Genomic DNA, 52411 nt, shown 5'->3' on the forward strand with positions numbered 1-52411 from the left:
TCGACCAACCCCGTCGACGCCGTGAAGGTCGACGCGCGCATCGTGAAGGACGTGGCCGATGAGTTCTGACCAGCTGATTCCGCGCACCGCCGTCGCCCTCGGCATCACCGATCCGGTGGAGAGCGCGCGTGCGGAGCTGAAGGCCGCTCTGGCGGCGATCGAGGTCAAGGCGAACGTGCCCAAGCGGGTCGCGCAGGCCACCCATCGCGGGGTCGCCGACGCGCGTCGCTTCGCGCGGCGCAATCCCACGCAGGCCTCGCTCGCCGTGCTCGGTGCGGCTGCCGTCGTGGGACTGACCGTCTGGGGAATCGTCCGCGCCTACACGCGCTGAGTACCCGTGGGGCGCGCCCGCGCGCGTTCTGACCCGCGCCGCGGGCGCTGTCAACCCCGTGTTCGAGCTATGCGTCGCCCGGGGTATGCTCGTGTCTCAGGCAGCGGCAATGGTGCGCAAGCTGCCGGCAACGACGACCCGAGCCGCGCAGCCATCGCGTTCTTGCGTGCACGAGCGCCGTTGCCGGATGCGCGAAACCGTGCGTCCCGACTGAGCATCACGAAAGTCGAGCATGATTCCTGATCCGCACGCCGCCAAGCCCCTCAAGGGGTGGCGTGTGCTCGTTCCGCGCGGGGGGCCCTGGGGCGACTCCGTGGCGGCGACGCTGCGGGCGCAGGGTGCTGTGCCGGTCATCGCTCCCCTCATCAACTTCGCGCCCTCGACCGATCAGGCAACGCTCGAGCAGGCGCTCGCCGATCTCGCCGCCGGGGCTTTCGACTGGGTGACCCTCACCAGCGCCACCACGGTCGACGTCCTCTACGCCTACCGCGCCGTCATCCCCGCCTCCACTCGCGTCGCCGCGGTGGGCGAGACGACGGCCGCGGCGCTCGCCGCGGTCGGCTATCGCGTCGACCTCGTCCCCGACGAGGACAACTCGGCGGCCGGGATGGCCTCGCAGCTGATCGAGCTCGAGCCCGCGCCGCGGCGCATCCTGACGCTGCGCAGCGAGATCGCCAAGCCGGTGCTCACGCGCCGCCTCACCGAGGCGGGGCACGGCGTGCGCAGCGTCGTCGCCTACCGCACGGTGGGTGTGCCGGTCACCGAGCGGATCGCCCACGACGTCGCGAGTGGCCGTATCAACGCGATCCTCGTCACCAGCGGCTCGGTCGCCGAACAGGTACGGCTGCAGTTCCCGGAGATCCCCGACGCCACCGTGATCGCCGCCATCGGACCGCGCACCGCGAAGGACGCCCGCAAGGTGGGTCTCGGCGTGAGCGCGGTGGCGCGGGAGCAGACCGTCGAGGGGCTCATCACCGCGGTGTCGAACTTCCCCCTGCCGCACGCCAAGGACGAGTTCCACCTCTGACGCGCGGTCCGCGCACGGACCTCAGCCGAGGATCTGCGCGAGGAAGCGCGCCTGCTCCTCCCATTGGAAGGCCTGACCGCCTTCGTGCTCGTTGAAGTCGTAGACGCGGATCTGCTTGTCGCCGCGGTCGACGTGGTTGTAGGCGGCGAAGACGGTCGAGGGTGGGCACACCGGGTCGAGCAGGCCGACGGAGAACAGCGCGGGCGCACCCAGGCGGCGAGCGAAGTTGACGCCGTCGAAATAGGAGAGCGTGTCGAGCACCCGCTGCGTGGCGCCCCGGTGCACCGACAGGTAGCGCACCACCTCGTGGTACGGCTCGCGGTCGGTCATCCCGATCGCGCGCTCGAAATGGCAGAGGAACGGCACGTCGGGCATGACCGCGACGAGGCCCTCGCTCAGCGCGGCCGCGGCCAGCGTGATGCCGCCGCCCTGGCTGCCACCGGTGACGGCGATGCGCGCCGCATCCACCCGGGGAAGGGTGCGGGCGGCGTCGATGAGGCGCACCGCGTCGGTGAACACGCGGCGGTAGTAGTAGTCCTCGGGCGATTCGATGCCGCGGGTCATGTAACCGTTGGTCGAGGGTCCCGTGCCGTGCGGATCCGGTGTCGCGCCCGGAGCGCCCCAGGTGGATCCCTGTCCACGCGTGTCCATGAACAGATGCGCGTAGCCGGCCGAGGCCCAGCCGAGCCGCTCGGTCGCAAGCCCGCGACCTCCGCCGTACCCGTTGAACTCGATGACCGTCGGCAGTGCCGCGGCGTCGTCGGAGCGTCGGGGCGTGTGCAGCCATGCCTTCACGGGTTCGCCGGCGAACCCCGGGAACGTCACGTCGAACACGTCGATGGTGCTCAGCACGGTCTCCACCGGCTCGACGATGATCTCGCCGCCGACGGCGCGCGACTGCGCGATCGTCCGCGCCCAGAACTCGTCGAAGTCGGCCGGCTCGCGCACCGCGGGACGGAACGCTTCGAGGGCGGGGAGATCGAGATCGAATCGAGGCATCGGGGATTCCGTGTCGGGTGACGCCGGCGCATCGTCGCCGACGCTCCACGATATCGCCCGCGCCGAGACCGGATCGTTGCGGGGCTGTGAGCATCCGCACATGGTCGCGCTGGCAGACTGAAGTCATGGTGACCCTGCTGCTCGATTCGACGCAGCTCGAGGTCGTGCTGTCGGGCGTCGAACGCGCCCTGTCGCGGCGATCGGAGAGCGTGCGCGTCGACAGGTCTCACATCCTCCGGGTGCAGCTGACCGACGACGCCTGGACCTGGCTGCGCGGAGTGCCCAGCCCCGGCACGCAGGTGCGCGGCACCGTCGCGATGGGAACCTGGCGCTCCGCGAGCGGCAACGACTTCGTGCTGGTGCGCCGACGTCGCCCGGCGGTGGTCGTCGATCTGTCCGAGGATGCCGAGTTCGAACGCCTCGTGCTGACGACTCGTCACGGCGTCGCCCTCGTCCAGGCATTGCGTCTGGACGGCGACGACGCGTCGGACGTCGTCGAACTCGCCGACTCCTGACGGCGGGTCAGGCGACGTCGCGCCGCCAGCTCGTCAGATAGCCGAGGCCGACGGACACCACGGCATAGCCGAGCAGGACCATGCCTCCGCCCCACCACGCGAGAGGGACAGCCCCGCCGGCGCCCATCGTCGCGTAGATGCTGGAGCCGACCAGGGCGTCCGAGGCCGCACCCGGCAGGTAGGCGGTCACCCCCGACACGCCGTCGACCAGCGTCGCCACGGTGCGCGCGATGGGCTCGACGAACTGCGTGAACGCCAGCACGCCGACGACGGCGGCGACCTGATTGCGCACCAGCGTGCCCACGCCGACGCCGATCAGCGTCCACAGAACGAAACTCGCCACGATGCGCCCGATCATCGCCCAGGTGTCGGTCTCGCCCAGCCGTGTGTCGACGCCGAACGCGGCGAGCGCCGCCGCTCCGATCCCGACCGCCGCGACGAGCGCGACGGCGGCGTACAGCACGCCCATGACGACTGCGGCGGCCAGCTTGCCGACGAGGGCGATCCCGCGTCGCGGCGTGGCCAGGAACGTCGGCGTCAGCGTCTTGTGCCGGAACTCATTCGTCACGAGCAGCGTGCCGATGAGCAGGGGGAAGACGTAGCCGACCGAGGTGGCGAGGCTGTAGATGAGCGGAGGAAGGCTCGTCGGCGACACCCGGGCACCGCTCGTCGTGCCGCCGGGCAGCGTGCCGCTCGCGACCGCGCCGAACACGGCGGACAGGCCGCCGGCGGTCACGCCGACATAGGCGAGCAGCACGACGGCGAGAACCCACCACATCGCCGTGGTGAACTGCTTCGTGAGCTCCGACCGGGACGCGTTGACGAGACTCATCGCGGGTCTCCTTCCTCGGCGGCGACCGTGTCGCTGGGGTCGTCCTCGACCGCGTGGATGTACTCGGCGTCCTCGACGCCCGGCTCTGCGTCCTCCGGTGCGGCCGCGGCCGGAACGGCAGCGGCCGTGAGCGGCGGCGTGAGCGGGTCCGGAGCCGATGCCGCCGGAGCCGCCGGCGTCGGCGCCTGCACCCGCGTGCCGTTCACCAATTCGAGGAACACCTCCTCCAGCACCGGGCCGCGCCGCTGCAGGTGCGACAGGGCGACTCCGGCCGCCGCAGCGATGGCACCGAGATGGGCCGGCTCGGCGCCGCGCACGGAGAAGCCCGAGCGCAGGGGCGTGTACGCGATGCCCGCGGCATCCAGAGCATTCGCCAGCGCCGTGCGGTCGGGGGCATCGATGACCGTCGCCACGTCGTCCGCGCCGACCAGGTCGCCGATATCGCCCTCGAACACGAGCCGGCCGCGGGAGATGACCAGCAGCGCCGACACCGTCTGCTGCACCTCGGCGAGCATGTGCGAGGACACCAGCACCGTTCGTCCCTCGCCGGCCAGCTGGCCGAGGAAGCCGCGCAGCCACTTGATCCCCTCGGGGTCCAGACCGTTCGCGGGCTCGTCGAGCACCAGCACGCCGGGGTCTCCGAGCAGCGTGTAGGCCAGGCTGAGGCGCTGTCGCATGCCGAGCGAGAAACCGCCCACCTTGCGACCGGCGGCGTCGGCGAGCCCCACGAGGCCCAGGACCTCGTCCACTCGTCCGCGCGGGAGCCCGGCGGCCTGCACGGCGACGGTGAGGTGGCCGGCGGCGGTGCGCCCGGGATGGAAGCTGGAGGCCTCGAGCGCGGCGCCCACCGTCTGCAGGGGGTGCGGCAGCTCCGAGTACCGCCGGCCGCCGATGGTGGCGCTGCCCGAGGTGGCGCGCACGAGCGCGAGCAGGATGCGCAACGACGTGGTCTTGCCCGCGCCGTTGGGGCCGAGGAAGCCGGTGACCCGTCCGGGCTCGACGCGGGCGGTGAAGTCGTCGACGGCGCGGACCGCACCGAATGTCTTCGTGACCCCACGGAACTCGAGGAGGTGTCCTTCGGGCATCGTCATCCTCTCGTCATCGCCGACCATCGTCGGCCGTTGCCTCCATCCTGCCCGATCGGCCCGCGCCGGCCGGGTGCCCGCGCGGGAGGCGCCGAGACCGACGGCGCGGGTAACGTTGCGAGCGTGAGCGATGCCGCCGAACCCACCGTGCTGGTCCGCACCGTCCGGGGAGTGGGTCACCTGACCCTCAACCGTCCGCGGGCCATCAACGCACTCGACCTGGGCATGATCGAGATCATCTCCGATGCCCTGGATCGCTGGGAGCACGACGCCGACATCGAGGTGGTGCTCCTCGACGGAGCGGGCGAGCGCGGCCTGTGCGCCGGGGGAGACGTGCGGGGCCTTCGCGAGTGGATCCTCGCGGGACGCGTCGAGGAGACGGCGCACTTCTTCCGCGCCGAGTACGCCCTGAATCTGCGTATCGCCACGTATCCGAAGCCGGTCGTCGTCGTCGCCGACGGCGTGACGATGGGTGGTGGCATCGGACTGGCAGGCCATGCGGCGGTCCGCGTCGTCACCGAGCGCTCGCGGCTGGCCATGCCCGAGACGCGCATCGGCTTCACCCCGGACGTCGGCGGCTCGTGGCTGCTGGCGCACGCGCCAGGGCGGCTCGGCGAGTATCTCGCGCTCACCGGTGAGTCGATGGATGCCGCGGACGCCCTCGCCGCCGGCTTCGCCGATGCGCTGGTGCCGAGCGAGCGGATCGGAGACCTCCGCGCCGCGCTCGCCGATCGTGCCGATCCGGCGACCCCGGCCGAGATCGTGCTGCTGTTCGACGAGACGCCGGGGCCGTCGCGGCTCGTCGCGGCCCGTTCGTGGATCGACGATGCCTTCGCCGCCGACACCGTCGCCGAGATCATCGCGCGGCTGCGTGCGCGGCCCGAGGCGGATGCCGCGGCCACCGCCGAGACGCTCGCGGCGCTCGCGCCCACCGCGTTGACCGTCACGCTGGCCGCCGTCCGTGCCGCCCGGCGGTTGCCGGATCTTCGAGCCGCGCTCGCGCAGGAGTACGGCCTCGTACTGTGGTTCGCCCAGACGCAGCCCGATCTGCCCGAGGGCATCCGGGCGCAGCTGGTCGACAAGGACCGCGACCCGCACTGGCATCCGGCCGCGCTCGCCGACCTCGAGGACGGGCTGGCCGAGCGGGCGCTGGCGTTCGAGCCGCCATTGGCGCTGTGGGCGCCGCGATGACGCGCACGCGCGCGCACCGCAGGTGGTCGATCGGCGTCGCGATCGACCAGTTCTTCTTCGTCTTCGCGGGGCTGGCGGCCATCTGGCTCGCCTATCTGGGGTTCACCGAGAGCTTGACGGTCGGGTGGTGGGGCATCCTCGGCTTCCTGCTGTTCTGGCTGCTGCTGGCCTACCTCGTGCTGCCCCGACTGCACCGGATCCTGACGACGATCTACGTGCCCGACTACTTCATCGGTCGCGCCCGTACGAGCGACGGGCTTCTCGGCGACCCTGTGAACCTCGCCTTCCTGGGAGACGGCGAGCAGATCGAGCGGGTGATGCGGGCCTCGGGGTGGACCAAGGCCGATCCCGTCACCTTCGCGTCGTCCTGGCGCATCGTCACCTCGACCCTGCGTCGCCGCAGCTACCACGAAGCCCCGGTGAGCCCCCTGTTCCTCTTCGGTCGTCAGCAGGACTTCGCCTATCAGCAAGAGGTCGACGGCAACCCGGCGCAGCGCCACCACGTGCGCTTCTGGAAATGTCCGGACGGGTGGCTGCTGCCGGGGGGCCGCCGCGTCGACTGGCTGGCGGCGGGCACGTTCGACACCTCGGTCGGGCTGTCGCTGTTCACCCTGCAGGTCACCCACCGCATCGACGCCGACACCGACGTCGAGCCCGATCACATCGTCGCCACTCTCCGAACCGGCGAGCCGGCCGTGCGGGTGGACGTGATCGCGGACTTCTCCACGGGCTACCACGCCCGCAACGGCGGCGGGGACAGCATCCGCACCGATGGCGACCTGCCCGTGGTCGACGTGCGCGCCGTGCGCATCTCCGCGGAGGCCGTCGCATGAGCGGGCAGCGGCACGTGCGGCCCGAGCGGCGGCCGTCCTACGAGCCGGTGACCCGGCTGCTGCAGCCGATCGCCCATGACCCGAAGATGCCGCGGCCGTCGACGACGGTGACCGGTGCCGCGCTGGTGCTGCTGAGCGCGCTCGTCGGGATCGCCTCGATGGTCGAGCTCGCGGTGAACTGGACGGGGTACGCGAACCAGATCGTCCTCGATCTCGACGGCGGCGATGTCACCCCTGATCTGGCCGACGCCTCTCTCGCGGTCCTGCTCGTCGTGCTCGGTGCGGCCGTGGTGATCCAGCTCGTGTGCGTGATCCTGCTGTTCTTCGGCAGCAACCTCGCACGCGTCGCGGTGATGAGCGTCGCCACCCTGTCCATCGCCAGCGCCTTCGCGAGTTGGTGGGCGCGCGATCAGGAGATCACGCTGTTCACGACCCTGCCCGCCCTGGCACTCGACATCCTCGTGCTGCTCGCCCTGTCCAGTCGCAGCGCCGCGGCGTACGCCCGTCGCACCGAGAAGCGCTGAGAGGTCCCGTGTTCGACAGTCCCCTATCCGCGTCCGCCTACGAGGTGCTCGGGGTCGCCGCGGATGCCGCCGACGACGAGCTCCGCAAGGCGTATCGCCTGCGGCTGCGTCAGACCCACCCCGACACCGGCGGCGATGCCGCGCTCTTCGTCCACGTGCAGCGCGCGTGGGAGCTCGTCGGCACGCCGGATGCCCGGAGCGCCTACGATCGCGGTCACGGTTTCGGCGCCTCGGCGCCGGCATACGGTCCGGACGGCGCCGACGGTGACGGCAGCGGCGCCGGCACGAGCTGGCGTCCGCCGTCGCGACCGGCCGACACGCGCCCGCGGGCGCGTTCGTTCGGTCAGCCCGGGGGCTGGCGCCGCGAGCGCTACCTCGATCTCATCCGCGAGTGGGCGGGGCGCGGCACCGAGCTGCCCGACCCCTACGACCCGGCGCTGGTGCGCGCGGCCCCGCGCGAGCTGAAGCGGATGCTCGCGGATGCCCTCGCCGAAGAGGCCAGCGCGCGTGTCATCGGCGACCTGGGAATGGGGTACACGGTGTGGCACGACGTCGCCGTCGACCCGCGTGATCCGTCGCTGAAGGTCGATCACATCGTGCTGGGACCCAGCGGCCTCTACGCTCTGCTCAGCGAGGATCTCGGTGGTCCGGTGCGGCTGCGCCGCGGTGAGCTGATCGGTGACGGTGTCGAGGGTTCTCCGATCGCCGACCTGGTCGCGGGGGCGCGCGTGCTGGCGCGCGCAGCGCGCGTCCGTTTCAGCGGCGCGATCGTGGTGCTGCCCGACGACGACGTCGTCAGCGCGATCGAGGAGATCGGCAAGGTGCGCTCGCTGCCGGTCGCGGTCGTCGCCCGTTCGGCGTTGGCGACAGTGCTCCGGCGGGGCCTGACCGGGGCCCGCGACATCGGCGGCAACGAGCTGTTCGATGTGCGCACACGCCTGCAGCAGACCGTGCGCTTCGTGTGATCCGCTGAGCGGCGCGCGGGCGCCGTCTAGGGTGAGGACATGGACCCCGCCGGCTGGACCTTCGTGATCCTCGGGCTCGCCGTCGTCGCCTTCGTCAGCGGACGGGTGCCGCTGGCCCTCGTCTCGGTCGGGGTCGCCCTCGCGCTCTGGGCGACCGGCGTGCTCACGCTGGGCGAGGCCTTCGCCGGATTCGGCGATCCGACGGTGCTGTTCATCGCCTCCCTGTTCGTGGTCAGTGAGGCGCTGGATGCCACCGGCGTCACGGCATGGCTGGGCCACCAGGTCGTCACCCGCGCGGGCACGGGCAGAGCGCGCCTCACCGTGATCATCGGTCTGCTGGCCGCCGTGCTCACGGCCTTCATCTCGATCAACGGCGCGGTGGCCGCGCTGCTGCCGGTCGTCGTCGTGGTGGCGGTCCGCGCCGGCATCCTCCCCTCGAAGCTCCTCCTCCCGCTCGCCTTCGCCGCGAGCGCCGGGTCGCTGCTGACCCTCACCGGGACCCCGGTCAACATCGTCGTCAGCGAGGCTGCGGTCGCCGCCGGAGGCCGGGAGTTCGGCTTCTTCGAGTTCGCTCTCGCCGGCATCCCCCTCGTGCTGCTGACCGTCGCGATCGTCGCGCTCGGCGGCGGACGCCTGCTCCCGGCCCGCACCGCGGAGCGGCTGGCCGACCTCGCCCCCGATCCGCGAGAGCACGCGCAGACTCTCCGCGACAGCTACGACGTCGACCTCGACACCGCGCGCCTGTTCAGCGTGCGGGAGGGTGTCGCCGAGGTGCTCGTCGCGCCGCGCTCGCGGCTCATCGGCCGCACCGTGTCGGTGGGAATGACGACACGCGACGAGAACCTGGTGATCCTGGCGGTGCGCCGCGGAGACGACGACGGACCGAACGCGTCGCGGGGGACCGGCGTCGCCGGCGCTCTCGTGCTGCAGGCGGGCGACGCGGTGCTCGTCCAGGGACCGTGGGCGGCACTGACGCGCTACGCGCAGTCGCCGGACGTCATCGCGGTCACGCCGCCGCAGACGCTGCAGCGCGCGGTGCCCTGGGGGCGCGGGGCCAAGCGCGCGATCGGCATCCTCGCGGTCATGGTCGTGCTCCTGGCGACCGGTCTGGTCCCGGCCCCGGTGGCGGGACTGCTGGCCGCCGGCGCTCTCGTGCTCACCGGTGTGCTGACCGTCCCGCAGACCTATCGGTCCATCTCGTGGACGACGGTCATCCTCATCGCCGGCATGATCCCCCTGTCCTCCGCCTTCGTGTCCACGGGCGCCGCCGACGTCGTCGCCGCCGCCGTGCTGCGCGTCATCGGTTCCGGCTCACCGCAGGTGGCGCTGCTCGTGCTGTGCCTGCTGACCATGGTGCTCGGACAGTTCATCTCGAACGTCGCCACGGTCCTGGTGGTGATCCCGATCGCCGTCGCGATCTCGCAGACGCTCGGCGTCAGCGTGCAGCCGTTCATGATGGCGCTGACGGTCGCCGGTGCGGCGGCCTTCCTCACCCCCGTCGCGACGCCCGTCAATCTCATGGTGATGCAGCCCGGCGGCTATCGGTTCGGCGACTACGGCAAGCTGGGGCTGCCCCTGATGGTCGTGTATCTCGCCGTCGCCGTGCTCTACGTCCCGCTGATCTGGCCGTTCTGAGGGGCTCAGCCGGCGAGACCCCACAGCTGCAGGGGATGGGTGAGCCGCCACCACGCGTCGGGGTCGGGGATGTTCGCGGTCAGATGGACGCCCACGGTGACCGCATCCAGAGGTCCGCGCACGAGGACCTGGCCGACGGGGGCGTTCGCCGTTCGGGCGCTCCCGAGGTCGAGGGTGGTCGTCGCCGTCGCGGCGGCACCGTTCCAGAGGATCACGGCCGCGTCGGCATCCGTCACGATGTTCGCCGTCGCGCCCCATGCCGTGCTGACGACGCCGGCGAGGGTGCCGGCCGGCATGGTCTTGGGCGTCGAGACCTCCGCCGCGACCTCCGTCAGCAGGCGCGCCGTCTCCTGGTCCCGCGCCTCGCCGGTGGGCTGACCGAGCGCCGTGGCGTAGACCCGCACCGTCGTGGTGCCGACCGTGATGTCCTTCGCGGCGAGGAGGTTGTAGGAGTCGGCGAGACTGCCCGTCTTGAGCCCGACCACGCCGGGGTCGCTGAGCAGGTCGTTCGTGTTGGCGACCTCGCCCGCCCCGGGCAGCTCGACGCTGCGAGTGCGTGCGATCTCGGCCACCACGGGGTTGGCGAGGGCGAGCTGCGCCAGCGCCACCAGAGCGGCCGGCTCGGCGGTGTTGGCGGGGTCGATTCCCGTCGGCTCCGACAGCGTGATGGCCCCGAGGCCGTGCCGGTCCAGCCATGCTCGCGCGGCCTGGGCGAAGACCTCGTCGGTCGGCCAGAGGGTGCTGGCCAGTCGATTCGTGTAGTTGCCCGCCGACCCCATCAGAATGCCCTGCAGCATCTGGTACTCGGTGAGCGTGCCTCCGACGGGGACATCCAGCGCCGACTCGTCGTCCGCCAGATAGTCCCAGTACGTCTGGCGGTCGCGCGAGGTGAAGGTGAACTCCGGCCCGGGCTGTCCGACGCTCAGCGGCATCTCGTCGAGGATCATCAGGACGGTGACGACCTTGGAGATGCTCGCCATCGAGACGGGTGCGCTCGAGGATGCCGCGACGGCCTCGAATCCCGCGACGCCGACGGCGCCGGCGCCCGCGGACGGCCACGCCACGGCCGACACGGTCGCCACCGGTCCGTCGGGCGTGATCTCCCGCACGGTCGGCGCCACGGCCCAGAGCGGCCAGAGCAGCGTCGCGGCCGCGTAGGCGCCGCAGACGCCGATGGCGGTGAGCAACGGCACGACGACGCCGGCGCGCAGCGGGGAGCGTCGCGGGCGTCGAGCAAGCAGGTCGGGAGCCGCACCGCCCGCGATCGGCGTATCGACCGCGTCGGTGACGGTCTCGTCGTCGACCCAGGCGAGCGCGCGGCGGCCCGCGCGATTGCGGACGACGATGGTCTCGGTCGGGGCGGTGCTCTCCCGCAGCGCGCGGCGCGACGGCGGGGGCGCGTCGTCCGAGGTCACCCGCTCAACGTACCCGTTCGCCGCTATACTCGAGCGCACAACCACGGGAGTCCGGTGAGCCGGGCTGAGAGGAAGCGATCCACGCTTCGACCGTCGAACCTGATCCGGATCATGCCGGCGCAGGGAGGAGAGAATATGCACGCGTCTGCGTCCCCGTCCACCGTCACCTCGTCGGATGCCGCGGCATCCCGTTCCGCCGTCGGCGTCGGCCGTCTGCGCTGGAGAGTCGTCGACATCGTCGTCGCCAGTGTCATCGGCGTCGCGTCGGGCCTGATCTTCCTGCTCTGGAACGTCGGCTACCTCGGCCCGAAGAGCCTGCTGGAACCCCTGCTGCCCGGCATGCAGGGCCTGCTGGACGGCCCGTGGCTGTTCGCCGGCGTGCTGGGTGCTCTCCTCATCCGCAAGCCGGGAGCGGCGATCTACACCGAGACGCTCGCGGCCGTCGTCTCGGCCCTCGTCGGCAACCAGTGGGGCGGCTTCCTGACCCTCGAGGCGGGACTCGTTCAGGGTCTCGGAGCCGAGCTCGTCTTCCTGTTGTTCTTCTACCGGGCGTGGAAGCTCCCCGTCGCCATCCTCGCCGGCGCCGGGGCTGCCCTTGCGGGGGGCATCAACAATCTGATCCTCTGGTACGCCGGGGCCGACGCCGCGTTCACGGTGATCTACCTGATCTGCACCACCATCTCGGGCGCCGTCATCGCCGGTGCCCTCTCGTGGGTGCTCGCGCGCGGTCTCGCCGCGACCGGTGCGCTGGATCGCTTCGCCGCGGGGCGCGAACGCCGCGACCTCGTCTGAGCGTGGCCGTCGACCTCGGCGGGCCGGTCGCGCCGGTCACGGTCAGCGCCCAGGGATGGGGCTGGCGGCACGCGTCACGCCGGGCCTGGGCGGTGCGCGACGTGTCGTTTCGCATCGAACCCGGCGAACGCGTGCTGCTGCTCGGTGCTTCCGGCGCGGGCAAGTCGACCCTGCTGCAGGGGCTTGCGGGCGTGCTCGGCGGCGACGAGGAGGGCGAGTCGGCGGGAGCACTGCTGATCGACGGCGTCCCGGCCGCGCAGAACCGCGGCCGGGCGGGCCTCGTGCTGCAGGATCCCGACGCGCAGGTGATCCTCGCGCGAGTGGGTGACGACGTCGCGTTCGGCTGCGAGAACCTCGGTGTGCCGCGTGAGGAGATCTGGCCGCGCGTGCACGCGGCACTGGATGCCGTGCGGCTCGACGTCGAGATCGACCGGCCGACGCAGGCGCTGTCGGGCGGGCAGAAGCAGCGGCTCGCGCTCGCCGGCGCGCTGGCCATGCGGCCGGGCCTGCTCCTGCTGGACGAGCCGACCGCCAATCTCGACCCGGCCGGTGTCGCCGACGTCCGCGACGCTGTGGGGCGCGTTCTCGACGGCACCGGGGCGACGCTCGTGGTCGTGGAGCATCGGGTCGACGTGTGGCTCCCGCTCGTGGACCGGGTGATCGTGCTCGGGGCGGACGGGCTCCTCGCCGACGGTCCGCCGCAGGATGTGCTCGGCGCGCGGGCGGCCGAGCTCGCCGACGCGGGTGTCTGGGTTCCCGGCATCCCGGCGGCGGTGCCGCCTCCGCCCGCCGCAGCCGCGGGCGACGACCTGCTGCGCGCGGGGGGCCTGGCCGTCGCGCGCGTGCGCGGCGTGCCGGTCGCCACGGGCATCGATCTCGAGGTCCGCGCCGGGGAGGCGCTCGCCATCACGGGGCCCAACGGGGCCGGCAAGTCGACTCTCGGCCTCACTCTCGCGGGACTGCTGCGGCCGGCATCCGGCGACCTGTCGGCCTCGGCGACGCTCGCCGCCGGCGCCGCGCCGACACCGATCGCGTGGCGCTCACGTGAGCTTCTCACCCGTATCGGCACCGTCTTCCAGGACCCGGAGCATCAGCTGCTCGCCCGGTCGGTACGCGGCGAGCTCGAGGTCGGGCCGCGCGCGCTCGGAATGGACGAGGTCGCGTCTGCCGCCCGCGTGGACGAGCTGCTGGAGCGGCTGCGGCTGACCGCGCTGGCCGCCGCCAACCCGTACACGCTCTCGGGAGGGGAGAAGCGCCGGCTCACCGTCGCCGCCGTCCTCGCCACCGCCCCCCGCGTCCTGGTGCTGGACGAGCCGACCTTCGGTCAGGACGCGCGCACGTGGGCGGAGCTGGTCGCGCTGCTGGCCCGCCTGCGCGACGAGGGGTCGGCCATCGTGGCGATCACCCATGACGAGGCCGTCGTCGATGCGCTCCACGCCCGGCGTTTCGCGCTGACTGCGGATGCCGCGGCATGAGCATGCTCGCCGCCGACACCCGCACCCGGCCCGGCGTCATCGCGCGGGTCAATCCCGTCGCCAAACTCGCCGCCAGCGCGGTGATCGCCCTGCCGCTGATCGTGACGCTGGATTGGGTGTCGGCCGCGGTCGCGCTGGCGCTGGAGAGCGTCCTGTTCGTGTTCGCGGGGCTGCGGTGGCGCGAGTTCCGGATGCGGACCTGGCCCGTGTGGGTGGCGGCGCCGCTGACGGCGCTGACGATCGCGCTCTACGGCGCGGCGTCCGGGCAGGTCTACGTCGAATGGTTCGTCCTGCGCATCAGCGAGGGGTCGCTCGCGCTGGCGGTCGCGACCTTCTTCCGCGTGCTGGCCGTGGCCCTGCCCTCGGTCGTGCTGTTCGTCACCGTCGATCCCACTGATCTCGCCGACGGCCTGGCCCAGGTGTGGCGCCTGCCCGCACGGTTCGTGCTCGGCGCGCTGGCGGGCCTGCGCATGGTCGGACTGTTCCTCGAGGACTGGAGGGCTCTGGAACTCGCCCGCCGGGCACGCGGCATCGCCGATCAGGGGCGTGTTCGCCGCTTCGCCGGCATGGCCTTCGCGCTGCTCGTGCTCTCCATCCGCCGCGGTTCCAAGCTCGCCACCGCGATGGAGGCGCGCGGCTTTGGCGCTCCCGGCCGCCGCACGTGGGCTCGCGCCTCCCGCTTCGGCAGGCGCGAGTGGATGCTCGTGGCGGTGGGCGTCGCGATCTCCGCCGTCTCGGTGTCGGCCGCGGTTGCGGCGGGCACGTGGAACTTCATCCTCGGGCCGCGCTGAGCGGCAGCTCCACGATGCGGCGGGCGAGAGCCTCCTCGACGACCAGCTCGGTGATGAGCCCGGCCGCCAGCGCGCCGCGCAGCGCGTCGATCTTCGACAGGCTCGACACCGCACACAGGCGACGGGGGATGCGGCGGATGACGTCGAACGACGGACCGCTCGAGCGATCGTTGAGCTCGATGCCGCTGGTCGAGCCATCCAGCCGGTAGAACACCGTGGCGCAGTCGCCGACGACGCCGTCGCGCAGCAGCACCCGCAGATCCTCGCCGGTCAGGTAGCCGCCGGCATAGACGTGCGAGGGAACGTCCGCCTGGGGCGAGCCGAGCCCGAACACGAACACCTGCACGCGCGCCTGCGCGTCCACCACGCGGCGGATGGAGCGCTCTCGCCACAGCAGCTGCTTCGTATGCGGGTCGTCGAACAAGGCGGGCACGGGAAACTGCTGGACGTCCGTGCCGAACGCCTGGCCGAAGCGCTCCAGAATGGCACCCGAGTAGCTGATGCCGGAGGTCGACTCGTTCGCGGCGCCGTTCATCTGCACGATCTGCGATTCGTGCAACCGTTTGGTGGGCAGGTGGCGGGCGATCGCCGACACCGTCGCGCCCCAGGCGATGCCGATGCTCGCCTGCGGGTCGAGCGTGGTCGACAGGACGTGCGCCGCGGTGCGCGCGGTGCGCTCCAGACGCTCGGCGTCGGTCGAGCGCGGCGGCGTGCTGACGACATGCACGGAGATGCCGTAGCGCTCGGACAGCCGCCGGGCGACGACGCTCGTGGCCTCCTGCGGCGAATGGACCGTGATCTCCACCAGGCCGATCTCACGGGCGTGCGCGATCAGGCGCGAGACCGACGATCGCGACAGCTTCATCTCGGCGGCGATCTGCTCCATCGTCTGGTCCTGCACGTAGTACAGCTGTGCGGCGTGCAGCGCGTCCCGGGCTCGCGCCTCGGCGTCGGTTTCGATGCTCACGGGTCCTCCTGATCATGCACATTCGTGCAGAGTGCGGGCTACGATGCACGTATGTTCAGATCGTTTGCGCGTTCGTTCACCGACGTTTCAGTGTAGATCCGTTCCACCGTGAAAAACGCGCGGCGAGACACTGCGAAGCCGCGGAAGGAAGTGCGATGACCGAGTCGAAGGCGACGATCCGTCCGAACATCCAGGCCCTGAAGGACCGTCCCCATGCGGATGTCCTGATCATCGGGGGTGGGATCAACGGGATCGCGACGTTCCGCGACCTCGCCCTGCAAGGCGTCGACGTCGCTCTCGTCGAACGCGATGACTATGTCAGCGGCGCCTCCTCGGCATCCAGCCACATGATCCACGGCGGTGTGCGCTACTTGGAGAACGGCGAGTTCCGCCTCGTGAAGGAATCGGTGACCGAGCGCAACCGACTCGTGCGCAACGCGCCCCACTTCGTGCGCCCGCTGCCCACGACGATTCCGATCCACCGCACCATCTCCGGCATCCTCACCGCCCCCTTCCGCCTGCTCGTCACGCACGGTCGCGGCAAGCCGAGCGAGCGCGGTGCGCTGCTGATCAAGCTCGGCCTCGTGATGTACGACACCTTCTCGCGCGACGGGGGTGCCGTGCCGCGCCACCGCTTCCACGGCCGCCGGCGCTCGCGCGAGCTGTTCCCCGACCTCGACGACCGGTTCCGCTACACCGCGACCTACTACGACGCCTCGATGCACGACCCCGAGCGGCTCGCGCTCGACGTGCTGCGCGACGGCGCCCGGGAAGAGTCCGCGCGCGCCGCGAACTACGCGCCCGTCGTCGCCGCCGACGGCACGGCGGTCATCATCCGCGACGCCGTCACCGGCGAGGAGTTCCCCTTCACTGCCGACGTCGTCGTCAACACGAGTGGGCCGTGGACCGACATCACCAATGGCGCTCTGGGTGCCCCCACCCGCTTCATGGGGGGGACGAAGGGCTCGCACATCGTGCTGGAGAACCCGGAGCTGCTGGAGGCGACCCGCGGCAACGAGATCTTCTTCGAGGCGGCCGACGGCCGGATCGTGCTGATCTACCCGCTGAAGGGCCGCGTGATGGTCGGCACGACCGACATCGACGCCGACCCCTCGACTCCGACCGTCTGCACCGACGACGAGATCTCGTACTTCTTCGATCTCATCGCCCAGGTCTTCCCGCACATCGCGGTGGACCGCTCGCAGATCGTCTACACGTTCTCGGGTATCCGTCCGCTGCCGCGTCACGACGACGTCGCGCCCGGCTTCGTGTCGCGCGACTACCGCATCGAGAAGGCGCGGCTGGGCGGGGCCGCCGGCGTTCCGGTGATGAGCCTGGTCGGGGGGAAGTGGACGACTTTCCGCGCCCTCGCCGAGCACCTGTCCACCGAGGTGCTCGCCGCTCTCGGACGCCCGCGTCGGATCTCGACGCTCGACCTCGCGATCGGCGGCGGCGCCGGATACCCGCGCACCGACGCCGACCGGTCCCGCTGGCTCGAAGCTCACCGCGGAGCCCACAGTGCCGCCTTCGCCGATCGCATGCTGGAGCGCTACGGCACCTACGCCACCGAGATGCTCGCAACGCTGCCGGTCAACCAGCGTCCGCTCGAGCACGCCCCGGGCTACTCGGCGGAGGAGATCGCCTTCCTGGCCGAGCGCGAGGAGGTGGTCACGCTCATCGATCTGCTCCTGCGCCGCACGCACATCGCCTTCGTCGGTGGTGTCACCGCCGAGACCCTCGCCGAGGTCGCCGAGGCGGCGGCCCCGGTTCTCGGATGGGATGCCGATACCACTCGTGCCCAGATCGACGACGCGGCCCGCGTGCTCCAGGAGCGGCACCGCATCGACGTCGAGACCTCCCACCTTGCGCCCTTGAGCGCATGAGAGGCAGGAGGAGCCGCTTCTAGAATCCGGCGCGGCCTGACGCCGGCATCCCCTTCAGGTCATTCTTCCCGCCCGGCGGCGTCGCCGGGGGAACCTCTGCAGAAAGGTCAATGCTGACATGCAAGACATCAATCTCGGGCTCTACTTCGTGTCAGAGCTCGTCGGGACGGCGATGCTGCTCCTGCTCGGCGGTGGCGTCGTCGCCAACGTCATTCTCGCCAAGTCGAAGGGCTTCGGCGGCGGCACGCTGATGATCAACTGGGGTTGGGGTCTGGCGGTGTTCGCGGGGGTGCTGGTCTCGTCGTACTCCGGTGCGCAGCTGAACCCCGCGGTGTCGATCGCGCTGCTGATCGCCGGGAAGATCGGCGTCGCACAGTTCTTCGTGGCCATCGCCGCGCAGCTGGTCGGTGCGTTCATCGGTGCCGTGCTCTGCTGGCTCGCCTACAAGCAGCACTTCGACGAAGAGCCGGACGCGGCCACCAAGCTGGGCGTCTTCTCCACCGGTCCCGCCATCCGCTCCTACGGCTGGAACCTGGTCACCGAGGTCATCGGCACCTTCGTGCTCGTGTTCGTCATCTTCGCGTTCGCCGACTACGGTGACGTCCAGATCGGCACGCCGGGCGCCCTCGGCCCGCTCACCGCCGTCCCCGTCGCCCTCCTCGTGGTCGGCATCGGCGCCTCGCTCGGTGGCCCGACCGGCTACGCCATCAACCCCGCCCGTGACCTCGGTCCCCGCATCGCGCACGCGATCCTGCCGATCAAGGGCAAGGGTTCCAGCGACTGGTCGTACGCGTGGGTCCCCGTCGTCGGCCCGCTGCTCGGTGGCACGATCGCCGCGCTCGCCGCTCCGGCGCTGCTGCACCTCGCGCACATCTGATCCGTTCCCGATCCTCAACACAGACACCTAGACAAGGACGTCCACTCATGAGTGACTACATCATCGCCCTCGACCAGGGCACCACCTCCAGCCGCGCGATCGTCTTCGACAAGAAGGGCTCGATCATCTCCGTCGGCCAGAAGGAGCACGAGCAGATCATGCCGCGCGCCGGCTGGGTCGAGCACGACCCGATCGAGATCCGCGACAACATGCGCGAGGTCATCGGCATCGCGCTCGGCCGTGCGAACCTGACACGGCACGACATCGCCGCGGTCGGCATCACGAACCAGCGTGAGACCGCCGTCGTGTGGGACAAGAACACCGGCATCCCGGTGTACAACGCGATCGTCTGGCAGGACACGCGCACCCAGCCCATCGTCGACCGGCTCGCGGGCGACGCGGGAGTCGAGCGCTACAAGGACATCGTGGGCCTGCCGCTGGCCACGTACTTCTCGGGCACGAAGATCGTCTGGATCCTCGAGAACGTCGAGGGGGCGCGCGAGAAGGCCGAAGCCGGTGACCTGATCTTCGGCACGACCGACACGTGGGTGCTCTGGAACCTCACCGGCGGACCCGACGGCGGCGTGCACGCGACCGACGTCACGAACGCCTCGCGCACGCTCTTCATGGATCTGAAGACGCTCGAGTGGCGCGACGACATCCTCGCCGACTTCGGTGTGCCGCGCTCGATGATGCCCGAGATCCGCTCCTCCAGCGAGGTCTACGGCGAGGCGCGCGACACCTCGCTGCTGCGCGAGACCCCGGTGGCCGGTATCCTCGGCGACCAGCAGGCGGCGACCTTCGGTCAGGCCGCGTTCGACGCGGGCGAGAGCAAGAACACGTACGGCACGGGCAACTTCCTCATCTTCCAGACGGGGACCGAGATCGTGAAGAGCGAGAACGGCCTGCTCACGACCGTCGGCTACAAGCTGGGCGACGGGCCCGCGCACTACGCGCTCGAGGGATCGATCGCCGTCACCGGATCGCTGATCCAGTGGTTGCGCGACCAGCTGGGCATCATCTCCTCCGCCCCCGAGGTGGAGGAGCTCGCCGCCAAGGTCGAGGACAACGGCGGCGTGTACTTCGTCCCGGCATTCTCGGGCCTGTTCGCGCCGTACTGGCGTCCCGACGCCCGCGGCGCGATCGTCGGTCTCACCCGCTTCGCGAACCGCAACCACATCGCCCGTGCCGCGCTGGAGGCCACGGCCTTCCAGACGCGCGAGGTGCTGGATGCCGTCAACGCGGACTCGGGTGTGGACCTCACCGAGCTGAAGGTCGACGGCGGCATGATCGCCAACGACACGCTCATGCAGTTCCAGGCCGACATCCTCGGTGTGCCGGTCGTCCGCCCCGTCGTCGCCGAGACGACGGCGCTCGGCGCGGCGTATGCGGCGGGACTCGCGGTCGGCTTCTGGAACGACCTCGACGAGCTGCGGGCGAACTGGCAGGAGGACAAGCGCTGGACGCCGAACGACGACGTCGCCGAGCGCGAGCGTCAGCTGCGCCTCTGGAAGCAGGCCGTCCAGAAGTCGATGGACTGGGTCAACGAGGACGTGCGCTGACCTGACGCACACCGCGGACGCGCGGCATCCATCCGGGGGGAAGGATGCCGCGCGTTCGCGCGGCGGGTCGTCACCCGACCCGAGAGTCACCGCCCGATCCGCGAGTCACCACGCGTTTCGCGAGTCACCACGCGTTTCGCGAGTCACCACGCGTTTCGCGAGTCACGACGCGTTTCGCGCAAAAGCTACGGCGATTCGAAGCACGAGTGGTTATTCGCGGGTGGATGCCACGCACTCGACCGAGCAGCGGATCGGCCTCGTCGAACATCAGCGGGTGGGTCATGGGGTCATCCTGCCGCGCCGTCACGTCGCGTTCCAGAGGTCTCGGTAGTACGCGAGACGCTCGCTGTCGGGGGCGATGCCGTACGCGTCGATGAGCGTGCGCTCCCACCCGGGTCCGCAGTTCCGCGTCGTGCTCATCGCGGCGACGGCGATGTCGACATCCACGATCCGCGTCGGGAGGGACCAGTCGAAGGGGCAGTCGTCGACGGGGAGGGCCTCGTGCAGCGCGCGCGGACCCGGGCGGGAACGGCCAGATCCGCGGAGGGGGTGCTCACGCGGCGTCCGTGAGGAGGTGCTGCAGGATGACGGCCTGATTGTGCTGCTCGTCATGGGCGGCGTACAGGAGGGTTGTCGTCGTGTGGTCCGCGACGGTGCGACTCAGCTCGTCGAGCGCCGGCGCGCCGGCGAGCTCGGCGCGGTAGTGGTCGGCGAAATCGGGCCACGGCAGGCCCCCGTGATGGAACGCCGTCCGCAGCGCGTCGGACGGTGCGACGTCCTTCTCCCACAGGTCGATCGCGGCGCGCTCCTTCGACAGCCCGCGCGGCCAGAGCCGGTCGACGAGCACACGGAAGCCGTCGTCGGGTGCTGGCGGTTCGTACACGCGCTTGATCCTCACGTCCATGCGCTCCAGTCAACGCGGTATCGGACGGCGGCGCCACCCCCTCCATGCTGTGGGACTGGGTGTCTGTGCTTTTGGTACTCGATCCCATCGCCTAGGCTGGACGAGGAGTTCGAAGGAGAGCACACATGGACATCAGCGGAGCATCGGCCCTCGTCGCCGGTGGCGCGAGCGGACTCGGGTTCGCGACCGCCCGCCGTCTCGCCGACGCCGGAGCGCACGTCGTCATCGTCGACCTGCCCACATCTCCCGGAGCCGACCGCGCGGCCGAGATCGGGGGCACGTTCGCCCCCGCCGACGTGACCGACCCGGGCCAGGTCGCCGCCGCCGTCGCCACCGCGGGCGAGCACGGCCCCCTCCGCGTCGTCGTCAACTGCGCCGGCATCGCCCCGCCCGCGAAGGTGCTCGACCGCGAGGGGGCGCCCACCGACCTCGCCCACTTCGAGAAGATCGTCCGTGTCAACCTCATCGGCACGTACAACGTCATCTCCCAGGCATCCGCCGCCATCGCGAATACCGAGCCGACCGACGGCGGCGACCGCGGCGTCATCGTCAACACCGCATCCGTCGCCGCGTTCGACGGCCAGATCGGGCAGCCGGCCTACTCGGCATCCAAGGGCGGGGTGCACGCCATGACGTTGCCGATCGCGCGCGAGCTCGCCCGCTACGGCATCCGCGTCTGCACGATCGCCCCCGGCATCATGGAGACCCCGATGCTCGCGGGCCTGCCCGAAGCGGCCCAGCAGAGCCTCGGCCAGCAGGTGCCCTACCCGCAGCGGCTCGGGCGGCCTGACGAGTACGCCTCGCTCGCGCTCGAGATCGTCCGCAACGGCTACCTCAACGGCGAGACCATCCGCCTCGACGGCGCGATCCGTATGGCGCCGAAGTGAGCCCGGCCGGTCGGCCCGCCGCCGCGTACCGTCCTCAGTCTGCGCGACGCGCTGCAGGCAGGGCGGCAGCGGAACCCCGCGGGCGTGGCAGCGTGGCCGCCCCGACCGGACTGAATACAGTACGCCCGACGAAGGAGACCCGCCCATGACCGACTCGATTCTGTACACCCGCGAGGGCGCGCTCGCGCGCGTCACCTTCAACCGTCCCGCCTCGCTCAACGCGATGGGGTTCGAGATGGGACGCCGCTGGCGCGATATCGCCCACGAGATCACGTCCGACGACACCGTCGGGGCGGTGCTGATGGATGCCGCGGGCCCGGCCTTCTGCGCGGGCGGCGACGTTATCGAGATGTCGACCTCGGGGGCCTCGGGCGCCGATGTGACGGAGATGGCGGGCATCATCCACGACGGCATCCGCACGTTCGTCGAAGCCGACAAGCCCGTCGTCGCCGCGGTGCAGGGCGCCGTTGCCGGGGGCGGCCTGGGCCTCATGCTCACGGCCGACTACATCGTCGCGGGGCCCCGCGCCAAGTTCGTCAGCCGGTACGCGAACATCGGTCTGAGCCCCGACCTCGGCGTCTCGACGCTGCTGCCCGCGGCGATCGGGCAGACCCGGGCGCTGCGACTCCTGCTGCAGGACGAGACGGTCGATGCCGAGACCGCGCTCGACTGGGGGCTCGTGACCGAGCTCTCCGCCGACCCCGCCGCCCGCGCGGGCGAGGTCGCGTCGTTCTGGCTCGAGAACGCGACGGCGGCGTTCGGGCAGGCCAAGCGCCTCATCCGGGCGGGTGCGCGCCGCGCCTTCGCCGACAACCTCTCCGACGAGGCGCAGACGATCGGCGCGCGATTCGACACCCCCGACGCGGCCGCGCGCGTGGCCGCGTTCGCCCAGACATCCCGCAAGAGCTCACAGACCTGACCGCCGCATGTCCCAGAAACGGTCGAGATCGGATGCCTGAAACGACCTCTTCTGGGACGACACCCGCCCCGAGTGGGACACGGACAACGCACGCCCCGAGTGGGACACGAAGGAGACAGACATGGCTGACGCAAGCCTCGCCGGAAAGACCATCCTCATGTCCGGCGGCAGCCGCGGCATCGGCCTCGCCATCGCACTGCGGGCCGCGCGCGACGGCGCCAACGTCGCCCTCATGGCCAAGACCGACACTCCGCACCCCAAGCTCGACGGCACCGTGCACAGCGCCGCGGCCGAGATCGAGGCGGCCGGTGGGCGGGCACTGCCGATCGTCGGCGACGTGCGCAACGACGATGACATCACCGCGGCGGTGCTGAAGACCCACGGCGAGTTCGGGGGCATCGACATCGTCGTGAACAACGCCTCGGTGATCGATCTGTCGGGCTCGCTCGAGCTCGCCGCGAAGAAGTACGACCTCATGCAGGACGTCAACGTCCGCGGCACGTTCATGCTCAGCCGTGCGGCCGTGCCGATCCTGAAGGATGCCGAGAACCCGCACATCCTGTCGCTGTCGCCGCCCCTGAACATCACGCCGCGCTGGCTGGGTGCGCACACCGGCTACACCCTCGCCAAGTACGGGATGACGATGGCGACGCTGGGGATGGCGGCGGAGTTCGCGAAGGACGGCATCGCCGCCAATACCCTGTGGCCCGAGACGACGATCGCCACGGCCGCCGTGCAGTTCGCCCTCGGCGGCGACCGGATGATGAAGGTCAGCCGCACTCCCGAGGTCTACGCCGACGCGGCGTACGAAGTGCTCACCCGTCCGGCGCGGGAGTACACGGGCCAGACGCTCATCGTGGAACAGGTGCTGCGCGACGCGGGCGTCACCGACTTCGCGAAGTACGCCGCGACGCCGGGGACACCCGACCACGAGCTGTTCCCCGACATCTTCCTCTGAGCCCTGCGTTTCGACTCGTCGTTGCGCTCCTCTGCGTTTCGACTCGTCGCTGCGCTCCTCTGCGTTTCGACTCGTCGCTGCGCTCCTCGCTCAACGACCGGAGGTGTGACACCGGTCGTTGAGCGAGCGGAGCGAGTCGAAACGCGGTGTCAGATCAGGCCGAGGCGCGTCAGGGCGTTGCTGACGCCGTCCTCCAGCACGCCGGTGGTGACGAGGTCGGTCATCGCCTGCAGTTCGGGATCGGCACCGCCCATCGCGACCGACGTGCCGACGACCTGGAACATCTCGACGTCGTTCCAGCTGTCGCCGATGCCGATGGCGTCGGCGGCATCCATCCCGAGCACCGCGAGCACCTCGGTGATCGCCGCGCCCTTGTTGACCCCCTGCTGGCAGATCTCGCCGTTCGAGCCGCCGGGCAGCGGGATGGAACCGGGGATCACATGGAACTGCGGTCCCAGCTCGTCGGCGGCGCGGGTGAGCGTGTCGCTGGCCGTGCTGAGGAAGGTGGCCTTGGCCACGGCATCGAGGTCGACCTCATCGAGCGGACGGTAGTGGTTGAGGAGGGCGACGTCCTCCGAGGCGGCGGCCGCTGCGCGTTCGTCGACCGGGGGGTGGGTTCGCACGAAGCGGCGGGCGTGATCGAGCACGCCGGGGCTGACGTAGACGGTGCCGTCGGTCTGCAGGAAGTAGTGCGCACCGTGCTCTTCGAAGTACGCGATCATCCGGTCGACGAGGGGGCGCGGCATGAGGTGCGCGACGATCTGCTCGTCGCCGCGGACGGCGAAGGCGCCGCCGTTGGTGATGGCGCCGTCGACGGGGATGGCGCGCACCTTCGGGTTGATGTCACCGGCCGAGCGACCCGTGCACAGGTACACCAGGTGACCGTTCGCGCGCGAGGCGGCGATCGCGACCGGCGTCGAGGCCGACATCTGGGCCCCGTGTTCGAGGATCGTCCCGTCGATGTCGATGAAGATGATGCGGCGGCGGGACGGGGTTATCGACGAGGAGCTCACGGCATCCATTCTCCCCGGTGCGCCTGAACGTCCGGTGTCGCGACCGTCGCCGGCCCGAACCTCAGTGCTTCGGCCCGGCGACGAGCAGGATGCCGCCGAGCCCGATCATCATTCCGCCGCCGGTCGCGGTCAGCCGCTCGATGCGCTTCGGTGAGCGCGCGAACCACGCGCGCGCCGCCGCGGCGGCGAGCACCCACATCGAATCGGATACGACGATCGGGTACGGCACGTCGGTCAGCAGGCGCCGTTCGCGCTCGCCGTCGGCGCCGTTGTCGAGGATGAACGTCTTCTCGACCTTGGCCGGATCGAGGACGTCATCGGGTTTGAGTCCGAACGCGAGGCCGCGTCCCATGAGAACCCGCTCGCGCCCCGACTCGTCGATGGCGATCACGACGTTGTTGTTGAGCACCTTGTGCACCGGGACGGCGTGCGACGCGGGGGTGCGCCGAGCGGATGCCGCGGCGTCGGGGGTGCTCATGCTGAGAAGTCTAGAAGTGCTTGACGAACGGCCTGCGGTCGTCAATAATCGCTCCTGACAATAAATCGATTTATCACGAGGAAGTGATGACATGGCTCGGGTGCGCATCTCCGATGTGGCGGCGGCGGCCGGAGTGTCGGTCACGACGGTCTCGCTCGTGCTCAACGATGTCGAGTCGCGTATCTCCCAAGAGACCCGCGACCGCGTGCGTGCGGCGGCCACCGCGGTCGGATACGCGCCCAGCGCACTTGCGCGCGGGCTTCGCCGGCAGCGCACGAAGACGGTGGGTTTGATCTCCGACCAGATTGCGACGACACCCTTCGCGGGGCGCATGCTCGCCGGCGCTCAGGACGTCGCCCGGGCCAACGAGCACCTCGTCTTCCTCGTCGACACCGGTTCGGACACGGAGGTCGAGGAGACCGCCATCCGTGCGCTCACCGCGCAGCAGGTGGACGCGCTGATCTACGCCGCGATGTGGCATCGGGTCGTCTCGGCCGACGTCAGCCTGCCCGCGGGTACCGTGCTGCTCGACTGCCGGCCGGCGGATGGCGTCGTCGGCTTTCCCAGCGTCGTCCCCGACGATCGCGAGGGCGGGGCGGCGGCGACGCGGGAACTCGTCGCCGCCGGTCACACGCGCATCGCCTACATCGACACGGCCGAGGACGCCACCCGGCCTCTCGCCGCCGACCTCCGTCTTCAGGGCTACCGCGCGGTGCTCGCCGAGGCCGGCATCGCGATCGACGAGCGGCTGCACGTGCACGGGGAGACCTCGCACCGCGGCGGTCGCGAGGCCGCCGACCGTCTTCTCGATCTGCCCGAGCATCATCGCCCCACAGCGATCTTCTGCTTCAACGACCGCATGGCGACCGGTGCGTACACCGCGATCCACGCGCGCGCACTGCAGATCCCGGGAGACATCTCGATCATCGGCTACGACGACCAGCAGTTCATCGCCGCCGAACAAGACCCTCCCTTGACCACGATCGCCCTGCCCCATTACGAGATGGGCCGCTGGGCGATGGAGGTTGCACTCGGCATCCGTGAGGGGGGAGTGGATGCCGTCCACCAGATGGAGTGTCCCGTCATTCGACGAGACTCCGTGGGTCCGCCGCCGGCGCACGTCGCCAAACAGAACCGGCGACGGACCTCACAACACACCGAGCGGTCGCTTTCGGCGACCCCCGACCGGTGACCGGCGCGCGCGTCGGTCACGAGACAAGGAAATCACAATGAAGCGCACATCCGTGTCGTTCCTCGCTGCGGCGGGGCTCGTCGGTGTGTTGGCGCTGACCGGCTGTGGACAAGCCGGCACGGGCGACAGCACGACCGCGGACGGTCGTACCAAGCTGACGATGTGGACGCATTCGGCCGGAAACCCCGCCGAATTGGCGGTCTATCAGCAGATCATCTCGGACTTCAACGCGTCGCAGGACAAGTACGAAGTGGTCGAGGAGTCCTTCCCCCAGGGCGCGTACAACGACGCCGTCGTCGCGGCCGCGGCATCCGGGGACCTTCCCTGCCTGCTCGACCTCGACGGGCCGATCATGCCCAACTGGGCGTGGGCCGGCTACCTGCAGCCGCTGGGCATCGACACGAAGATCACCGATGCGCTTCTGCCGACCGCCGTCGGAAAGTGGGACGGACAGATCTATTCCGCCGGCTACTGGGATGCCGCGCTGTCGATCTTCGCTCGGAAGTCGGTGCTGGAGAAGAACGGCATCCGCATCCCGACGGTCGACAAGCCGTGGACGAAGGACGAGTTCGGCGCGGTCTTGGCGACGTTGAAGGCCGCCGGCTACGACACCCCGATCGACATCGGCGCCGAGGACAAGGGCGAGTGGTGGCCCTACGCGTACTCGCCGTTCCTGCAGAGCTTCGGCGGCGATCTCATCGACCGCTCCACCATGCTCACCGCCGACGGCGCGCTCAACGGCAGCGACGCGGTGGCGTGGGGTACGTGGTTCCAGAACCTGTTCAAGGACGGCTACGCCAACGCGAACGGCACGGTCGGCAACCAGGAGTTCGTCGACAACAAGGTGGCTCTCAGCTACACGGGCGTGTGGAACGCGCTCGCGTCGGTCGACGCCGTCGGCGACGACCTCGCGATCCTGCCTCCGCCGGACCTCGGCACCGGCCCGAAGATCGGCGGCGGATCCTGGCAGTGGGCCATCTCCAAGGGATGCAACGACGCCGACGGCGCGCGCAAGTACCTCGAGTTCAGCTTCCAGGACAAGTACATCACCCAGTTCGCCGACCAGCAGATCGTCATTCCCGCGACCGACTCCGCCGCGCAGGCGTCGAAGTACTTCAACGACAAGGGCGTCCTGCGTCCGTTCGTCGAGCTCTCGCAGAAGTTCGCCGTTCTGCGCCCGGAGACGCCGGCCTATGCCGTCATCTCGACCACGTTCGAGACTGCGGCGAAAGACATCATGAACGGCGCCGACGTCAAGAGCTCGCTCGACCAGGCCGTGAGCGAGATCGACGCCAACATCTCGTCCAACGACGGGTACGGCTTCAAGAAGTGAGCCTGAGCGGGTGGGGCGCTCACACGTCCCACCCGCTCCGCTCGACGACCTCGAAAGAGTCACCATGACTGTCACCCCTGCCACGGCCGTGGCCGAGAAGCCGCGGCGCGCCCTGAGCCGCTTCCGCTCCATCCGCGGACGCGAGACGTGGGCCGGCCTGGCGATGATCGCCCCGGCCGGCATCCTCCTCGTCCTGTTCCTCGTCATCCCCGTGCTGCTCGCGTTCGGGCTCTCGTTCACGAACGCACGCCTCATCTCGCCGAACCCGCCGCGCTTCGTCGGCCTGGACAACTTCGCTCGTGCATTCGGCGCCGACCCGATGTTCCTGCAGTCGGCCTGGAACACCTTCCTGTTCGCGCTCGTCGTGGTGCCGGTGCAGGCCGGTCTCGGCCTGCTGCTGGCGGTGCTGGTCAACCGCCGGATGCGGGGGGTCACCGCGTTCCGCGTGATCTTCTTCATCCCCGTCGTGACCTCGATCGTCGTCGTGTCGATCCTCTGGAAGTTCATGTACCAGAAGGACGGGCTCATCAACTCGTTCATCGACACGCTCACCTTCGGCGCATGGCAGAGCGTGGACTGGCTGAACAATCCGGCGACCGCACTGCCCGCGATCATCGTGCTGTCGATCTGGCAGGCGGTCGGCTTCCACATGATCATCTGGCTCTCGGGGCTGCAGACGATTCCCGAGGAGCTCTACGAGGCCGCGAAGATGGACGGCGCGAGCCCCTGGCGCCAGTTCACGAGCGTCACCTGGCCGGGCCTGCGTCCCACCATGGTCTTCGTCCTCGTCACGATCACGATCGCCGCGCTCGGACTGTTCGTGCAGGTGGACGTCATGACGCAGGGCGGGCCGACCGGCTCGACCTCCACGATCGTCTACCACGCCGTGCGCAAGGGCTACCAGCAGCAGGAGATCGGATACGCCGCGGCGATCTCGCTGATCTTCTTCGTCGCGGTACTGATCATCGCGCTCATCCAGCGCCGGCTCACGCGAGACAAGGACTGAGTCATGACCGCCACTGTCACCCCCGCCCCGGCTCCGGCGTCCGCCCCGGCATCCGCGCCGCGCCCCGTGGGCAAAGACGCGAGCGAGCGCCGTCGTCGGCGCATCGGGAAGATCCTCATGTACGTCGTGATGAGCGGCTTCGGCGTGCTCTTCCTCTTCCCGCTCGTCTTCATGTTCGTCTCGAGCCTCAAGCCCGACGCGCAGATCCTGCGCGACGTCAACTCACCGGCGGCCTTCCTCCCCGTCGGCGACATCAGCCTCGACAACTACTTCGGCGTCTTCGACCGCGTTCCCGTCGCCCAGTTCATGTTCAACTCGGTGCTGGTCACTGTGCTGACCGTGGGACTGGGGCTCATCGTCAACTCGATGGCCGGCTTCGCCCTGTCGCGACTGAGGTGGAAGGGGCGCCTCGTCGTGATGGCGCTGATCATCGCGACCCTCATCGTGCCGTTCGAGACGATCGCCGTGCCGATGGTCTACTGGGTGTCCCACCTGCCGACTCTGGTGATGGAAGGCGGCGTGCTGAAGTACGACTTCGGCTGGCTGAACACCTACCAGGTGCAGATCGTGCCGTTCATCGCCAACGCGTTCTCGATCTTCCTGTTCGCGCAGTACTTCTCGACGATCCCGGCCTCGCTCGATGAGGCGGCGCGCATCGACGGCGCCAGCTGGTTCACCGTCTACCGCCGCATCATCGTGCCGCTGTCGGGGCCGGCGTTCGCGACCGTCGCGATCCTCACGTTCCTTCCCGCGTGGAACCAGTACCTGTGGCCGCTCATGGTGGTGCAGAAGGAGGGCCTGCGGCCCGTGATGGTCGGGATGCAGTACTTCTTCCAACTGAACACGGCGTGGGGAGAGGTCATGGCGTACACCTCGCTGATCACGCTCCCCGTCCTCATCGTGTTCCTCGTCTTCCAGCGCGCGTTCGTCAGCAGCATCGCGGCCAGCGGAGTGAAGGGCTAAGCGCACATGTTCGACCTCTCCTCCTCCTGGGTCTGGGACTACTGGTTCGCCGACGACGGTGAGACCTACCACCTCTTCTTCCTCTATGCCTCGCGCGCCCTGCACGACCCGGACGCGCGCCACTACCGGGCCTCGGTCGGCCACGCCGTGTCCGACGACCTCATCACGTGGACGCCGGTCGCCGACGCCATCGTCCGCGGCGAGGCGGGCAGCTTCGACGACCTCGCGACCTGGACCGGCTCGACCGTCCGCGGCGGCGACGGGCTCTGGTACCTCTTCTACACCGGGTCGTCGCTGGCTCCCGATGGCAAGAACGTCCAGCGGATCGGCTGTGCGACCTCGCCCGACCTCATGGTGTGGACGAAGGTGCCGGGGCCGCTGCTGTCGGCATCCGGCCCCTGGTACGAGACGCTCGCTGACGGTGACTGGCACGACGAGGCGTTCCGCGACCCCTGGGTATTCGCCGACCCCGATGGCGACGGCTGGCACATGCTGGTGACCGCCCGTGCCCCCGAGGGTCCGGCCTTCGGCCGCGGCGTCATCGGCCACGCCTGGTCGCCCGACCTGAAGACGTGGGAGCAGCGACCGCCGCTGTCGGCGCCCAGCGAGCGGGGCTTCGGGCAGCTCGAGGTCATGCAGGTCGAGGTCGTCGACGGGCGGCCCGTGCTGCTGTTCTCCTGCCTGGCGGAGCACGCGATGCCGGCCCGCGCCGCCGAACGCGGCGGCACGTGGGCGGTTCCCGCGGCGAGCGTGCTCGGGCCGTTCGAGGTCGAGGAGGCCTACCCCCTCACCGACGCGAGCCTCTACGTCGGGCGGCTGCTCCGACGGCGCGACGACGGCCAGTGGCTGCTGTTCGCTTTCCGCAACCTCGACGAGCACGGTGTGTTCGTGGGCGGCATCACCGACCCGCTTCCCATCGGCTGGGTCGATGGTCGCCTCACCGTGCGGGAATCGACGATCCGTCCGCCCGCCGCTCATCCAGGTGGCGTCGGTACCCTGGAGTCATGACCGAGCCCAGCCCCGTGCGCACCACCCGTCCCCGTCAGGTGCGCCCGCGCGCGGAAGGCTGGACCCAGCGGCTCGACACCGACGGCAAGCCCCTGCTGCAGTTCGCCGCACCCAAACGGGGGATGCCGCCCGTGCACCTGGCCGACCTGACGCCCGAGCAGCGCGTCGAGCGGGTGAAGGAGCTGGGGCTGCCGGGGTTCCGGGCCAAGCAGGTCGAGAAGCACTACTTCCAGCACTACACGTCCGACCCCGCCGCGATGACGGATCTGCCGGCATCCGGACGGGAGGAGCTGGTCGCGGGCCTGCTGCCGCATCTGCTCACCGAGGTGCGACGGCTGGAGACCGATCGCGGCGACACGATCAAGTTCCTCTGGAAGCTGCACGACGGCGCCCTCGTCGAGTCGGTGCTCATGCGTTACCCCGGCCGCATCACGCTGTGCGTGTCGAGCCAGGCCGGCTGCGGCATGAATTGCCCGTTCTGCGCGACCGGCCAGGCGGGGCTCACCCGCAACATGTCGGCTGCGGAGATCATCGAGCAGGTCGTCCGTGCCAACGCGGCGATCCGCGCCGGTGAGCTGGGCCCCGCCGAGCACGCCCACGAGCGCATCACGAACATCGTGTTCATGGGGATGGGGGAGCCTCTCGCCAACTACAACCGGGTGATGCAGGCCGTCCGCACGATGGTCGACAAGGACCACGGGCTCGGGATGAGCGCGCGCGGCGTCACGGTGTCGACCGTGGGCCTCGTGCCGGCGATCAACAAACTCGCCGCCGAGGACATCCCGGTGACCTTCGCGCTGTCCCTCCACGCTCCCGACGATCAGCTTCGCGACGAGATGATCCCGATCAACTCGCGCTGGAAGGTCGACGAGGCGCTGGATGCCGCGCGCGGCTACTTCGAGAAGACCGGCCGCCGCGTGTCGATCGAGTACGCCCTGATCAAGGACATGAACGACCACGCGTGGCGCGCCGATCTGCTCGCGACGAAGCTCAACGAGCGCGGCCGCGGCTGGGTGCACGTGAACCCGATTCCGCTGAACCCGACGCCCGGGTCGGTGTGGACGGCCTCCGAGAAGGAGGTGCAGCGCGAGTTCGTGCGCCGCCTCAACGAAGCCGGCATTCCGACGACCCTCCGCGACACCCGCGGCAAGGAGATCGACGGCGCGTGCGGCCAGCTCGTCGCCACCGAGGAAGATCGTGCCGTCGCGGCATCCGTTCCCGTCGACTGAACCGGCGGGCCGCGCCGCGCGCGCTGCCCTCGCGCTGCCCGAACTGCAAGGCCGACTGCCCGACACCCCGGTGCGGGGTGGCCAGTGGCGGCGTGTCGCCCGGCATCCCTTGCAGTTCGGTTCGAGGGGGATGGCGCCCACGCCGGCGGCGGATGCCGAGACCGCACCATCCTGTCAAGCCTGACCCCGCCCATAGGCGGCGGCAGTAGCGTGGAGGAATGGTCAACTATCGCTATCTCGGCAACAGCGGCTTCAAGGTTTCGGAGATCACCTACGGCAACTGGGTGACCCACGCCTCCCAGGTGGAGAACGACGCCGCCATCGCCACCGTGCACAAGGCACTCGATCTCGGCATCACGTCGTTCGATACCGCGGATGCCTACGCCAACACCGCCGCGGAGGTCGTGTTGGCCGACGCACTGAAGGGCCTCGAACGCACCGACTACGAGGTCTTCACCAAGGTCTACTGGCCCATCGGCAAGAAGGGACCGAACGACCAGGGTCTCTCGCGCAAGCACATCTTCGACGGCATCCACGGGTCGCTGCGCCGCCTGAACGTCGACTACGTCGACCTGTACCAGGCGCACCGCTACGACTACGAGACCCCGCTCGAAGAGACGATGCAGGCCTTCGCCGACATCGTGCGCCAGGGCAAGGCCCTCTACATCGGCGTCAGCGAGTGGACGGCCGAGCAGCTGCGCGAGGGCGCCGCACTTGCCAAGGAGCTGAACTTCCAACTCGTGAGCAACCAGCCGCAGTACTCGGCGCTCTGGCGCGTCATCGAGGGCAAGGTCGTACCGACCTCCGAGGAGCTCGGCATCTCGCAGATCGTCTGGTCGCCGATGGCGCAGGGCGTGCTCAGCGGCAAGTACCTGCCCGGTCAGCCCGTTCCCGAGGGTTCGCGGGCGACCGACGAGAAGAGCGGGGCGAACTTCATCAAGCGCTTCCTGCAGGACGACACGCTCGCCGCCGTGCAGAAGCTCAAGCCGATCGCCGAGCAGGCGGGCCTCACCATGCCGCAGCTGGCGATCGCGTGGGTGCTGCAGAACCCGAACGTCTCGGCGGCGCTCGTGGGCGCCTCGCGCCCCGAGCAGCTCGAGGACTCGGTCAAGGCGTCCGGAGTCGTCCTCGATGCCGAGGTGATGTCGGCGATCGATGAGGCCCTCGCCCCCGCCGCGGTCACCGACCCCGACGAGACCTACACGGTCTCGCCCGCCTCGCGTCCGCTCTGAGCGCTCTCACGATGAGAGACGTCGTCTGACGATGGTCACGACGAGCGCCGGCATCCTGCTGTACCGGACCGATCCGGACGGCACGGTGTCGGCGCTCGTCGCACATATGGGCGGTCCGTTCTGGGCGCGCAAGGACGAGGGGGCCTGGTCGATCCCCAAGGGCGAGTTCGATCCGCAGGTGGAGGCGGCGAGGGATGCCGCCGCGCGCGAGTTCCGCGAAGAGCTCGGTGTCGCCCCTCCCGATGTGCCGTACGTCGAGCTCGGCACCTTCGCGTACTCTTCGGGGGCGAAGTCCGTCACGGTGTTCTGTGGCGACGGCACGGGATTCCTCGCCTCCGATGTCGACCGCGCCGCGCTCGTGTTCGGCGCGTTCGAGATGGAGTGGCCGCCGCGGTCGGGACGCCGTCAGAGCTTTCCCGAGATCGACCGCGTGGCCTGGATGCCGCTCGCAGAAGCCCGCCCCCGACTGGTCGCCGGGCAGCGGCCGGCGCTGGACGCGTGTGAACGGTTGATGCGCAAGATGTGACCCTCTTGCGGGCGCACCCCCGGTGGCGAAGACTGTGCGCGACGAAGGGGGCCCTCATGGCACACGGCGACATCACGCACATCGACATCCCGGTCGCGGACTTGGCGACGGCGGCGGCGTTCTACTCCGAGCTGTTCGGCTGGCAGATCGCGGAGCCGCCCGGCTTCGAGGGCTACCCGATGTGGTCGGCCCCCAACGGCATCAGCGGCGGCGGACTCGCCCCGCGCAGCGAGGGGTTCACCCAGCCGCGTTCGTACGTCGAGGTCGATTCGATCGACGACACCATTGCCAAGGCCCAGGCCGCCGGGGCGACGGTCGCCATGGGCAAGCAGCCGATCACGGCGAAGAGCTGGTGGGCAGTGATCGTCGACCCCGACGGCAACCACATCGGCTTGTTCGAGGGGACGACCCAGGACTAGCGCTTCTTCTTCGGCGCCGCGGAGACGTCGAGCTGAGGGTGCAGGCCGCCCAACGACGACCACGCACTCGCGGTTCCCTTCGCGGCGTGCTCGGCGCCGCGGACGGCGCGTTCGTCGGCCCATTCGTTCAGGACGTGTCCGCGGTGCCCGCGGACGTGCTCGAGCACGACGTCGGGAAGACCGGCCGCTCGCCGCGCGTCGCGAGCGGCGATGAGCTGTTCGAGCAGGTCGCGGTTCTTGGTGGGTGCTCCGGTGGAGGTCTTCCAGCCGCGTCGGCAGTGGGCATCCATCCACGAGGAGTATGTGTCGATCGCGTATTTCGAGTCGGCCTGCACGATCAGGTGCGCGAGGTCGGCATGGTCCTCGATCGCCTTCAGCAGCCCCATGAGCTCCCCGATGTTGTTGGTGCCCACCGGGATCGCGCCCGCCGCCCAGTGCCCGTCCTGGCCGACCCACGCCCAGCCGGTCGGTCCCGGATTGCCCTTGCAGGCGCCGTCGGTGGCCACGGTGTAGGTGTCGGTCGGATCGGTCGCGGAAGTCACCGTTCGACGGTACTCGATGGGGCAGGCGGCGGATGCCGCGGGTGCGTCCTGGCTCCTCTCGTATGCTGACGACATGACCGCCGTGCGCGTGACGACAGAGCTGGACGAGATCGACCTGGACCTCGTGCACCGCTGGCTCTCCGAGGAGGCGTATTGGGCGCTCGGGCGCAGCCGTGAGCTCGTCGAACGCGCCGCTCGGGCGTCGGTGAACGTGGGGGCGTTGGATGCCGAGGGCAGGCTGGTCGGCTACGCGCGCGTCGTGACCGACCGGGCCACGTTCGCCTGGGTCTGCGACGTGTTCGTCACGCCGTCCGCGCGCGGCGGCCGCTGCCGAATCCCGAATGGCTGATGGTTCTGGGGGACTGATTTTCCGCGCCGGACTGCCGTTTTCGGCGGCTCACCGGCGAGCGGGGAATGTCGGGGGTTGCCGGTAGCGTCGGGGTTATGAAGGTCGTCGACGGAGGTTCTTCCCCGGGTGTCCCGGGTCGGTGGGATGCCGTCGAGGACGAGGTGTTTCCGTGTGATCCGGGGTGGGTTGCGCCCGATGCGGTGGACCTGGTCTGTGATGCGGATGCGATGGTCGCGGTGTTCGCCGCGGAACGCTATCGACGGGTCGCCGCGTACCGGCGAGAAGCTCTCGCAGACGCTGCTGGTCGCGGTCGGGGTCTGGTCGAGGTCGTGGAGCGGGCGATCCGCCTGGAACTCGCGGCAGCCTTACGGGTCACGGAGCATGCCGCGGGGGTGCTGCTCACGCAGGCGCAAGCCCTGGAGACCCGGTACCCGGCGGTGTTGGACGCCCTGGGGGCGGCGCGGGTGACGGAACGGCACGTGCACGTGTTGATCGAACTTCTCGACCCCCTCACCCCGGCCGAGCGGGAAGCGGTCTACCCGCGGGCGTTGGTGCTGGCGGAGGCGGAACCGGTCGGCACGTTCCGTCGGCGGGTGCGGGCGCTGATCGATCAGGTCCGCACCGAACCCCTCCCTGAACGCCACGAACGGGCGCTGCAGGATCGGCGCGTGTTCGTGGAACCCGCCGACGACGGCATGGCCTGGCTGACCGCGTACCTGCCCGCGGTGGAGGCGCACGCCATCCGGGGACGGCTCACCGCGATCGCGAAGGCGGTGACCGACGCTGGCGGCGATGATCGCACGCTGGATCAGGCGCGCGCCGACGTGCTCTGCGACCTGCTGATCGACGGCACCTGCACCGGCCACCCGGACGCTGCCCGCGGCATCCGCGCGACTGCGGTCGTGACCGTCCCGGCGCTGGCTCTTCTCGACCCGCCGGTCGACGGTGATGACACCCTGCCCACGGATCTCGGGTTTGCGGTGGTGGATGGTGTCGGGCCGATCCCGGTCGACAAAGCCCGGGAGTTGTGTGGTGGGGCGGAGGGGTGGATGCGGATCCTCACCCACCCCGACACCGGCGCGGTCCTCTCCGTCGGACGCGAACGCTACCGACCACCCCCGGCTCTGCAGAAACTCGCCCGCTGGCGCGCCGCCCGCTGCATGGCCCCCGGCTGCGCGATACCCGCCGAACGGTGCGACCTCGACCACACCCTCGCCTGGGAACACGGCGGCCACACCACCCTCACCAACCTCGCACCCCTGTGCCGCGGACACCACACCCTCAAACACCACGGCGGCTGGCGCGTGCACCACCTCACCAACCCCACCCACAACGGCGCCCTCGAATGGATCTCCCCCTACGGACGCCGGTACGTGGTCGCGCCCGAACGAACCCTCCCCGTCTTCACCCGCTGACACGTGCTCGGCTCCGGCGGAGGCCGTGAGCCGAGAGAGACTGGGAGGATGACCTCACCGCGCTCCGTGCTCACTCTCGTCGGCGGTCCCACGGCGATCATCGAGTACGCCGGCATCCGCGTCCTCACGGATCCGACGTTCGACGAGCCGGGTGACTACCCGTCGGGATCGGTGGCACTCCACAAGCTCACCGGCCCGGCCCGGCCCGGACGGCCGACGAGGTCGGCGCGATCGACGTCGTGCTGCTCTCACACGACCAGCATCCCGACAACCTGGATGCCGCGGGTCGCGCGTTCCTGTCTCGCGCCGCAACCGTGCTCTCCACGCCCGCGGCGGCCTCGCGCATCGGGGGCATCCACGGCCTCGCGTCGTGGCAGTGCCACACCGTCGGCGGTGTCGAGATCATCGCCGTCCCCGCTCTCCACGGTCCGGCCGGCGCCGAGGAGCTTTCCGGCCCGGTGACGGGCTTCATCCTGCGCGCCGAGGGCGAGCCGGTCGTCTACGTCTCCGGCGACAATGCCGACAGCGCGCTCGTCGCCGAGATCGTCGAACGCATCGGCACGATCGACATCGCCGTCCTGTTCACCGGCGCCGCCAACGTCCGGCGGTTCGGCGACAGCGACCTCACCCTCAACGCCCGCACCGCCGTCGAGGCGGCACGGGCGTTGGGGGAGGCGATCATCGTTCCCGTGCATGCCGAGGGATGGCACCACTTCACCGAGACGATCGACCGCCTCGAACGTGAGTTCGGTGATCACCCCACGCCGGGCGCCTCGACGGCGGCCGTCTTCGACAGGCGCAGCCACGTCTCCACGACCGTGTCGGGGTTGAGCGAGACGGACTCGATCCCCTCCGCGACGAGCCATTCGGCGAGGTCGGGATGATCCGACGGGCCCTGTCCGCAGATGCCGACGTACTTCCCTGCCGCACGGCACGCGCTGATCGCCATCGACAGCAGGCGCAGCACGGCCGGATCGCGCTCATCGAACGTAGAGGCCACGAGCGCCGAATCGCGATCGAGCCCCAGCGTCAGCTGGGTCATGTCGTTCGAGCCGATCGAGAAGCCGTCGAAGAACTCCAGGAACCGATCCGCCAGCAGCGCGTTGGAGGGCAACTCGCACATCATGATGACCTTCAGGTCGTTCTCGCCTCGGCGCATGCCGTTCTCGGCCAGCAGCTCCACGACCGCGTGGCCCTCACCGACGGTGCGGACGAACGGCACCATGACCTGTACGTTCGTGAATCCCATCTCGTCGCGCACGAACCGCAGCGCCTCGCACTCCATGTCGAAGCAGGCGCGGAAGTCGGGCGAGATGTACCGTGACGCGCCGCGGTAGCCGAGCATCGGGTTCTCCTCGTGCGGCTCGTACAGCTCACCACCGACGAGGTTCGCGTACTCGTTCGACTTGAAATCGCTGAGCCGCACGATCACCGGCTCGGGCCAGAACGCCGCCGCGATCATCGACACCCCCTCCGCGACGCGCCGCACGAAGTAGTCGCGCGGCGCGTCGTAGGCGGCGGTCGCGTCGGCCACGCGGGCGCGCAGCTCGCCGTCCAGCGCGTCGAACTCCAGCAGCGCTCGCGGATGGATGCCGATCTGTCGATTGATGATGAACTCCAGCCGCGCCAGCCCGACACCGCGGTGAGGCAGCCGTGAGAACGAGAAGGCCTGATCGGGCGTGCCGACGTTCATCATGATCTTCACCGGCGCCTCCGGCATGGAATCCAGCCGGGTCACCTCCTCCTCGAACGGAAGGATGCCGCGGTACACGAACCCCGTGTCGCCCTCCGCGCACGAGACGGTGACCTCCTCTCCGTCCACGAGCGCGGCGGTGGCATCGCCCGTGCCGACGACGGCGGGAATGCCGAGCTCGCGCGCGATGATCGCGGCGTGGCACGTGCGACCGCCGCGATTGGTGACGATCGCGCTCGCGCGCTTCATGATCGGCTCCCAGTCGGGATCGGTCATGTCGGCGATGAGCACCTCACCCGGCTGGAAGTCGGCCATCTGGTCGAGACTGCGCAGCACTCGCACCGGTCCCGCGCCGATGCGCTGACCGATCGCCCGCCCGGCCGTCACGACCTCACCGCGCGCGTCCAGCACGAAGCGGCGGATGACCCCGGCCTCCACCCGCGAGACGACCGTCTCGGGCCGGGCCTGCAGGATGTAGAGCCGACCATCGATGCCGTCCTTGCCCCACTCGATGTCCATCGGCCGGCCGTAGTGCTCCTCGATGATCAGCGCCTGGCGTGCGAGCTCGACCAGGTCGGCGTCGTCGATCGAGAACCGTCGGCGCTCGGATGCCGGGACATCCTCGAACCTGGTCGACGCTCCCGCTTCGCGGGCATCGGTGTAGCGCATCGCGATGGCCTTCTCGCCGACCGAGCGCTTCAGCACCGCCGGGCGCCCTGCGCGCAGGGCCACCTTCGAGACGTAGAACTCGTCGGGGTTGACCGCTCCCTGCACGACGGCCTCGCCCAGTCCGTACGAACTCGTGATGAACACGGCGTTCTCGAATCCCGACTCGGTGTCGACGGTGAACATGACGCCCGCCGCGCCCACGTCGGAGCGCACCATCTTCTGGATGCCGGCCGACAAGGCCACCTCGTCGTGGTCGAACCCGTGGTGGGCGCGGTACGCGATGGCGCGGTCGTTGTACAGCGACGCGAACACCGAGCGGATCGCGGCGAGCACGTTGTCGATGCCCGCGACGTTGAGGAAGGTCTCCTGCTGGCCGGCGAAGGAGGCGTCGGGGAGGTCTTCCGCGGTCGCCGAGGAGCGCACGGCGAAGGAGGCACCGGGGTGCTCCGCCGTCAGACGCTCGTACGCCGTCCGGATCGACGACTCCAGCGCGGGCGGGAACGGCTGCTCCTCGATCCACGCGCGGATCTGCGTCCCGGCGTGCGTCAGCGCGGCGACGTCCTCCACGTCGATCTCGGCGATGGCGGCGGCGATCCGCTCCCGCAGGCCGCCCTCCGCGAGGAACCCGCGGTACGCGTCCGCGGTCGTGGCGAACCCGCCGGGCACGCTCACCCCGAGGGAGGAGAGGTGGGAGACCATCTCGCCGAGCGAGGCGTTCTTCCCGCCCACGGAGGGGAGGTCGGCCATGCCGAGCTGATCGAACCAGAGGATGCTGCTCATGTGTCGTGCCTTCCTGTCGGGCGGGGGTGCCGGGTGCGGGTGCGGAGGTGTCAGGTGCGGAGTTTGAGGGATTGCATGATCACCGCCGACATCTCCTCGACGCTCTTGGTCGATGAGTTCACGAACGGGATGTGCGTGCGCCGGTAGAGGTCCTCGGCACGGCGCAGCTCGAGCGTGCACTGGGCGAGGCTCGCGTAGGTCGAGTCGGGCCGCCGCTCGTGCCGCACCTGGCTGAGACGCAGCGGCGTCGTCGTGAGCCCGAAGCACCGGGCCGCGTACGGCGCGATCGCGCGGGGCAGGCCGTCGGTGGGGAAGTCATCGTCGGTGAGGGGGTAGTTCGCCACCAGCAGTCCGTACTGCAGCGCGAGGTACATCGTGGTCGGCGTCTTGCCGCACCGGGAGGGGGCGACGATCAGCACGTCCGCCTGGTCGAGGGCGCGAATGCTCTGACCGTCGTCGTGCTCGATGGCGTACTCGACCGCGCGCATCCGGGCGAAGTACTGCTCGGTGTCGCCGACCGTGTGGAACGAGCCGAGCTGCTCGGATGCCGTGGTGCCCAACGCCGCCTCGAGCTCTGTGAGGTGCCCGTTGAGCAGATCGATGTGGGTCGCGCGCGCCTCGCCGAGCACCTGCGCGACGGCCGGTGAGCGCACGGTGTGGAAGACGATCGGCTCCTTCCCGGCATCCGCCGCGCGGTCGATCTCGCGAGCGACGGCCGCGGCGCCCTCCGCCGAGTCGACGAACGGCACGGTGTGGTGGCGGAACGAGACGCCCGGGAAGTTGACCAGGAGGGCGCGCCCCAGGGTCTCCGCGGTGATCCCCGTCGAATCGGAGACGAAGTAGGCGGCACGGGGCGTCGTGGTCACGCGGGCTCCTCGTCGTCTCGGGGCGGCGGGTCGATCGATCGACCGGATTCTCCGAGGCTACGAAAGATGCGGCATCCCTCTGTGCTCCAAAGCGCGAAAGATCAGGCTTTCTTTACGCTTGGGGAGGAAATCCGGGGTCTCAGGCGACGAGCTCCCGACGATGCATGCCGCCGAGCGCCGCGGCGACTCCGACGGCGGCGACGACGAGGAGAGGGACGATGCCGCGCGGGTCGACGCCTTCGCCGGTCGGCACGGGGCCCGAGGCGAACGGCGAGGCGTTGACGACGGCCGTGCTCAGGCCGAAGAGAGGACCGAACAGCGCGATGACCGCGGCGATCGCCACGAGCGCCCACGCGAGCGCGATCGCCGTGCGGGGAAGCGCCACCACCAGCACGGCAGCCCACGCGGCGAACAGGCACGCCGGCACGATCTGTCCGGCACCGGCCACGGCGGCGGCGCGGATCAGGTCGGCATCGGTGCCGCCCGAGAGCGCTCCGGCCGCCGCCCCCGCGATCCCCGCCGCGATCGTGAGCACCGCGCATGCCGCCGCGACGACGACGTGGTCGGCGAGCCATCGCGTGCGGGTCAGTCCGCCGCCGAGCACGAGCTCCGCCGTCCCCTGCGTCTCGTCCTGACGCGCCCGCAGGACCGTCTGCGTCGCGGCGCAGGCCGCGAAGATGCCGAGCATGACGAAGAAGACGACGATGAGTCCGCGCGAGAGGTCCGCGGACGTCCCGCTCAGCGCCTGCAGGAGGGAGGTCACGGCCGGGTTGCCCTCTCCGATCCGGCTCGCGACGCCCGCGAGCGACGTCGACAGGATGCCGACGAGCAGCCCCGCCACGATCCACCCGATGCCCGCGGCGCGGCTCTGGCGGACGGTCAGCGCGAGATGCGTCGCGAACCCGGGTCGTGCCGCGGCGCGTCCGGTGCGCGGGGGAACGAACGAGGCGCCCAGGTCGCGGCGGGCGTGCAGGAGCGCGGCGCCGCCGAGCAGGACGAGCGTTGCGAGCACCGACGCCGCCAGCGGCCACGCGTCGTCCGTGTCGAAGGGGCGCGTGTTCTCCGCCCAGCCGAACGGCGAGAACCACGCGAGCGCGGAGCTCGTCATCCGGGTGAGGTCGGCGCTCGGCGTCCCGAGCGCATTCCCGGTGCCGGCAAGGGCGAACGTGCCGACCACGAGCCAGACGGCCAGCGCATTCGCGGCACGCGAGGTGGGCATGAGCTCGGCGGACACCAGCCCCACGCCGAGGAAGACCGTGCCCGCGAGTGTGCAGCCCGCCGCGATCAGCGCGGCCCCCACGGGTGGCGCGCCGCTGGCGACGAAGATCACGGCGACCACCGCGCCGGCCACGATCGATGCCCCGACGCCGTGCAGCGCGGTGGCGACCAGGGGTGCCGTGCGTCCCGCCGCGGTCGCCGACACCAGCTCGAGGCGGCCGTCCTCCTCGTCTCCGCGGGTGTGGCGCACCGCGAGGAACGAGCACATGAGCGCGACGAGCAGCAGCAACCACGGCAGCAGAAGGAATGCCACCATCTGCGCCTCTCCCGCGCCCGACGGCAACCCGCGGAACAGGAGCACGACGGGGTTCGCCATGACGGTTCCCAGCAGGGCGACGCGTTCCTGTTCGTCACCGTACGAGCTGCGCACGCCCGGGTAGCCGGCCACCGCCAGCGCGGCCAGTCCCGCCAGCCAGACGGCGAGCGAGACGGCATCCCGCCGCGCGCGCTGGCGCAGGAGGAGTCCGATCGTCCTCATCGCCGCGTTCCCTCGCCCGGGGCGTCGGACGCCCCGTAGTGGCGCAGGAACAGCTCCTCCAGGGAGGGCGGTGCGACGCGCAGTCCTTCCACGCCGAGCTCCGCGAGCCGCGGCAGCGCGACTGCGACGGCATCGCTGGCGAGCGTGAGCGAGATCCGGCCCTCGTCCTCCCGCACACCCTCGGCTCCGGGCACCGTCGCCGCCGCGGCGGAGGTCGCGCGCGCGGATGCCGCGAACGACACCTCGGTGCGGGTGAGATGGCGCATCTCGGCGAGAGAGCCCGTGTCGACGATGCGCCCGGCCCGTACGATCGACACCCGGTCGCAGAGCAGTTCCACCTCGGACAGGATGTGGCTGGACAGCAGGACCGTGGCACCGGCATCCCGGACGCGTGCGACCTCCTGGCGGAACACCACCTCCATGAGCGGATCGAGACCGCTCGTGGGCTCGTCGAGGACGTAGAGCTCGGCGGGGACCGCGAAGGCGGCGATGAGCGCGACCTTCTGCCGGTTGCCCTTCGAGTAGGCGCGTCCCTTCGTGCGGGTGTCGAGCTGGAAGGCGTCGCAGAGCCGACGGCGAGCGGTGTCGTAGGCGGGTCCCGTGCCGCCGCCGCGCATCCGGTACACGAGGTCGATGGCCTCGCCACCGGAGATGTTCGGCCAGAGACTCACGTCGCCGGGCACGGATGCCAGCCGGCGGTGCAGGCGCGCCGCGTCGGTCCAGGGGTCGGATCCGAACACGGTCGCCGTGCCCGAGGTGGGACGTGCGAGGCCGAGGAGGATGCGGATCGTGGTCGACTTGCCCGCGCCGTTGGGGCCGAGGAAGCCGTGCACCTGGCCCGCCTCGACGACGAGGTCGAGCCCGTCGAGGGCGTGCACGCGGCCGTAGTGCTTCGTGAGGGCGTCCGTGCGGATGACGGCGGTCATGCGCCGGATGCTACGCCGAGGGCGGGTGCCGCGGTAGATGCGACACCCGCCCCTTACCCCCGGTGCGTCGGGGGCTGCGCTCAGATCTGCGAGCGCGGCCCCGGTTCGACGATCTTGTTGAAACCGGTCACCGGCTGGTTCTCATCGAACGACACCACGGGGCGACGGAACCCTCGGGTGAGGAAGACGAGATACACGAGCCCGAGCCCCGTCCAGATGAGGCCGACGATGAGCGCGTGGTCGTCCAGGTTCACCCACAGCAGTCCGGTCAGCGCCATGCCGATCGCGGGCATCACGATGTAGTTGATGATGTCGCGCGGCGTCCGTCGACGTCCCTGGCGAACCGCGAACCAGGCGATCACCGAGATGTTCACGAAGGTGAACGCGATGAGGGCGCCGTAGTTGATGTAGTCGACGATCTGATCGAGGGTGAAGGCGATGGCCGCCAGGCTCACGATGCCGACCAGCACCACCGTGAACGCCGGGGTGTGGGTGCGCGGACTGATGTAGCCGAAGAAGCGCTTGGGCAGCACGCCGTTGCGGCCCATGACCAGCAGCATGCGAGCGACCGACGCGTGCGAGGCGAGCCACGACGCCAAGGTCGCCGCGAAGCCGGCGGCCGTCAGCACCGACTGCAGCACGATGCCGCCGACCTGCGAGCCGATCTCCGGCAGCGTCGAGTCGGCGATCGCCTCGGGCGGGAACGCCTCGTGGGCCGGGAAGCGCAGCTGCGTGAAGTAGGCCGCGACGAGGAAGATCGCGCCGCCCACCAGCACGGTCAGCAGGATCGCGCGCGGCATGGTCTTCGGGTTCTTCGCCTCCTCCGCGTACATCGTCACCGCGTCGAAGCCGATGAACGAGAAGCAGACGATGGTCGCACCGGCCAGCACCGCGCCGAACTCGACCTCGGGGTGGAAGAACGGCTGCACGGAGGCGACCGTACCGGCGCCGGCGCCCTGCCCCAACTGCACGATGACCATGACGACGAACACCGCCATGACCACGATCGAGAAGATCAGCAGGATCATGTTGACGTTGGAGGTGCCTCGCATCGTCAGGTAGATGATCCCGGTGACGCCCGCGGTGAAGGCCACGACCCACACCCATCCCGGGATGTCGGGGAAGAGCGCCTCCATGTAGCTGCGCAGGATCAGGGCGTTGACCATCGGCAGCAGCAGGTAGTCGATGAGCGACGTCCAGCCGACGAGGAAGCCGAGGCTCGGGTGCATCGACTCGCGGACGTAGGTGTACGCGGAGCCGGCGCTCGGGATGACGCCGACCATCTTGCCGTAGCTGATCGCGGTGAAGCCCATGACGACGAGGGCGAGCGCGTAGGCGGCGGGGACGACGTTGTTGGTCTCGACGGCGACATTGCCGAACGTGTCGAACACGACCGTCGGGGTCATGTAGCCGAGGCCGAGACCGACGATGGACCAGACTCCCAGAGAGCGCGCAAGGGTGGCGGAGCGAGAGGATGCCGACGTGGCGGCCAGTGACTCGTTCGTGATTCCTCCTGATGGTGAGGTGTTTCGGGTGCTCGAATACTAGGGTCGCCCTGTTTCGTTTGTGTAGCGTCGCCGTCACCTCCGATGACGCGTGGGCACCATGTTCGGACGATTCGACCGGGGATCGCCCCTTCGCGGACGAAGGGTGTGGGCTCAGACCCCGCGCAGCCCGTCGGTGCGCTCGAAGATGAGGCTCGTGTTGGTCGCCGCGACGATGGAGTGCGTGGAGAGGTGGTCGGTGACGAACGAGCGCAGGTCGGCGCTGTCGCGCCCGCGGAAGTGGATCACGAAGTCCTCCGCGCCGGCGACATAGAAGTACTGGGCGACGTCGGGGTGGGTGCGCAGCTCCTCGGCGAAGCGGGTCAGCTGCGCGCGTGCCCCCGGGCGGATCCGCACCGAGACCAGAGCCTCGGTGCGGTACCCCAGTGCTCCCGGATCGACGTCGATCGTGAAGTGACGGATCACCCCGCGGGAGACGAGCCGCGAGATGCGCGCGTGCACGGTGGATGCCGCCAATCCCAGCGTCGCGGCGAGGCGGCTCAGCGGCTGGCGGGCGTCGCTGCGCAACTCGTCGATGAGTCGGAGATCAGCGGCATCCATCGGTGTATCTGCGGAAGAAGCTGCCATGTGCCGAGCATAGTTCGATCGGAGAGACTGATTTCACTGAATCTTCGGATGCTCTTGTCGTGCATCGAGCGGGCTGACATCGTGATCGCGCTGCACCGCTCCACTCCCCTTTCCGCGGACCATGTCGAAGGAGTCCCGCCCATGATCATCGGTGTTCCCGCAGAGATCAAAGACAGTGAGCGCCGCGTCGGCATGACGCCCACGGGGGTCGACGAGCTCTCTGCACACGGCCACCGGGTGCTCATCCAGAGCGGAGCCGGCGTCGGGTCGGGCTTCAGCGACGACGCCTACCGCGCCGCGGGAGCCGAGATCGTCTCCGAGGCCGCCGACGTCTGGGGCGCCGCCGACCTGCTCGTCAAGGTCAAGGAGCCCATCGCGCCGGAGTACGGCTTCCTCCGTAAGGACCTGACGCTGTTCACCTACCTGCACCTGGCGGCCGCGCCGGCGCTCACGCAGGCGCTCCTGGATGCCGGCACCACCGCGATCGCGTACGAGACCGTGCAACTGCCCGACCGTTCGCTGCCCCTGCTCGCGCCCATGAGCGAGATCGCCGGGCGGCTGTCGGTGCAGGTCGGTGCGCAGCAGCTGCTGGGCCCGGCCGGTGGCCGCGGCATCCTGCTCGGAGGCGTCCCCGGTACCCCGCGCGGGCGGGTCGTCGTGATCGGCGGCGGCGTCGCCGGCACCCACGCCGCGCAGATGGCCGTGGGACTGGGTGCACACGTCACGATCGTCGACCTGTCGATCCCGCAGTTGCGCCGCCTCGACGAGCGTTTCGACGGCCGTGTGGACACGCGGGTGTCGACCCGTTCGACCATCGCCGACCTCGTCGCCGACGCCGACCTCGTGATCGGCTCGGTGCTGGTGCCGGGCGCCGCGGCGCCCAAGCTCGTCACGCTCGACATGGTCGAGCGCATGCGGCCGGGCTCGGTGCTCGTGGACATCGCGGTCGACCAGGGTGGCTGCTTCGAGGGCACGCACGCGACCACGCACACCGACCCGACCTACCGGGTGCACGATGCGATCTACTACGCCGTCGCCAACATGCCCGGGGCCGTGCCGCTGACCTCGACCCTCGCGCTCACGAACGCGACGCTGCGCTACACGCTCGCGCTCGCCGACCTCGGCACCGACGCCGCGCTCGCCGCTGACGCGTCTCTGCGTGCGGGCTTGTCGATCCGCGGCGGCGAGGTGATCGACACCCGCATCCTGGCCTGACGAACGCCGCAGATACGAACGAACTCCGCATCCGATCACGCGATCGGATGCGGAGTTCGTCGCATTCTGCGGAGCTCGTGATCCCGGTCAGAGGCGGGCCCAGGCCTCCGTGAGCACGGAGCGCAGGATCTGCTCGATCTCGTCGAACTCGGCCGGGCCGATGGTGAGCGGCGGGGCGAGCTGGATCACGGGGTCGCCGCGGTCGTCGGCGCGGCAGTAGAGCCCCGCGTCGAACAGCGCCTTGGAGAGGAAGCCGCGCAGCAGTCGCTCGGACTCGTCGTCGTCGAAGGTCTCCTTCGTGGCCTTGTCTTTGACCAGCTCGATGCCGAAGAAGTAGCCGTCGCCGCGCACGTCGCCGACGATCGGCAGGTCGAGCAGCTTCTCAAGCGTCGCGCGGAACACGGGCGAGTTCTCGCGCACGTTCTCCAGCAGCTTCTCCTCCTCGAACACATCGAGGTTCTCCAGGGCGACGGCCGCCGAGACGGGGTGCCCGCCGAAGGTGTAGCCGTGCGGGAACGACAGGTCGCCGTGCGCGAAGGGCTCGTAGACGCGGTCGTTCACGATCGTGCCGCCCAGCGGCGCGTAGCCGCTGGTGACGGCCTTCGCGAACGTGATCATGTCGGGCTGGTAGTCGTAGGCCTGGGCCCCGAAGTAGTGGCCGAGGCGTCCGAAGGCGCAGATCACCTCGTCGGAGACGAGCAGCACGTCGTAGCGGTCGCAGATCTCACGCACCCGCTGGAAGTAGCCCGCGGGAGCGGGGAAGCATCCGCCCGCGTTCTGCACCGGCTCGAGGAACACGGCGGCGACCGTCTCGGGACCCTCGAACTGGATCATCTGCTCGATGCGGTCGGCCGCCCACAGGCCGAACTCCTCGGGCGTCCCCCCGCCGAAGCCGGACTCCGCGGCGCGATAGTAGTTGGTGTTCGGCACGCGGAAGCCGCCCGGGGTGACGGGCTCGAACATGTGCTTCATGACGGGCAGGCCGGTGATCGCGAGGGCGCCCTGCGTGGTGCCGTGGTACGCGATGGCACGGGAGATGACCTTGTGCTTGGTGGGCTTTCCCTGCAGCTTCCAGTAGTGCTTGGCGAGCTTGAAAGCGGTCTCGACCGCCTCGCCGCCGCCCGTGGAGAAGAAGACGTGGTTGAGGTCGCCGGGCGCGAGGTTCGCGATGCGGTCGGCGGCCTCGATGCCCGAGGGGTGTGCGTACGACCAGAGCGGGAAGAACGCGAGCTCCTCCGCCTGTTTCGCCGCGGCCTGGGCGATGCGGGAGCGTCCGTGGCCGGCGTTGACGACGAACAGGCCCGCGAGCCCGTCGATGTAGCGCTTGCCGTGCGAGTCCCAGATGTGGTGGCCCTCGCCCTTGACGATGATGGGCACGCCGGCGCCCTCGGTCATCACCGACTGGCGTGCGAAGTGCATCCAGAGGTGGTTGCGGGCCTTGGCCTGCAGGTCGGCGTCGTCGATGGTCATCGTGTCCCCCAGTTGTAGAGCTGACGGTGGAGTTTGAGGTAGACGAAGGTCTCGGTCGAGACCACCTCGGGAAGGGCGCGGATCTGCTCGTTGAGCAGGTCCATGAGGTCGTCGTCGTTCTCGCAGACGACCTCGACGAGCAGATCGAACGATCCCGCCGTCGACACCACGTAGCTGATCCCCGGCAGGGTCGACAACTGCGCGGCGATGCCGCGGGTGTCGCCGGCGATGCGGATGCCGATCATCGCCTGACGGGCGAAGCCGAGCTGGAGCGGGTCGGTGACGGCGACGATCTGCATCACGCCCTGGTCGACGAGCTTCTGCACGCGCTGGCGCGTCGCTGCTTCGCTGAGACCGACGGCCTTCGCGATCTCGGCGTACGGTCGGCGCCCGTCCTCCTGCAGCTGCTCGATGATCGCTTTGGACGCGGCATCCAGGGCCTGTCGACGCGAAGGCGCGGTTTCCGTCGTTTGGGGCATGATCGGCGACGATATCAATCGCGACAGCGAATAATCAAGACTGATTCAGAAGTCAGCGAGCTGGCTCCCGTGCGACGTCCGGCGCTCAGTGCATGGTGTCGAGGATGCCGGTGAGGTCGTCGAACGTGGTGCGGGGGTTCAGGATCGCGAACCGGGCGTTGGGGCATCCCTCGTGGCTCGACGGCGTCACGAACGCGTGCTGCACGTCGAGGAGGCGCTGCGACCAGGCCTCGTAGTCGGCGCGCGTCCAGCCGTCGCGCTCGAACACGACCACGCCCAGCTGCGGCCGGCGCACGAGCGAGAAGCCGGAGCGCGCCTCGATCTCGTCGGCGATGCGCCGGGCCAGCACGATCGAGGCGCTGACGGCCTCGCGGTACGCGGCCGCGCCGTGCGTGGCCAGCGAGAACCACAGCGGCAGGCCGCGGGCGCGGCGGGTGAGGTGTGCGGCGTAGTCGGACGGGCTGTAGTCGGAGCGGTCGGTCAGGGTGTCGAGGTACTCCGCGTGCTGCGTGTGCGCGCGTCGGCCCTGCTCGGGGTCGCGGTAGATGAGAGCGCAGGCGTCGAACGGGGCGAACAGCCACTTGTGCGGATCGACGATCACCGAGTCGGCCTGCTCGACGCCGGCGTACAGGTGGCGGGCCAGCGGTGACAGCATGCCCGCGAGGCCGTAGGCGCCGTCGACGTGCAGCCAGATGTCGTGGGCGTGTGCTGCCGCGGCGACGCCGGCGATGTCGTCCACGATGCCGAAGTTGGTCGAGCCGGCGGTCGCGACGACGGCGAACACCCGCTCGTGCACGTCGGCGAGCACCTCCGCGACGGCGTCGCCGCGCAGCACCCCGTCGGCATCCGTGGGCACCGTGATGACGTCGACGTCCATCACCCGCGCCGCCGAGGCGATCGAGGAGTGCGCCTGCGAACTGCAGACGACCGCCCAGCGGGTCGGCGCGGCGGCGCCGGTGTCGGCGCGATGCGCGCGCGCCGCCTCGCGCGCGGCGACGAGGGCGGAGAGGTTGCCGAGCGTGCCGCCCTGCACGAAGACGCCGCCCGCGGATGCCGGCAGGCCGAACTCGTCGGCCAGCCAGCGCAGCACCTCGTTCTCGGCGTGCACGGCGCCGGCGCCCTCCAGCCAGGAGCCGCCGTAGAGTGCGCTCGCCGACACGACGAGGTCGAACGCCGCCGCCGCCTTCGTGGGCGCGGTCGGGATGAAGGAGAGATACCGCGGGTCGTCGGTCGTGATGCATGCCGGGGCCAGGACGTGCGTGAACACCCCGAGTGCGCGCTCGGCGCCGACCCCCTCTTCGGAGATCGTCCGCCCCGCCAGGCGGCTGAGCTCGGCGGCGGGCAGCGGCTTGTCGAGCGGGGTGTCCTGGGCGAGCAGGCGTTCGCGGGAGTAGTCGAGCACGAGGTCGACGATGCGGCGCGTCTCGGGGGTGACATCGTGCATGCGGGCGGCGTCGGTCATGTGCGGTCCTTCAGTGCGGGGGTGCGCGGCGGCACCGGTCGTTCGGGGGTGAGTGTCTCGATCGCGCAGCCGAGGCGCAGGAGTGCGACGTCGTCGCCGGATCGTCCCGCGATCGTCAGCCCGACCGGCATCCCGATGTCGGCCAGGGGTCCCATCGGCACCGTCACCGTCGGGATGCCGAGATGGCGGATGGCGAGATTGCCGTTCGCGACCCACACGCCGTTTCGCCAGCCGAGGTCGGCGGAGGCGGGGTTCACGTCCATGTCGGCGGGGCCGACGTCGGCGACGGCGGGGAAGACGACGGCGTCGAGGCCGCGATCGTCCATCCAGGCCTCCAGGTCGACCCGCCGGGTGCGCTCCAGGCCCCTCAGCCCCTCTTCGAGCTCCGGCATGTCGCGCCAGGTCATTCCGGGGTTCTCCCGCACCCAGTCGGGGTAGGTCGCGATGTCGTCGTCGAACCCGGTGTAGCGGTCGGGGAGGGCGCCGGCGGGGTGCGGGAAGATCCGTGCGCCGTCGACGTTCGTGAGGGAGGACAGGGCGGGGTCGCCGTTCGCGGACAGGAAGTCCTCCCACGCCCACGCCGACAGGTCGACGATCTCGCGCCGCAGGTAGGCGGGCGAGACGAATCCGCGCGTCGCGATGGTCGGCGCTTCCGGCCGGTCGCCCTCGTAGGTGCTGACCACGGGGAAGTCCACCTCGACGACCTCCGCCCCCGCCGCCTCGAGGGAAGCCCGCGTCTGCTGCCACAGTGCGATGATCGACGCGCGGGTCTGGATGCGCTGGCCGGTCGGGCCGCCGATGCCCGGGGCGGGGGAGGTCCCGGCATCCGGGTCGGCGTTGATGTACATCCGGGGGATGCCGAGGCGCAGGCCCGCCACCGTCGCGCCCGCGCCGAGCGCACGGTAGTCGTCCGGGCGCACGGCGGACGGCGCCGGCAGCGGGATCCATGGCTGTGTGCGCCAGAAGTCGCCGCGGGTGTCGGGGTCGTCCGCGACGATCACGTCGAGCACTTCGAGCAGGTCGGCCATCGTCCGGGTGTGGGGGACGACGACGTCCATCGTGGGCACGAGCGGCCAGTTGCCGCGGGTGGAGACGACGCCGCGCGAGGGGGTGTAGGCGCACAGCGCGTTGTTGCTCGCGGGCCCGCGGCCGCTCGACCACGTCTCCTCGCCGAGTCCGAAGGCCGCGAAGGATGCCGCGGTCGCCGTGCCCGACCCGTTCGACGATCCGGAGCCGAACGGTGCGGTCAGCCAGTCTGCGGAGTACGGGCTCTCCGCCCGTCCGTAGACGCCGCGCTGCATGCCGCCGTTGGCCATCGGCGGCATGTTTGTGAGTCCCAGGCAGATCGCCCCGCCCGCCCGCAGGCGCTCGATCGTGAAGGCGTCGCGCTGGGCGACCAGTTCGGCGAAGGCGGGGGAGCCCGCCGCGGCGGTGAGTCCCCGCACGAGGTAGCTGTCCTTCGCCGTGTAGGGGATGCCGTCCAGGGGTGAGAGGGTCTCGCCGCGGGCGCGGCGCTCGTCGGATGCCGCGGCTTCCGCGAGCGCGTCGGGGTTGCGGACGACGACCGCGTTGAGGGCGGTCGGGGTGGCGGGTGTGTCGTAGGCGTCGATGCGCGCGAGGTAGGCCTCGACGAGTTCGACGGCCGTCGCACGCCCGTCGTCGAGGGCGGCGCGCAGCTCGGCGATCGAGGCGTCGACGACGTCGATCACGAGGTCACCTCGCGCGGCAGGGCAGGCTGCTGTTGCGTGATGCAGTGGATGCCGCCGCCGCGCGCGAAGATGGGGCGGGCGTCGACCGTGACGATCTCGCGCCCCGGGTACGCATCGGCCAGGATCGCGCGGGCCTCGGCATCCGCTCTGTCCTCACCGAAGCCGCAGGCGATGACGCCGCCGCCCACGACGAGGTGGTTGACGTAGCTCCAGTCGACGAAGCCCTCGTCGTCGCGCAGGGTCGCCGGCGCGGGCAGCTCGACGACCTCGAGACGGCGTCCGGCGGCGTCGGTCTGAGTGGCGAGCAGTTCGCGGAGCGCGGCACTGACGGCGTGGTCGGGGTGCGCCGCGTCGCGCTGCGTGTGCAGGAGCACGCGACCGGGGGAGGGGAAGGTCGCGACGATGTCGACGTGGCCGTTCGTGCCGAAATCGTCGTAGTCGCGGGTGAGGCCGCGCGGCAGCCAGATCGCCGTCGTCGTGCCGAGGGTGCGGGCGAGCTCCGCTTCGACGCGCGCGCGATCGGCGTAGGGGTTGCGCCGCGGGTCGAGCTGCACCGTGTCGGTCAGCAGCACCGTGCCCTCGCCGTCGACGTGGAAGCCGCCGCCTTCGGCGACCAGGGTCGAGGAGATGAGTTCCGCGCCGACCTCGGCCGCGACGATGCGGGCGTGCTCGGCGGAGCGTTCCCAGCGTGCCCAGTCGTGTGCGCCCCAGCCGTTGAAGATCCAGTCGACCGCGCCGAGGACGCCGGGGCGTTCGTCGTCCACGACGAAGGTCGGGCCGTGATCGCGCATCCAGAACTCGTCGACCGGCGCCTCGAGGATCGTGACCTCGCCGGGCAGCATCCGCCGCGCGCGCGCCGTCTCGGCGGGATCGACGATCATCGTCACCGGCTCGAACCGGGCGATGCCCTCGGCGACCTCCGTCCACGCCGCGTAGCCCTCTTCGCGCTCGGCGTCGGTGCCGCCCAGGGTCGATCCCTCCACGGGGAAGGCCATCCACGTGCGCGCGTGCGGCGCGGTCTCGCTCGGCATCCGCCAGCTCATCGGCATCCTCGACTCTCGTCCGGTCCTGGAGTAGCTTATTGATCACATGATCAACTCATCGGAGGGTAGCGAGCGGATGCCGTCGACGTCAACTGCCGGACGGGCGCGGATGAGCGCCGATAAGAGGCGCGATCAGATC

The 52411-nt window shown here is 70.3% G+C and carries 49 protein-coding genes, 3 pseudogenes and 1 riboswitch; of the genes and pseudogenes, 30 read left to right on the plus strand and 22 right to left on the minus strand.

Annotated features, from left to right (window positions below; all coding sequences use genetic code 11):
* The first annotated feature begins 58 nt into the window (after positions 1 to 58).
* Both BGN98_RS10825 and BGN98_RS10830 read left to right on the plus strand, forming a co-directional pair.
* Positions 59 to 331: a hypothetical protein gene (locus BGN98_RS10825; protein ID WP_288121387.1), complete on the plus strand. Its 273-nt coding sequence runs from the start codon at positions 59 to 61 to the stop codon at positions 329 to 331.
* A gap of 232 nt (positions 332 to 563) precedes the next feature.
* Positions 564 to 1358, plus strand: coding sequence for a uroporphyrinogen-III synthase (locus BGN98_RS10830; RefSeq protein WP_288121388.1), 795 nt, complete (start codon positions 564 to 566; stop codon positions 1356 to 1358).
* A gap of 21 nt (positions 1359 to 1379) precedes the next feature.
* Here BGN98_RS10830 and BGN98_RS10835 read toward each other — a convergent pair whose 3' ends face one another.
* Positions 1380 to 2357, minus strand: a complete 978-nt coding sequence (locus tag BGN98_RS10835; RefSeq protein ID WP_288121389.1) for an acetylxylan esterase — start codon at positions 2355 to 2357, stop codon at positions 1380 to 1382.
* A gap of 125 nt (positions 2358 to 2482) precedes the next feature.
* On the opposite strand from BGN98_RS10835, the gene BGN98_RS10840 reads away from it, so the two are divergent.
* Positions 2483 to 2872 (plus strand): hypothetical protein, encoded by a 390-nt coding sequence (locus BGN98_RS10840; RefSeq protein WP_005047872.1) that lies wholly within the window; start codon positions 2483 to 2485, stop codon positions 2870 to 2872.
* A gap of 7 nt (positions 2873 to 2879) precedes the next feature.
* Here BGN98_RS10840 and BGN98_RS10845 read toward each other — a convergent pair whose 3' ends face one another.
* On the minus strand, positions 2880 to 3704 hold the full coding sequence (locus BGN98_RS10845; RefSeq protein ID WP_288121390.1) for an ABC transporter permease: 825 nt from the start codon (positions 3702 to 3704) through the stop codon (positions 2880 to 2882).
* On the minus strand, positions 3701 to 4789 hold the full coding sequence (locus BGN98_RS10850; RefSeq protein ID WP_288121391.1) for an ATP-binding cassette domain-containing protein: 1089 nt from the start codon (positions 4787 to 4789) through the stop codon (positions 3701 to 3703). The genes BGN98_RS10845 and BGN98_RS10850 overlap by 4 nt, the downstream gene beginning before the upstream one ends.
* A 123-nt stretch (positions 4790 to 4912) precedes the next feature.
* On the opposite strand from BGN98_RS10850, the gene BGN98_RS10855 reads away from it, so the two are divergent.
* The 5 genes from BGN98_RS10855 to BGN98_RS10875 are packed head-to-tail and all read left to right on the plus strand — an operon-like array spanning position 4913 to position 9937.
* Positions 4913 to 5980, plus strand: a complete 1068-nt coding sequence (locus BGN98_RS10855; RefSeq protein ID WP_288121392.1) for an enoyl-CoA hydratase/isomerase family protein — start codon at positions 4913 to 4915, stop codon at positions 5978 to 5980.
* Positions 5977 to 6813, plus strand: a complete 837-nt coding sequence (locus BGN98_RS10860; protein ID WP_288121393.1) for an LssY C-terminal domain-containing protein — start codon at positions 5977 to 5979, stop codon at positions 6811 to 6813. Before BGN98_RS10855 ends, BGN98_RS10860 begins: the two co-directional genes overlap by 4 nt.
* The gene (locus BGN98_RS10865; protein WP_288121394.1) at positions 6810 to 7337 is read left to right on the plus strand and encodes a hypothetical protein; all 528 of its coding nucleotides are present in this window, start codon (positions 6810 to 6812) and stop codon (positions 7335 to 7337) included. Before BGN98_RS10860 ends, BGN98_RS10865 begins: the two co-directional genes overlap by 4 nt.
* A gap of 8 nt (positions 7338 to 7345) precedes the next feature.
* A complete protein-coding gene (locus tag BGN98_RS10870; protein ID WP_288121395.1) occupies positions 7346 to 8302 on the plus strand; it encodes a J domain-containing protein in 957 nt (318 codons plus the stop codon).
* A gap of 39 nt (positions 8303 to 8341) precedes the next feature.
* Complete coding sequence (locus BGN98_RS10875; protein ID WP_061683868.1) at positions 8342 to 9937, plus strand: SLC13 family permease; 1596 nt, start codon at positions 8342 to 8344, stop codon at positions 9935 to 9937.
* A 5-nt stretch (positions 9938 to 9942) separates the two neighbouring features.
* Here the strand turns inward: BGN98_RS10875 and BGN98_RS10880 are convergent, their stop codons facing one another.
* The gene (locus BGN98_RS10880; protein ID WP_288121396.1) at positions 9943 to 11352 is read right to left on the minus strand and encodes a D-alanyl-D-alanine carboxypeptidase; all 1410 of its coding nucleotides are present in this window, start codon (positions 11350 to 11352) and stop codon (positions 9943 to 9945) included.
* A 33-nt stretch (positions 11353 to 11385) separates the two neighbouring features.
* A riboswitch (TPP riboswitch) is annotated at positions 11386 to 11495 on the plus strand.
* Here BGN98_RS10880 and BGN98_RS10885 point away from each other — a divergent pair.
* From BGN98_RS10885 to BGN98_RS10895, 3 genes are all read left to right on the plus strand, one after another.
* Positions 11488 to 12144, plus strand: a complete 657-nt coding sequence (locus BGN98_RS10885; RefSeq protein WP_288121397.1) for an ECF transporter S component — start codon at positions 11488 to 11490, stop codon at positions 12142 to 12144. (Overlaps the previous riboswitch by 8 nt.)
* 2 nt (positions 12145 to 12146) lie before the next feature.
* Positions 12147 to 13619 (plus strand): ABC transporter ATP-binding protein, encoded by a 1473-nt coding sequence (locus BGN98_RS10890; protein WP_502687831.1) that lies wholly within the window; start codon positions 12147 to 12149, stop codon positions 13617 to 13619.
* Positions 13616 to 14410 (plus strand): energy-coupling factor transporter transmembrane component T family protein, encoded by a 795-nt coding sequence (locus tag BGN98_RS10895; RefSeq protein WP_288121398.1) that lies wholly within the window; start codon positions 13616 to 13618, stop codon positions 14408 to 14410. The genes BGN98_RS10890 and BGN98_RS10895 overlap by 4 nt, the downstream gene beginning before the upstream one ends.
* Here BGN98_RS10895 and BGN98_RS10900 read toward each other — a convergent pair.
* Positions 14391 to 15377, minus strand: a complete 987-nt coding sequence (locus BGN98_RS10900) for a sugar-binding transcriptional regulator (protein ID WP_288121399.1) — start codon at positions 15375 to 15377, stop codon at positions 14391 to 14393. The genes BGN98_RS10895 and BGN98_RS10900 overlap by 20 nt on opposite strands.
* A gap of 155 nt (positions 15378 to 15532) precedes the next feature.
* Here BGN98_RS10900 and BGN98_RS10905 point away from each other — a divergent pair, with 155 nt between their 5' ends.
* From BGN98_RS10905 to glpK, 3 genes are all read left to right on the plus strand, one after another.
* Positions 15533 to 17260 carry a glycerol-3-phosphate dehydrogenase/oxidase gene (locus BGN98_RS10905; RefSeq protein WP_288121400.1) on the plus strand — a complete coding sequence of 576 codons (1728 nt, stop codon included), beginning with the start codon at positions 15533 to 15535 and terminating at the stop codon, positions 17258 to 17260.
* A gap of 118 nt (positions 17261 to 17378) precedes the next feature.
* On the plus strand, positions 17379 to 18137 hold the full coding sequence (locus BGN98_RS10910) for an MIP/aquaporin family protein (RefSeq protein ID WP_016464114.1): 759 nt from the start codon (positions 17379 to 17381) through the stop codon (positions 18135 to 18137).
* A 47-nt stretch (positions 18138 to 18184) separates the two neighbouring features.
* Positions 18185 to 19699 carry a glycerol kinase GlpK gene (glpK, locus tag BGN98_RS10915; RefSeq protein WP_288121401.1) on the plus strand — a complete coding sequence of 505 codons (1515 nt, stop codon included), beginning with the start codon at positions 18185 to 18187 and terminating at the stop codon, positions 19697 to 19699.
* 303 nt (positions 19700 to 20002) lie between these two features.
* Here glpK and BGN98_RS10920 read toward each other — a convergent pair whose 3' ends face one another.
* Both BGN98_RS10920 and BGN98_RS10925 read right to left on the minus strand, forming a co-directional pair.
* Positions 20003 to 20146, minus strand: a complete 144-nt coding sequence (locus tag BGN98_RS10920) for a hypothetical protein (protein ID WP_502687832.1) — start codon at positions 20144 to 20146, stop codon at positions 20003 to 20005.
* Between the two features lie 106 nt (positions 20147 to 20252).
* A complete protein-coding gene (locus BGN98_RS10925) occupies positions 20253 to 20603 on the minus strand; it encodes a DUF488 domain-containing protein (protein WP_036285651.1) in 351 nt (116 codons plus the stop codon).
* Positions 20604 to 20728: 125 nt separating this feature from the next.
* Here BGN98_RS10925 and BGN98_RS10930 point away from each other — a divergent pair, with 125 nt between their 5' ends.
* The 3 genes from BGN98_RS10930 (at position 20729) to BGN98_RS10940 (ending at position 23367) form a co-directional block, all read left to right on the plus strand.
* Entirely contained in the window at positions 20729 to 21490 is a 762-nt protein-coding gene (locus BGN98_RS10930; protein ID WP_036285649.1) for an SDR family NAD(P)-dependent oxidoreductase, read from the plus strand.
* A 145-nt stretch (positions 21491 to 21635) separates the two neighbouring features.
* Entirely contained in the window at positions 21636 to 22409 is a 774-nt protein-coding gene (locus tag BGN98_RS10935) for an enoyl-CoA hydratase/isomerase family protein (RefSeq protein ID WP_036285647.1), read from the plus strand.
* Between the two features lie 121 nt (positions 22410 to 22530).
* Positions 22531 to 23367, plus strand: coding sequence for an SDR family oxidoreductase (locus BGN98_RS10940; RefSeq protein ID WP_288121402.1), 837 nt, complete (start codon positions 22531 to 22533; stop codon positions 23365 to 23367).
* A 149-nt stretch (positions 23368 to 23516) separates the two neighbouring features.
* Here the strand turns inward: BGN98_RS10940 and BGN98_RS10945 are convergent, their stop codons facing one another.
* The 3 genes and pseudogenes from BGN98_RS10945 to BGN98_RS14770 all read right to left on the minus strand — a co-directional run.
* A complete protein-coding gene (locus tag BGN98_RS10945; protein WP_288121403.1) occupies positions 23517 to 24380 on the minus strand; it encodes a Cof-type HAD-IIB family hydrolase in 864 nt (287 codons plus the stop codon).
* A gap of 61 nt (positions 24381 to 24441) precedes the next feature.
* Positions 24442 to 24594: pseudogene (locus BGN98_RS10950) on the minus strand (LysE family translocator); the annotation flags it as partial.
* A 66-nt stretch (positions 24595 to 24660) separates the two neighbouring features.
* Positions 24661 to 24966, minus strand: a pseudogene (locus tag BGN98_RS14770) (CAT RNA binding domain-containing protein); the annotation flags it as partial.
* Between BGN98_RS14770 and BGN98_RS10960 the strand changes: the two are divergent.
* From BGN98_RS10960 to BGN98_RS11000, 9 genes are all read left to right on the plus strand, one after another.
* Positions 24950 to 26050 carry a LacI family DNA-binding transcriptional regulator gene (locus BGN98_RS10960; protein WP_288121404.1) on the plus strand — a complete coding sequence of 367 codons (1101 nt, stop codon included), beginning with the start codon at positions 24950 to 24952 and terminating at the stop codon, positions 26048 to 26050. The pseudogene BGN98_RS14770 and the gene BGN98_RS10960 sit on opposite strands and share 17 nt — an antisense overlap.
* 37 nt (positions 26051 to 26087) lie before the next feature.
* Complete coding sequence (locus BGN98_RS10965) at positions 26088 to 27383, plus strand: sugar ABC transporter substrate-binding protein (RefSeq protein ID WP_112931954.1); 1296 nt, start codon at positions 26088 to 26090, stop codon at positions 27381 to 27383.
* Positions 27384 to 27447: 64 nt separating this feature from the next.
* The gene (locus tag BGN98_RS10970) at positions 27448 to 28389 is read left to right on the plus strand and encodes a carbohydrate ABC transporter permease (protein ID WP_112931953.1); all 942 of its coding nucleotides are present in this window, start codon (positions 27448 to 27450) and stop codon (positions 28387 to 28389) included.
* 3 nt (positions 28390 to 28392) lie between these two features.
* Entirely contained in the window at positions 28393 to 29352 is a 960-nt protein-coding gene (locus BGN98_RS10975) for a carbohydrate ABC transporter permease (RefSeq protein ID WP_502687833.1), read from the plus strand.
* 6 nt (positions 29353 to 29358) lie between these two features.
* On the plus strand, positions 29359 to 30360 hold the full coding sequence (locus BGN98_RS10980; protein ID WP_288121405.1) for a glycoside hydrolase family protein: 1002 nt from the start codon (positions 29359 to 29361) through the stop codon (positions 30358 to 30360).
* On the plus strand, positions 30357 to 31589 hold the full coding sequence (gene rlmN / locus BGN98_RS10985) for a dual-specificity RNA methyltransferase RlmN (RefSeq protein WP_288121406.1): 1233 nt from the start codon (positions 30357 to 30359) through the stop codon (positions 31587 to 31589). The genes BGN98_RS10980 and rlmN overlap by 4 nt, the downstream gene beginning before the upstream one ends.
* Positions 31590 to 31807: 218 nt before the next feature.
* Positions 31808 to 32821: an aldo/keto reductase family protein gene (locus BGN98_RS10990; RefSeq protein ID WP_288121407.1), complete on the plus strand. Its 1014-nt coding sequence runs from the start codon at positions 31808 to 31810 to the stop codon at positions 32819 to 32821.
* A gap of 31 nt (positions 32822 to 32852) precedes the next feature.
* Positions 32853 to 33347 (plus strand): NUDIX hydrolase, encoded by a 495-nt coding sequence (locus tag BGN98_RS10995; protein WP_288121408.1) that lies wholly within the window; start codon positions 32853 to 32855, stop codon positions 33345 to 33347.
* Between the two features lie 56 nt (positions 33348 to 33403).
* On the plus strand, positions 33404 to 33766 hold the full coding sequence (locus tag BGN98_RS11000; protein WP_005047823.1) for a VOC family protein: 363 nt from the start codon (positions 33404 to 33406) through the stop codon (positions 33764 to 33766).
* Here the strand turns inward: BGN98_RS11000 and BGN98_RS11005 are convergent.
* Complete coding sequence (locus BGN98_RS11005) at positions 33763 to 34308, minus strand: ribonuclease H family protein (protein WP_005047822.1); 546 nt, start codon at positions 34306 to 34308, stop codon at positions 33763 to 33765. The genes BGN98_RS11000 and BGN98_RS11005 overlap by 4 nt on opposite strands.
* A 73-nt stretch (positions 34309 to 34381) precedes the next feature.
* Here BGN98_RS11005 and BGN98_RS11010 point away from each other — a divergent pair, with 73 nt between their 5' ends.
* From BGN98_RS11010 to BGN98_RS11020, 3 genes and pseudogenes are all read left to right on the plus strand, one after another.
* Entirely contained in the window at positions 34382 to 34657 is a 276-nt protein-coding gene (locus BGN98_RS11010; RefSeq protein WP_288121409.1) for a GNAT family N-acetyltransferase, read from the plus strand.
* A 95-nt stretch (positions 34658 to 34752) separates the two neighbouring features.
* A complete protein-coding gene (locus BGN98_RS11015) occupies positions 34753 to 36072 on the plus strand; it encodes an HNH endonuclease signature motif containing protein (protein WP_288121410.1) in 1320 nt (439 codons plus the stop codon).
* A gap of 239 nt (positions 36073 to 36311) precedes the next feature.
* A pseudogene (locus tag BGN98_RS11020) lies at positions 36312 to 36707 on the plus strand (MBL fold metallo-hydrolase); the annotation flags it as partial.
* Positions 36708 to 36826: 119 nt separating this feature from the next.
* Here the strand turns inward: BGN98_RS11020 and ppsA are convergent.
* From ppsA to BGN98_RS11050, 6 genes are all read right to left on the minus strand, one after another.
* Complete coding sequence (gene ppsA, locus BGN98_RS11025; protein ID WP_288121411.1) at positions 36827 to 39214, minus strand: phosphoenolpyruvate synthase; 2388 nt, start codon at positions 39212 to 39214, stop codon at positions 36827 to 36829.
* Between the two features lie 50 nt (positions 39215 to 39264).
* Complete coding sequence (locus BGN98_RS11030; protein ID WP_005047812.1) at positions 39265 to 40080, minus strand: pyruvate, water dikinase regulatory protein; 816 nt, start codon at positions 40078 to 40080, stop codon at positions 39265 to 39267.
* Positions 40081 to 40219: 139 nt separating this feature from the next.
* Positions 40220 to 41836 carry an efflux permease Rv1217c-related protein gene (locus BGN98_RS11035; protein ID WP_288121412.1) on the minus strand — a complete coding sequence of 539 codons (1617 nt, stop codon included), beginning with the start codon at positions 41834 to 41836 and terminating at the stop codon, positions 40220 to 40222.
* Entirely contained in the window at positions 41833 to 42762 is a 930-nt protein-coding gene (locus tag BGN98_RS11040; protein ID WP_288121413.1) for an ABC transporter ATP-binding protein, read from the minus strand. Before BGN98_RS11040 ends, BGN98_RS11035 begins: the two co-directional genes overlap by 4 nt.
* An 80-nt stretch (positions 42763 to 42842) precedes the next feature.
* Positions 42843 to 44207, minus strand: a complete 1365-nt coding sequence (locus tag BGN98_RS11045) for an APC family permease (RefSeq protein ID WP_288121423.1) — start codon at positions 44205 to 44207, stop codon at positions 42843 to 42845.
* A gap of 213 nt (positions 44208 to 44420) precedes the next feature.
* The gene (locus BGN98_RS11050; RefSeq protein ID WP_288121414.1) at positions 44421 to 44894 is read right to left on the minus strand and encodes an Lrp/AsnC family transcriptional regulator; all 474 of its coding nucleotides are present in this window, start codon (positions 44892 to 44894) and stop codon (positions 44421 to 44423) included.
* 141 nt (positions 44895 to 45035) lie between these two features.
* Between BGN98_RS11050 and ald the strand changes: the two genes are divergently transcribed.
* Positions 45036 to 46109, plus strand: coding sequence for an alanine dehydrogenase (gene ald, locus BGN98_RS11055; protein ID WP_036289144.1), 1074 nt, complete (start codon positions 45036 to 45038; stop codon positions 46107 to 46109).
* An 87-nt stretch (positions 46110 to 46196) separates the two neighbouring features.
* On the opposite strand, the gene BGN98_RS11060 is transcribed toward ald, so the two are convergent.
* The 5 genes from BGN98_RS11060 to BGN98_RS11080 form a co-directional block, all read right to left on the minus strand.
* On the minus strand, positions 46197 to 47579 hold the full coding sequence (locus BGN98_RS11060; RefSeq protein WP_288121415.1) for an aspartate aminotransferase family protein: 1383 nt from the start codon (positions 47577 to 47579) through the stop codon (positions 46197 to 46199).
* On the minus strand, positions 47576 to 48058 hold the full coding sequence (locus BGN98_RS11065) for an Lrp/AsnC family transcriptional regulator (RefSeq protein WP_196384588.1): 483 nt from the start codon (positions 48056 to 48058) through the stop codon (positions 47576 to 47578). The genes BGN98_RS11060 and BGN98_RS11065 overlap by 4 nt, the downstream gene beginning before the upstream one ends.
* 85 nt (positions 48059 to 48143) lie before the next feature.
* Positions 48144 to 49520, minus strand: a complete 1377-nt coding sequence (locus BGN98_RS11070; protein ID WP_288121416.1) for a pyridoxal phosphate-dependent decarboxylase family protein — start codon at positions 49518 to 49520, stop codon at positions 48144 to 48146.
* On the minus strand, positions 49517 to 51229 hold the full coding sequence (locus tag BGN98_RS11075; protein WP_288121417.1) for an amidase: 1713 nt from the start codon (positions 51227 to 51229) through the stop codon (positions 49517 to 49519). The genes BGN98_RS11070 and BGN98_RS11075 overlap by 4 nt, the downstream gene beginning before the upstream one ends.
* Positions 51226 to 52272: an agmatine deiminase family protein gene (locus BGN98_RS11080; RefSeq protein ID WP_288121418.1), complete on the minus strand. Its 1047-nt coding sequence runs from the start codon at positions 52270 to 52272 to the stop codon at positions 51226 to 51228. The genes BGN98_RS11075 and BGN98_RS11080 overlap by 4 nt, the downstream gene beginning before the upstream one ends.
* Positions 52273 to 52411 lie beyond the last annotated feature (139 nt).

This window comes from Microbacterium sp. 69-7, from assembly GCF_001897985.1.
Lineage (GTDB): Bacteria > Actinomycetota > Actinomycetes > Actinomycetales > Microbacteriaceae > Microbacterium > Microbacterium laevaniformans.

What these genes read in the sequence shown, in the direction of transcription:
- BGN98_RS10930 (WP_036285649.1), top strand. Translation starts at nt 20,729, where the DNA reads ATGGACATCAGCGGAGCATCGGCCCTCGTCGCCGGTGGCGCGAGCGGA.
- BGN98_RS10960 (WP_288121404.1), top strand. Translation starts at nt 24,950, where the DNA reads ATGGCTCGGGTGCGCATCTCCGATGTGGCGGCGGCGGCCGGAGTGTCG.
- BGN98_RS10975 (WP_502687833.1), top strand. Translation starts at nt 28,393, where the DNA reads ATGACCGCCACTGTCACCCCCGCCCCGGCTCCGGCGTCCGCCCCGGCA.
- BGN98_RS11010 (WP_288121409.1), top strand. Translation starts at nt 34,382, where the DNA reads ATGACCGCCGTGCGCGTGACGACAGAGCTGGACGAGATCGACCTGGAC.
- BGN98_RS10925 (WP_036285651.1), bottom strand. Translation starts at nt 20,603, where the DNA reads ATGGACGTGAGGATCAAGCGCGTGTACGAACCGCCAGCACCCGACGAC.
- glpK (WP_288121401.1), top strand. Translation starts at nt 18,185, where the DNA reads ATGAGTGACTACATCATCGCCCTCGACCAGGGCACCACCTCCAGCCGC.
- BGN98_RS11040 (WP_288121413.1), bottom strand. Translation starts at nt 42,762, where the DNA reads ATGACCGCCGTCATCCGCACGGACGCCCTCACGAAGCACTACGGCCGC.
- BGN98_RS10845 (WP_288121390.1), bottom strand. Translation starts at nt 3,704, where the DNA reads ATGAGTCTCGTCAACGCGTCCCGGTCGGAGCTCACGAAGCAGTTCACC.
- BGN98_RS10980 (WP_288121405.1), top strand. Translation starts at nt 29,359, where the DNA reads ATGTTCGACCTCTCCTCCTCCTGGGTCTGGGACTACTGGTTCGCCGAC.
- ald (WP_036289144.1), top strand. Translation starts at nt 45,036, where the DNA reads ATGATCATCGGTGTTCCCGCAGAGATCAAAGACAGTGAGCGCCGCGTC.
- BGN98_RS11015 (WP_288121410.1), top strand. Translation starts at nt 34,753, where the DNA reads ATGAAGGTCGTCGACGGAGGTTCTTCCCCGGGTGTCCCGGGTCGGTGG.
- BGN98_RS10970 (WP_112931953.1), top strand. Translation starts at nt 27,448, where the DNA reads ATGACTGTCACCCCTGCCACGGCCGTGGCCGAGAAGCCGCGGCGCGCC.
- BGN98_RS10910 (WP_016464114.1), top strand. Translation starts at nt 17,379, where the DNA reads ATGCAAGACATCAATCTCGGGCTCTACTTCGTGTCAGAGCTCGTCGGG.
- BGN98_RS11050 (WP_288121414.1), bottom strand. Translation starts at nt 44,894, where the DNA reads ATGGCAGCTTCTTCCGCAGATACACCGATGGATGCCGCTGATCTCCGA.
- BGN98_RS11065 (WP_196384588.1), bottom strand. Translation starts at nt 48,058, where the DNA reads ATGCCCCAAACGACGGAAACCGCGCCTTCGCGTCGACAGGCCCTGGAT.
- BGN98_RS10885 (WP_288121397.1), top strand. Translation starts at nt 11,488, where the DNA reads ATGCACGCGTCTGCGTCCCCGTCCACCGTCACCTCGTCGGATGCCGCG.
- ppsA (WP_288121411.1), bottom strand. Translation starts at nt 39,214, where the DNA reads ATGAGCAGCATCCTCTGGTTCGATCAGCTCGGCATGGCCGACCTCCCC.
- BGN98_RS10835 (WP_288121389.1), bottom strand. Translation starts at nt 2,357, where the DNA reads ATGCCTCGATTCGATCTCGATCTCCCCGCCCTCGAAGCGTTCCGTCCC.
- BGN98_RS10840 (WP_005047872.1), top strand. Translation starts at nt 2,483, where the DNA reads ATGGTGACCCTGCTGCTCGATTCGACGCAGCTCGAGGTCGTGCTGTCG.
- BGN98_RS10965 (WP_112931954.1), top strand. Translation starts at nt 26,088, where the DNA reads ATGAAGCGCACATCCGTGTCGTTCCTCGCTGCGGCGGGGCTCGTCGGT.
- BGN98_RS10860 (WP_288121393.1), top strand. Translation starts at nt 5,977, where the DNA reads ATGACGCGCACGCGCGCGCACCGCAGGTGGTCGATCGGCGTCGCGATC.
- BGN98_RS10935 (WP_036285647.1), top strand. Translation starts at nt 21,636, where the DNA reads ATGACCGACTCGATTCTGTACACCCGCGAGGGCGCGCTCGCGCGCGTC.
- BGN98_RS10940 (WP_288121402.1), top strand. Translation starts at nt 22,531, where the DNA reads ATGGCTGACGCAAGCCTCGCCGGAAAGACCATCCTCATGTCCGGCGGC.
- BGN98_RS11000 (WP_005047823.1), top strand. Translation starts at nt 33,404, where the DNA reads ATGGCACACGGCGACATCACGCACATCGACATCCCGGTCGCGGACTTG.
- BGN98_RS10995 (WP_288121408.1), top strand. Translation starts at nt 32,853, where the DNA reads ATGGTCACGACGAGCGCCGGCATCCTGCTGTACCGGACCGATCCGGAC.
- BGN98_RS11070 (WP_288121416.1), bottom strand. Translation starts at nt 49,520, where the DNA reads ATGACCGACGCCGCCCGCATGCACGATGTCACCCCCGAGACGCGCCGC.
- BGN98_RS10990 (WP_288121407.1), top strand. Translation starts at nt 31,808, where the DNA reads ATGGTCAACTATCGCTATCTCGGCAACAGCGGCTTCAAGGTTTCGGAG.
- BGN98_RS11080 (WP_288121418.1), bottom strand. Translation starts at nt 52,272, where the DNA reads ATGAGCTGGCGGATGCCGAGCGAGACCGCGCCGCACGCGCGCACGTGG.
- BGN98_RS11035 (WP_288121412.1), bottom strand. Translation starts at nt 41,836, where the DNA reads ATGAGGACGATCGGACTCCTCCTGCGCCAGCGCGCGCGGCGGGATGCC.
- BGN98_RS10895 (WP_288121398.1), top strand. Translation starts at nt 13,616, where the DNA reads ATGAGCATGCTCGCCGCCGACACCCGCACCCGGCCCGGCGTCATCGCG.
- BGN98_RS10830 (WP_288121388.1), top strand. Translation starts at nt 564, where the DNA reads ATGATTCCTGATCCGCACGCCGCCAAGCCCCTCAAGGGGTGGCGTGTG.
- BGN98_RS10865 (WP_288121394.1), top strand. Translation starts at nt 6,810, where the DNA reads ATGAGCGGGCAGCGGCACGTGCGGCCCGAGCGGCGGCCGTCCTACGAG.
- BGN98_RS10825 (WP_288121387.1), top strand. Translation starts at nt 59, where the DNA reads ATGAGTTCTGACCAGCTGATTCCGCGCACCGCCGTCGCCCTCGGCATC.
- BGN98_RS11060 (WP_288121415.1), bottom strand. Translation starts at nt 47,579, where the DNA reads ATGACCATCGACGACGCCGACCTGCAGGCCAAGGCCCGCAACCACCTC.
- rlmN (WP_288121406.1), top strand. Translation starts at nt 30,357, where the DNA reads ATGACCGAGCCCAGCCCCGTGCGCACCACCCGTCCCCGTCAGGTGCGC.
- BGN98_RS10905 (WP_288121400.1), top strand. Translation starts at nt 15,533, where the DNA reads ATGACCGAGTCGAAGGCGACGATCCGTCCGAACATCCAGGCCCTGAAG.
- BGN98_RS10850 (WP_288121391.1), bottom strand. Translation starts at nt 4,789, where the DNA reads ATGCCCGAAGGACACCTCCTCGAGTTCCGTGGGGTCACGAAGACATTC.
- BGN98_RS10875 (WP_061683868.1), top strand. Translation starts at nt 8,342, where the DNA reads ATGGACCCCGCCGGCTGGACCTTCGTGATCCTCGGGCTCGCCGTCGTC.